We start from the raw sequence: 56,878 nt of genomic DNA on the forward strand, positions 1-56,878 counted from the left end.
AGCCTTCCAGAAGTTCGCCACCATGGTATCGGCCGGCGACGTGCCCGATGTCATGGAAATGCCCGATACCTGGCTGTCGCTCTATGCCAATAACGGCATGCTCGAAAGCCTCGAGCCCTATCTCGCAAAGTGGGAACACACCAAGGAGCTGACGCCGCGCGCGCTCGAACTTGGCCGCGACGTCAAGAACACCGCCTATATGCTGCCCTACGGCTTCTATCTCCGGGCGATGTTCTACAACAAGAAGCTGCTTTCGGAAGCCGGCGTCGCAGCGCCGCCGAAGACGCTGGAGGAATTCACCGCCGCTTCGGAAAAGATCTCCAAACTGCAGGGCAAATACGGCTACTGCATGCGCGGCGGCGCAGGCGGCCTCAACGGCTGGATGATCTTCGCCGCCTCGATGGCCGGGTCGAACAAGTACTTCAATGAAGACGGCACCTCGACGATGAACAGCCCCGGCTGGGCCAAGGGCATCGAATGGATGGTCGATCTCTACAAGAAGGGTTATGCGCCGAAAGACAGCGTCAATTGGGGCTTCAACGAAGTCGTCGCCGGCTTCTATTCCGGCACCTGCGCTTTCCTCGACCAGGATCCGGATGCGCTGATCGCCATTGCCGAACGCATGAAGAAGGAAGATTTCGGCGTCATGCCGCTGCCGAAAGGCCCGGATGGCAAGTCCTTCCCGACGATCGGCTATGGCGGCTGGTCGATGTTTTCGACCAGCGGCAACAAGGATCTCTCCTGGAAGCTGATTGCCACCCTCGAAGGGCCGGAAGGCAATATCGAGTGGAACAAGCGCATCGGCGCCCTGCCGGCCTATACGGCGGCCGAGAAGGATCCCTTCTATGCCGGCGACCAGTTCAAGGGCTGGTTCGAGGAACTGGCGGACCCGAACACGGTACCAACAGTCATGCCGACCTATCTCGAGGAGTTCGCCTTCTTCAAGGATTCGCTGGCGATCAAGACCTCGCAGCAGGCGCTGCTCGGCGATATCTCGGCGAAGGATCTGGCCGACCAGTGGGCGGACTATCTGACCAAGGCGCAGCAGAAGTTCCTGAGCAAGAAGTAGGGGTGATGGGGGCTTCGAGCCAGAAGCCCCCTCATCCGCCTTACGTCGAGCCGCCGGTCTCGACCCGTCCTTCGGACCCCCGCTGGGGAGAAGAGACTCGTGGCGGCGCCTCATTCCCCTTCTCCCCAGCGGGGAGAAGGTGGCCCGAAGGGTCGGATGAGGGGGCTCCGGTCTCTCCATTCAGAAACATCACCAATTCCCAACCGGGTAAGACGATGGAAACTGCAATCTGATGACCATTTCCGCCGATACGCTCGACATGCGTCGTGACCGCAGGCCATGGCTGCGTCGTCTTGCCGATGCTTCGGAGCCCTATCTCTACAGCGCCCCGTCGCTGATCCTGATCATTGCGGTGATGCTGGTGCCGCTGACATTGGGCGTTTCCTACGCCTTCCGCGATATACAGCTGCTCAACCCGTTTTCCGGCGGCTTCATCGGGCTCGATCATTTCCGTGAGCTTGCGGGCGATCCGGCCTTTTACGGAGCGCTGAGGAATACGCTCTGGTGGACCGGCGCCTCCGTCGTCCTGCAGTTTACCTTCGGGCTTATCCTGGCGCTTCTGCTCGACAAGCCCTTCCCGGGCCGGGCGATCGCGCAGGCGCTGGTTTTCCTGCCCTGGGCGGTGCCGTCCTTTCTTGCCGGCCTCAACTGGGCCTGGCTGTTCAATCCGGTCATCGGGCCGATCCCGCATTGGCTCTTCTCCCTCGGCCTGATGCGTGAGCCGGGCAATATTCTTTCCGATCCCAATTATGCGATGTGGGGACCGATCGTCGCCAATGTCTGGTGGGGCATTCCCTTTTTCGCGATCACGTTGCTCGCCGCCCTGCAGGCGATCCCGCGCGATCTCTACGAGGCGGCGTCGATCGACGGCGCCGGCTGGTTCCAGCGCTTCCGCTCGATCACCCTGCCGTTTCTGGCGCCGACCATCGCCATCACCGTGCTCTTGCGCACCGTCTGGATCTCCAATTTTGCCGATCTCATCGTCGTCATGACCAATGGCGGGCCGGCCGACCGCACCCAGATCGTCGCGAGCTATATCTTTACCACGGCGTTCAAGCGGCTCGATTTCGGTTATGCCTCGGCGATCGCGCTGGTGCTGCTCGTGCTGCTGCTCGCCTATTCGATGCTGATCATCCTGCTGCGGCAGACGCTGCTGAACAAGGATTAAGCCGATGAGACGATCCGTCATTCCAACCATTGCGCACCGTCTGGCAATCCTCTGCTATATCGCCTTCGCGCTCTTTCCGCTGTTCTGGCTGCTCAAGGTGTCGGTGACGCCGAACGACCTGCTCTATAGCGAAGGCGTTCGCATGTGGGCGTCGCGCACGACATGGGATCACTATGCCTTCGTGCTGCAGCACAGTGCCTTTCCGACCTTTTTCAAGAACAGCCTGATTGTCTCGGCCTCGACGGCGGTGACGGTGACGATCTGCGCCTCGCTTTCCGGCTATGCGCTGTCGCGCTTCAATTTCCGGGCAAAATACTGGATCGTCGCGCTGATGCTGCTGACCCAGATGTTCCCGCTCGTCATGCTGGTCGCGCCGATCTTCAAGATCCTGTCGCCACTGCATCTGACCAACAGCCTGACCGGTCTCGTCATCGTCTACACCGCTTTCAACGTGCCTTTCGCCACCTTCCTGATGCAGTCCTTTTTCGACGGCATTCCCAAGGATTTGGAAGAGGCGGCGATGATCGACGGGGCGACACAGTTCACGGCGTTTCGCCAGATCATCCTGCCGCTGACGCTGCCAGGGATCGCTGCGACACTCGGCTTCGTCTTCACCGCCGCGTGGAGCGAGCTGCTCTTTGCGCTGATGCTGATCAATGGCAATGACGCGGCGACCTTCCCGGTCGGGCTTCTCACCTTCGTTTCGAAATTCTCCGTGGATTTCGGGCAGATGATGGCGGCGGGCGTCATGGCGCTCATTCCGGCCGGCCTCTTCTTCCTGCTCATCCAGCGTTATCTCGTCCAGGGCCTGACGGCCGGCGCGGTCAAGGGTTAAACAAATGGCATCGATCGATATCCAGAATATCCGCAAAGCCTATGGCCATGTGCAGGTGCTGCACGGCGTCGATCTCGAGATCAAGGACGGCGAATTCGTCGTGCTGGTCGGCCCGTCCGGCTGCGGCAAGTCCACGCTGCTGCGGATGATCGCCGGGCTGGAGGATGTCACATCAGGCGAGATCCGCATTGCCGGCGCCCGGGTGAACGAACGGCATCCGAAGGACCGCGACATCGCCATGGTGTTCCAGTCCTATGCGCTTTACCCGCATATGAACGTTGCCGGCAATATGAGCTACAGCCTGAAACTGCGGAAGACGGCGAAGGAGAAGATCGCCAGCGCCGTCTCCGCCGCCGCCGCCAAGCTCGGCCTTGATCCGCTGCTCGAACGCAGGCCCAAGGCGCTTTCCGGCGGCCAGCGCCAGCGCGTCGCCATGGGCCGCGCCATCGTGCGCCAGCCGAAGGCCTTCCTGTTCGATGAGCCGCTCTCCAACCTCGATGCGCGCCTGCGCGAACAGATGCGCGCCGAAATCAAGAAGCTGCACGGCGACCTGAAGGCGACCTCGATCTACGTCACCCATGACCAGATCGAGGCAATGACGCTGGCGGACCGGATCGTCGCCATGCATGGCGGCGTGGTGCAGCAGGTCGGCAGTCCGCTCGAACTCTACGACCACCCCGCCAACCTGTTCGTCGCCGGCTTCATCGGCTCGCCGGGGATGAATTTCCTTGCGGCGAGCTATGTCGAAGGCGGCGTCAAGCTGCAGGACGGGACGATCGTGCCGCTGGCAAAGCCGCTGCCGCTTGAAGACGGCGCGAAGGTGACACTCGGAATCCGGCCGGAACATGTGTTGATGACGACTGACGGGGCGGGACTTGCCACCGATGTCGAACTCGTCGAGCCCACCGGCTTCGGCATCATCCTGCACCTTGCCCTGCACGGCCTGCCGTTCAAGATCTTCACGCTCGATCGTGAAGCGCTGAAGGCGGGCCCGAAGGTCAATGTGGCTTTCCCGGCGCAGTATCTGCATGTGTTCGACGGCGAGGGAATACGCGTCGATTGATCGGGTCGATCCTCACGCATTGCGAGCGGAAAAAACTTTTGCCGCATCGCCCGTGAGGATTATATCAACCAGGTGATTTGCTGGATTGGATGCCATGACCGACACTGTTCTCGACCGCTTTCTCCGTTATGTCGTTATCGACACGCAATCCGATCCTGCCTCGTCGACGCAGCCGACCACCGAAAAACAGAAGGATCTCGGCCGGGTGCTGGTCGATGAACTGCTGAAGATCGGCTTGGCCGGCGCGCATCTCGATGAACATGGTTATGTCTATGCGACCATTCCCGGAAATAGCGACAAGGCCGTGCCGGTCATCTGTTTCTGCTCGCATATGGATACGGCGCCCGATTTCAGCGGCACGGGTGTCAGGCCGCAGATCGTCCGCAACTATGCTGGCGGGGACATCGAACTTGCCGGCGATCCGAGCCGGGTGATCCGCGTTTCCGAGCATCCCGAGCTGAACAACCAGATCGGCAACGACATCGTCACCACCGATGGTACGACCTTGCTCGGCGCCGACGACAAGGCGGGGCTGGCGGAAATCATGACTGCCGCGCAGGTCCTGATCGACAATCCCGAGATCCGGCACGGGACGATCAAGATTCTGTTCACGCCCGACGAGGAAGTCGGGCGCGGCGTCAACAAGGTCGACCTGAGGAAACTCGGCGCCGACTTCGCCTATACGATGGACGGCGAGACGGCTGGCCATATCGAGGACGAGACCTTCTCGGCCGATGGCGTCGAGATCGCCATCTCCGGCGTGGCGATCCACCCGGGTTTTGCCAAGGACCGGATGGAAAACGCCATCAAGATTGCCGGCGCCATCATCGACCGGCTGCCGAAGGAGATGGCTCCGGAGACCACCGAGGGCAAGCAGGGCTTCATCCATCCCACGGGCGTGACCGGCTCGATGGAGAAGGCCTCACTCAGCCTCATCATCCGCGACTTCACCGACAAGGGACTGGTGGAAAAGGAAACGATGCTCGAAGCCATCGTCAAGGAGGTCATGGCTGGCTATCCCGGCTCGACCTATCATTTCCAGGTCAAGGAACAGTATCGCAACATGAAGGTGGTGCTCGACCGCCATCCGGAGATCGTCGACAACGCCATCGAAGCCGTGCGCCGGGCCGGTATGACGCCGGTGCGCGGCAGCATCCGCGGCGGGACCGACGGCTCGCGCCTCTCCTACATGGGCCTGCCATGCCCGAACATCTTCGCCGGCGGCCATGCCTTCCACTCGCCGCTCGAATGGGTGAGCCGCCAGGATATGGAAAAGGCCGTCAAGACGATCGTCGAACTGGCCAAGGTCTGGGAAGAGCGCGCCTAAAGACCGCGCCTGAGCGCCCTGCAATTTAACCCATAACCGGAACGACGGCCTTAGCCGCCGTTCGCCGCGACGCTGCCGCGCAGCATGACGCTGTCAAAGGCGGGGCGGGGAATGGGGATCGCGATCGGCATTCCCGGGTCGGGTTCGATCGAGGTTTCCGGCGAGGTCACCGGCGCCGTGATCTGCATCGGCATGGGATTGGCGATCGGCGCCATACGGGCCGTCGGCGTCGCATTGATCGCCGACATCGTGCTTGCTGTCGCCATCGGGTCGGGAGCCGGCAGAGGAACCGGAACTTCCGAAGGGATCAGCGCCTCGAACTGCGGCGGCAGCATGCTTTCCCCAGGCACATAGTTCATCGCCACCTCATAGGCGGGCAGCGGCGGCGGTGTTTGGAGCATGCCATCGGCGCCGCGCTTCTCGTAGAAGGCGTTGCCGCCGGCGACCGCCACATAATGCATGTTGTTGTAGGGGAATTTCAGCCCGTCGGTGTGGAAGAACATTGCATCCTTGACCGCGGGATGACGGGCGCCTTTGAGGATCGCATCGGCGGCGGTCGCAAGCTCGGTTTCGGCCTGCGGCTTGACTTCACGCGTCATCACGCCCGGCGCAAACTGCTTTTCCTGGGCGACGACGCCACAGATCGAAGGCGGATAGGCGCCTGACGTCAGCCGGTTCATGACCACGGTTCCGACGGCCATATAGCCGTCCTCATCGGAATGCTGCGATTCGAAATACATCGCGCGCTGCAGGCAGTCGCGGTCCTTATTCGTGTAGTTGAAGGTAACTTTCGCCGGTTGCTTTGTCTTCGCCGCCGTTGCCGCCGGTTTCGGTGTCGTCGTGCAGCCTGTGGCCGCCAGCCCTACGAACAAAATCCCGATCAGGGATTTTCCAAAGGAAATCTCCGCCCTCAACGCAAAGTGCCTCCTGTGGGATTAGTCCTACTTATTAACGTGAAAATCTTTTACTCGTCATGTGACAAAAATACAAACAACCATAGATAACAAAAAGCCAAAGGGCCTCTCGCCAAATGAGAGTCCCGCGCGGAGTCGGGCCGTGACAACAGCCCTCATCAGCTGCGGAACAGCTTCCAACGGGTCGGCTTGAAGGCTACGCGGTGGCGGTCGAGCCTGTCGGCCTCGCTCGGCGGCAGCTCGATCTCGATATGCGGGCGGTCGTTGCCGATATCCAGTTCGATATGGCGGGTGCCGGCGACGCGGCGGCTGGAGACCGGCTGGCCGGCGATGCAGTTTTCAGCTGATTCGCAGAGCCTGACGTCATGAGGGCGGAAGTAGAGCTGCGCCGTGCCGTCCGCCTCGCCCTCGGCATTGAGGCCGAGCGAGCGGCCTTCGAAGCGGATGTCGCCATCTGAGATTTCCACCTGCAGGCAGTTCGACTGGCCGATGAAGCCGAAGACGAAGGGCGAGTTCGGATTGTCGTAGACCTCATCCGGCGTGCCGACCTGCTCGATAGCGCCCTGGCTCATGACGACGACGCGATCGGCAAGCTCCAGCGCCTCGTCCTGATCGTGGGTGACGAAGACGGTGGTATGGCCGGTGCGGTCGTGGATCTCGCGCAGCCATTTGCGCAGGTCCTTGCGCACCTGGGCATCCAGCGCCCCGAAGGGCTCGTCGAGCAGCAGCACGTTCGGCTCCACCGCCATGGCGCGGGCGAGCGCCACACGCTGGCGCTGGCCGCCGGAAAGCTGCGCCGGGTAACGTTTTTCAAGGCCGGAGAGCTGCACGAGGTCGAGCAGTTCCAGCGCCCGCTTGCGGATATCGGCCTTGGCGGGCCGCCGCGCGCTGTTTCTGACTCTCAAGCCGAAGGAGACGTTGTCGAGCACCGTCATGTAGCGGAACAGGGCATAATGCTGGAAGACGAAGCCGATATTGCGCTGCTGCACTGATTTCTTCGAGGCATCTTCGTCGCCGAAGAAGATCTGCCCCTCCGTCGGGCTTTCGAGGCCGGCGATCAGCCGCAGCAATGTCGTCTTGCCGGAGCCCGACGGGCCGAGCAGGGCGATCAGCTCGCCGGAGCGGATGCCGAGTGAGACATCGTGCAGCGCCGGGAAACGATCGAATTCCTTGCGGATGTTTTGAACGCGTACTTCCATTCCCAATCCTTCAGTGCCGCCGGCTGGCGGAGATTTCAGCGCTATAGCGCATTTCCAGCAGCGTCTTCAAAACAAGAGTGACGAGCGCCAGCAAGGCCAAGAGCGTGGCGACGGCAAAAGCGCCGGTGAAATTATACTCGTTATAGAGAATCTCCACCTGCAGCGGCATGGTGTTGGTCTGGCCGCGAATGTGGCCCGACACCACCGAGACGGCGCCGAATTCGCCCATGGCGCGGGCGTTGCAGAGCAGCACCCCGTAGAGCAGGCCCCATTTGATGTTTGGCAGCGTCACGTGCCAGAAGGTCTGCCAGCCGCTGGCGCCGAGCGAAAGGGCGGCCTCTTCGTCGGCGGTTCCCTGTTCCTGCATCAGCGGGATCAGCTCGCGGGCGACGAAAGGGAAGGTGACGAACATGGTGGCGAGGATCAGACCCGGCACCGCAAACAGGATCTTGATGTCGTGGGCGCTGAGCCATTGGCCGAGCCAGGTATTGGCACCGAACAACAGCACGAAGACCAGGCCCGATATGACGGGAGAAACCGAGAAGGGCAGGTCGATCAGCGTCGTCAGGAAGGCCTTGCCCTTGAACTCGAACTTGGCGATCGCCCAGGCGGCGGCAACCCCGAAGATGAGGTTAAGGGGAACGCTGATGCCGGCAACGATCAGCGTCAGGCGGATCGCCGAGAAGGTTTCGGCATCACCGAGCGCCTCGATGAAGGGGCCGGCACCCTTGCGGAAGGCCTCGACGAAGACGGCGGCCAGCGGCAGCAGCAGGATCAGCAGCAGGAAGATCAGTGAGACGATGATCAGCGTGAAGCGGGCGATCCGGTTTTCGGTGGTCACCGAACGCAGCTTCACCGGTGGAGCGGTTGTATCAAGCGCCATAGCCGTACCTCCGCCTGCTCCAGCTCTGGATGAGGTTGATGACGAGCAGCATGGCGAACGAGATGATCAGCATGATCGCCGCGATACCGGTCGCTGCGGCATAATTATACTCTTCCAGTTTGATGATGATCAGCAGCGGCGCGATCTCCGATTTGAACGGCAGGTTGCCGGCGATGAAGATGACCGAGCCGTATTCGCCGACGCCGCGGGCAAAGGCGAGCGCAAAGCCGGTGAGAACGGCCGGCGCCAGTCCCGGCAGCAGCACGCGGAAAATCGTCTGGAAGCGGTTGGCGCCGAGCGTTGCGGCGGCCTCTTCCACCTCTTTGTCGATTTCCTCCATAACCGGCTGCACGGTGCGCACCACGAAGGGCAGGCCGACGAAGATCAGCGCCACGACGATGCCGGCCGGCGTGAAGGCGATCTTGATGCCGAGCGGCGTCAGGAACTGGCCGATCCAGCCGTTCGGCGCATAGAGTGTCGTCAGGGCGATGCCGGCAACGGCGGTCGGCAGCGCGAAGGGCAGGTCGACCATGGCGTCGATGACGCGCTTGCCGGGGAAGCGGTAACGCACCAGTACCCAGGCGAGGACGATGCCGAAGACGGCGTTGACGATCGCGGCGATGAAGGCGCTGCCGAAGCTGATGCGCAACGCGTTCAGCGTGCGCGGATCGAGCGCGATCGACCAGAATTTCTCCCAGCCGAGCGCGCTCGACCGGACGGCAAGGCCCGAGAGCGGGATGAGGATCAGAAGGGTGAGCCAGGTCAAGGTAAAGCCGAGCGTCATTCCGAAGCCCGGAATGACGCTCGGCCGCCTGAACCGCCACCGCGTGGGTCTATATGCTTTCATGAAATCTATTATTGGGCCGGCTTGTAGATCTGATCGAATACGCCGCCGTCACCGAAGAATTTCGGCTGGGCTTCTTTCCAGCCGCCGAAGTCGTCGATGGTTGCAAGCGTCAGCTTCGGGAAGCGGGCGATGTCGGCCGGGTCTGCGGCTTCCGGCTTGATCGGCCGGTAATAGTGCTTGGCGGCGATCTTCTGGCCTTCGCCTGAATAAAGATAGTTGAGATAGGCTTCGGCGACCTTGCGGGTGCCCTTCTTGTCGACATTGCCGTCGACGAGGGCGACCGGCGGGTCGGCGCGGATGGAGAAGGTCGGTGTGACGATCTCGAACTGGTCGGGACCGAGCTCCTCGAGCGAGAGATAGGCTTCGTTTTCCCAGGCAAGCAGCACGTCGCCGAGGCCGCGCTGGACGAAGGTGGTCGTGGCGCCGCGCGCGCCGGTATCGAGAACCGGAACGTGCTGCAGCAGCTTGGCGACATAATCCTGTGCCTTGGCTTCGTCGCCGCCATTGGCCTGCTTGGCCCATGCCCAGGCGGCGAGGAAGTTCCAGCGGGCGCCGCCCGAGGTCTTCGGGTTCGGCGTGATCACCTGCACATCGTCCTTGACTAGGTCGCCCCAATCCTTGATGCCCTTCGGGTTGCCCTTGCGGACGAGGAAGACGATCGTCGACGTATAAGGCGTCGAATTGTTGGGGAATTTCGTCTTCCAGTCGACCGGGATCTTGCCGGTCGACTTGGCGATGGCGTCGATATCGCCTTCGAGGGCCAGCGTCACGACATCGGCGTCGAGACCGTCGATGACCGAGCGAGCCTGGGCGCCGGAACCGCCGTGCGAGGCCTGGATCGTCACGGTTTCACCACTGTCCTTTTGCCACTTGGCGGCAAAGGCGGCATTGAAATCCTTGTACAATTCACGGGTCGGATCATAGGAAACGTTTAGCAGCGTCTGATCCGCGAAAGCAGGAGCTATGCTCCCGATCGCGAAGCTGCCCGCCATGGCCGCGGCCGCGAGGAGCCGGGTGAGCCGTTGTCTCTGCATGGGAAACCCTCCTGTTTTCTCTTTTAACTCTATCAAGTCAGTCGTATAAAGAAACAAAGGTTGTTGCCGTTCTAGCGCCGGAGTTAGAATGCCATTCCATTTAAGGGGTGATTTTGAAATGGACATGCCGAAGTTGGCCGCGGCCAATTTTTCGCCTGTGCCATCAGCCGCCGGACCGTGTTTTTTCGGCCACAGTTCTTCCACGAAAGCGCCATGGTCGTGCTGATTTTTGCCCAGATTTTGCCGCGATGACACTTGCGGATTCCTATATGGCCACCGTGCGTCCGTCTATTCCGGCCGCTACGCGGGGGCATCCCTTGAAATGTGCCTCGCATTCCAAACCTGTTAGGGCCATTCAAAATGAATATCAGAACTATCCTTTTTGCCTCCGTTGCCGCCCTTGCCGCGGCCTCCGGAGCCCGCGCAGCCGACGCCATCGTGGCGGCTGAACCCGAGCCCGTCGAATATGTTCGCGTTTGCGACGCCTACGGGACCGGCTATTTTTATATTCCGGGGACGGAAACATGCCTTTCGGTCGGCGGCTACATCCGTACCGAAGTGCGCTTCGGCGACCAGATCTCCGGCGATTCCGACGTAAACTTCTGGACTCGCGGTCAGGTCACCTTCCAGGCCAAGAACGACACCGAGTACGGCACGCTGACCGGCGTCATAACGCTGCGTTACAATGCCGACAATGCCTCCGATCAGGAAGCTCTGCTGGATGAAGGCTATATCGACATTGCCGGTTTCCGCGTCGGTAAGCTCTACAGCTGGTGGGATGACGACATGAGCGGCGAGACCGATACGCTCGCCAGCAACGAGACGACGCACAACTCGATCCGTTATCAGTACGAGTCCGGCGCTTTCGCCGCCGGCATTTCGGTCGACGAACTGGAAGAAGATTACGACACCAAGCCGGGCGAAGGCCCGAACAACTACGGTGTCGCAGGCCAGGTTTCCTACAAGGCCGGCGCCATCAGCGCTTACCTGCTTGCCGGTTATGACACCGACACCAGCGAAGTCGCCGTCCGCGGTATCGTCTATGCCGACATCGGTCCGGGCACGCTCGGCATTGCCGGCGTATGGGCCAGTGGCGCCAACTATTACTACGAAGAGTCCGAATGGACGATCGCAGCAGAATACGCCTTGAAGATCAACGACAAGTGGTCGGTTACTCCCGGCTTCCAGTACTTCGAAAACATCGCTCTCGAAGCTGACGGCAATGGCTTCACCGGCGGCAGCGCCTACACGACTGGCGTCACGATCGACTACCGCGTCGTCGACGATCTCCGTACGAAGCTCAGCGTGCAATATCACGATGAGGACGAAGGCGACGACGAAGTGTTCGGCTTCCTGCGCTTCCAGCGCGATTTCTAAGATTGTCTGATTGCAGACGAGGAGGCGCGACCTTTGGGCCGCGCCTTTTTCATGCCCTGGAGTCGGCGATGAAATCGGAATAAAATTCGTCGACCGTCCTTGCCCTGCGCATGGCGGCGAGCACGCCGTCCGATTGCAGCCGCCGGGCGATGGCGGACAAGACGTTCAGATATTCGCCGCGATTGTTCTCCCCGAAAAGCAGCACGAAGGCGATATCGGTCGGGATATCGTCGATTGCCTCGAAATCCAGCGGCTGGGCGAAGCGGATGAGCAGGCCGCGCGGGCTGGTCATGCCGTCGATCGCCGCATGCGGAATGGCGATACCGTTGCCGATCCCGGTGGAGCCGAGTTTCTCTCGCGCTTCAAGCGCCTTCAAGATTGTCTGGCCGTCGACGGAGAAAGCCTTGGCGGCCTTGTCCGCTATGCCCTGCAGCGCGCGCCATTTCGTCGGCGCCGGCACGCCGATGAAGGTGTGTTCCGGCCGGATGATGTTGGGAAGGTCCATGTCATTCTCGATACTGTTCGGGCAGCGGGAGGGAAGGGCGGTCAATCCGGTTCCCTGAGTCGGTAGCCGACGCCGGTCTCGGTGCTGATATAGTGCGGCTGGTCGGGAATCTGTTCGACTTTTTGCCGCAGTTGCCTGATGTAGACGCGCAGATATTGCACATCCGCCGCCGGTCCCCATACCTGCTTTAAGAGAAATTGGTGGGTCAGGACCTTGCCGGCGTACTGGGCGAGCACACGCAGGATGTCGTATTCCTTCGGCGACAGTTTTATGTCCTGGCCGTCGACCTTGACGATGCGCTTGACGAGATCGATCGACAGCCCGCCCGTCTGGAAGATTGCCTTTTCGCCCTGCTGCTGCAGCCGGTGGCGCAGCGCCACGCGGATGCGGGCGCCGAGTTCGTTGACGCCGAATGGCTTGGTCACGTAATCGTCGGCGCCGCTTTCCAGCGCCGTGACGATGCCCGCCTCGTCGGTGCGGCTGGAGAGGATGACGATGGGAATGGAAAGCCCTTCATCGCGCCACGCCTGTAAGAGGTCGTGGCCCGATGTGTCGGGCAGGCCGAGATCGAGCACGATGAGGTCGGGCAGGCTGTCGGCCACCGACTGACGGGCGCTGGCGGCATTTGCCGCCTCCTGCACCTCGTAACCTTGGGCGGTCAGCCCGACCCGGAGCAGTTTGCGGATCGGCGGCTCGTCGTCGACGACGAGGATTTTGACGGCTGAACCGGTCATCTGAGTTCATCCAGTTTCGGAATGTCGTTGGGCTTCGGCAGGCGGATGGTGAAAACGGCGCCGGGGCGGCCCGCCCGGTTGCCGGCCGCGATCGTGCCGCCCATCGCCTCGATGAAGCCGCGGCAGATGGAAAGGCCAAGGCCGGTACCGGCGCGCACCTGATCGCCCTTGCGCACCCGGTAGAAAGTATCGAACACACGGGTGAGATCGGCCGGCGGGATGCCCGGGCCTTCGTCGGAGACCTGCACAACCACATTGTCGGCATCGGCCCAGCCGCCGATGTGGATCACCGATCCCTCGGGCGCATATTTCGCGGCGTTGTCGAGCAGGTTGAAAATCACCTGCTCGAACAGCACAGGATCGACGCGCACCATCGGCAGGTCGGCGGGAATGCTCAACTCGGTCTTGTGGTGATCGAGCATCTTCGCGGCGCGACGCAGTGCGCTGCCGACGATATCGCCGGCATAATGCAAGGCACTGTTCGGCTCCATCGCGCCGGATTCGATCTTGGTCATGTCGAGCAGGTTGGCGATGAAACGGTTGAGGCGCTCGGATTCGTCGACGACGGTGGAAAGCAGGTCGCTGCGATCTTCCTCCGGCATCGAGGCGAAATAGTCGCGCAGCGTGCCGGCGGCGCCGAGGATGGCGGCAAGCGGTGTCTTCAGGTCATGCGAGATCGAGGTGAGCAGGGCCGAACGCAGCCGGTCGGCTTCGGCCGCCAGCTTTGCCCGGTCGACATCGGCGACGAGTTGGACGCGTTCGATGGCAAGGGCCGCCTGGTCGGCCAGCGCGTCGAGGAGGCGCTGCTGCTCGGGCGTCAGCAGCGGCCCTTCGCGGCGGTCGCTGTCGAGGCCGATGACGCCGACGGCAGCGCGACCGGTTCTGAGCGGCACGTAGAGGCGTTTGGCGCCGGGCAGGGTATCGGCGCCGCGGCCGGCGGCGTGATTGTGCTCCCAGGCCCAGCGGGCGGCGGCGATATCGGCCTCGTCGAGGGTGTCGTCAGGGGGATAACCGGCCTTGACGGCGATGCTGCCTTCCTCGGGCAGCAGCAGCACGACGCGGACCTTCAGCATCGAGGCAAGCTGAAAGGCGGTCGCCCAGAGCACGTCGTCGAGCGTGCCGGTGCCGGCGAGCTTTTTCGAGAAGAGATAGAGATCTTCGGTCGTGCGCGCCCGCTGCCGGGCGGCGGCCGCTTGACGCTGCACGGTCGCGGTCAGGTTACTGGCGATGATGGCAACGCCCAGGAAGAAGAACAGCGCGAGCACGCTTTCCGGATCGCTGATCGTCAGCGTGTAGCGCGGCGGCAGGAAGAAGAAGTTGAAGGACAGCGCGCCGAGAATGCAGCTGTAGAGCGCCGGTCGCAGCCCATGCAGCACGGCGGAGGTCAGCACCGCCATCAGGAAGACCAGGGCTAGGTTGCGCACGTCGAGCACCTGGTCGAGCACAACGCTGACGCCGAGCGCGATAGCGACGTAGACGGTTGCCAGCAGATAGGCCCGCAAATCCAGCTGCGGCGCAGTGGCGGCCGCCTTGACACCGCGCGCGGTGGTGCCGTCCTTCTCGGTGCCCGAGATGACGTGGACGCTGATCTCGCCGGTCTTGCGGATCAGCTCGTCGGTGATCGAGCGGCCCCACCAGCCGCGCCAAGTCGGCTTCTTCGGCGCGCCGATGACGATATGGGTGACGTTGTTGGCGCTGGCGTGGCCGACGAGTTCCTCCGCCACCTCGCGGCCGGGAATGGTGATCGCCTCGCCGCCGAGCTGTTCGGCAAGCCGCAGCGTCGAGGCGATGGTATCGCGCTCGGCTTCGCTGAGGTTGATCGACCGGTTGGTCTCGACATAGACGGCCGCCCAGGGCGCCCGCAGCCGCGAGGCCATGCGCGAGGCGTAACGCACCAGCGAGGCTGACCGCGGGTGATGATCGACCGAGACGAGGACGCGTTCGCCCGCCGCCCAGGGGCCGGAGATGGCGTGGGCCTGCATATGGGTCAGCAACTGGTCGTCGACGCGCTGGGCGGTCTTGCGCAGCGCCAGCTCCCTGAGCGCCGTCAGATTGCCCGGCGTGAAATAGTTGGTCAGCGCCCGCTCGGCGGTGCGCGGCATGTAGACCTTGCCGTCATGCAGCCGCTTGATGAGATCATCCGGCGTCAGATCGATGATCTCGACGTCGTCGGCAAGGTCGATGATCGAGTCCGGCACCGTCTCGCGCACCCGGATGCGGGTGATCTGCGAGACGACGTCGTTCAGGCTCTCGACATGCTGGATGTTCAGCGTTGAATAGACGTCGATGCCGCGGTCGAGCAGCTCCTTGACGTCGAGGTAGCGCTTCGGATGGCGGCTGCCCTCGGCATTGGTATGGGCGAGTTCGTCGACCAGCACGAGATCGGGCCTGCGGGCGAGGATGCCATCGAGGTCCATTTCCTCAAGCAGCCTTCCCTTATAGTCGATTTGGACGCGTGGGATGATCTCGAAGCCGGCGAGCAGCGCTTCGGTCTCGTTGCGGCCGTGGGTTTCGACGACGCCGATGACGACATCGAAACCATCGGCGATCTTGGCGCGGCCGGAGAGCAGCATCTCATAGGTCTTGCCGACGCCGGGGGCGGCCCCCAAGAAGATCTTCAGACGGCCGCGCGTTTCCGCCCGGGCTTTTTCGAGAAGCGCATCGGGCGATGGCCTGCCGGCCTGGTCGCGATTGTCGTCTGGCATGCGTGTGGTCTTTCCTGTCGGCGCGGCTTGCTCCACTTTCCCTCATCCCTGTGCTCGTCACAGGGATCCAGCAGCGTCGCGTCTGCGACGCTAAGGACTCTTTTCACGCGAAAGACTTCGCGTGGCTGGATTCCCGTGACGAGCACAGGAATGAGGGCGAGGTTGTGGCCCGCCTACCTTTACTCAGTCATAGAAGCATCAAGCCGCTGATTCAACGCCAGAACATTGACGGTCGGTTCGCCGAGAAGGCCGAGCTCGCGGTGGTGAACGGCGCCGTCGACCAGCGCCTTGACCTTCGCCTCGTCCATGTTCCGCGCCTTGGCGACGCGGGCCACCTGGAAATAGGCCGCCTCCGGCGAAATGTCGGGATCGAGGCCGCTGCCCGAGGCGGTGACGAGGTCGGCGGGCACCTCGGCGGTCGGGTTTGCCGCCTTGGCCGCCTCATAGTCGCTCTTGACGCGGTCGATCAGTTTCTGGCTGGTCGGGCCGAGGTTCGAGCCGCTGGAGGCAGCGGCGTTGTAGCCGTCGCCGGCGGCCGAGGGACGGCCATGGAAATATCTGTCTGTCGTGAAGGCCTGGCCGATCAGCGTCGAGCCGATCACCTGGCCGTTCTTCTCGACGAGACTGCCATTTGCCTGCGTCGGGAAGAGGGCTTGGGCCGCCCCCGTCATGGCGAGCGGATAGAGAAGCCCGGTGATGGCGGTGGTGGCAACGATCATAACGACTGCCGGGCGAAGTTCTTTCAACATTGTTCTTACTCCTTGACGAGTTCACGCGGAGACCGGTTCCGGTGAGGAACCGGATCTTCCGCTAGGCGAGGCCGAGGGCGGCGACGGCCAAGTCGATCGCCTTGATGCCGACGAAGGGCACGAGGATGCCGCCGAGGCCGTAGATCAGCAGGTTGCGTGACAGAAGCGCCCCGGCGCCGATCGGACGATAGCGCACGCCCTTCAAGGATAGCGGGATCAGCGCGATGATGATCAGGGCGTTGAAGATAATCGCCGAGAGGATGGCGCTTTGCGGCGTCGACAGTCCCATGATGTTGAGCACACCGAGCTGCGGATAGAAGGTCAGGAACATCGCCGGGATAATGGCGAAATACTTGGCGATGTCGTTGGCGATCGAAAAGGTCGTCAGCGCGCCGCGTGTCATCAGCAGCTGCTTGCCGATCTCGACGATCTCGATCAGCTTGGTCGGATCGCTGTCGAGGTCGACCATGTTGCCGGCCTCGCGGGCGGCGACCGTGCCGGTGTTCATGGCGACGCCGACATCCGCCTGGGCGAGTGCCGGCGCATCGTTGGTACCGTCGCCGCACATGGCGACGAGCTTGCCCTTGGCCTGTTCCTCGCGCATCAGCGCCAGCTTCATCTCCGGCGTTGCCTGGGCGAGGAAATCGTCGACGCCGGCCTCGGCGGCGATGGCGGCTGCCGTCAGCGGATTGTCGCCCGTGATCATCACGGTGCGGATGCCCATACGGCGCAGCTCCGTGAAACGCTCGCGGATGCCGCCCTTGACGATGTCCTTCAGCTGGATGATGCCGAGCAGCCGGCCGTCGCGGGCAACGGCGAGCGGCGTGCCGCCTGATTTGGCGACCTCGTCGGCGATCGACTGCAGATCGCGCATCACTTCGCTGCCGTTCTTCGAGGGCGTGTCGCCGTTGACGTAGGCGAGCACCGCATCGACTGCACCCTTGCGGATCGAAGCACCTTCGAGATCGACGCCGCTCATGCGGCTTTGGGCGGTGAAGGCAACGAAGGTCGCCTTGAGGCTCGCCATGTCGCGGCCGCGGATCGCATATTTTTCCTTGGCGAGCACGACGATGGAGCGGCCTTCCGGCGTTTCGTCGGCCAGTGAGGCAAGCTGGGCGGCATCGGCAAGTTCCTGTTCGGAAACGCCGCGGACCGGGCGGAAGCTGGTCGCCTGGCGATTGCCCAGCGTGATCGTGCCGGTCTTGTCGAGCAACAGCGTATCGACGTCGCCGGCAGCTTCCACGGCACGGCCGGACATAGCGAGCACGTTGAAGCGGACGAGACGGTCCATGCCGGCAATGCCGATCGCCGACAGCAGCGCGCCGATCGTCGTCGGAATCAGGGTGACGAAGAGGGCGACGAGCACAATGATCGGGATCGAGCCGCCGGCATAGATGGCAAAACTCGGGATCGTCGCGGTGGCGAGCACGAAGATCAGCGTCATCCCGGCAAGCAGGATGTTGAGTGCGATCTCGTTCGGCGTCTTCTGGCGTTGAGCACCTTCGACCAGCGAGATCATCCGGTCGAGGAAGGTGGATCCGGCCGCCGCGGTGATGCGCACGCGGATCCAGTCCGACAGCACCTGCGTGCCGCCGGTCACTGCCGAGCGGTCGCCGCCGGATCTGCGGATAACGGGGGCGGATTCGCCCGTGATCGCTGCTTCATTGACGGAGGCGACACCTTCAATGACCTCGCCGTCCGACGGGATGATGTCGCCCGCCTCGACGAGAACGACGTCGCCGACCTTGAGGCTGGTGCCCGGCACGATACGATAATCGCTGCCGTTGTTGCCGGTGAGCAGCTTCGCCTGGGTTTCAGTGCGCGCCTTGCGGAGGGAATCGGCCTGCGCCTTGCCGCGGCCTTCGGCGACGGCTTCGGCGAAATTGGCAAAGAGCACGGTGAACCAGAGCCAGAGATTGATCTGGAAGGAGAAGCCGAGATTGCCGTTGCCGGCCGCGAGGTCGCGCAGGAAAAGCACGGTGGTGAGCACCGAGACCGTGGCCACGACGAACATCACCGGGTTTCTGGCGAGTGCGCGCGGGTCGAGCTTTTTGAAGGCGGCGCCGACGGCCGGAATGAGGATGCGAGAATCGACGATACTCGCGGATTTTGCCTGGCTCATAAGAGACTCCAGCTTTGAAACGAGGATGGCAGACCGATGTCGGTTAGCCCTGTAAGATCTTGAAGGTCGCCGCGGCGACGAGCAGGCCTGCCATCATCAGCAGAATGATGTCGGAGGCCTGTAGCCTCGGGCTGTTCCCACGTCCCGGCGCGCCGGGACGTGGATGAGAAGCGTGGCGAAACCTGTGGCGGATGATCACGGCATCGCCTCAGAAGGTTTGGCCGGCGATCGCGACCAGGTGTTCGACGACGGGGCCGAGCGCCAAAGCCGGGAAGAAGGTCAGGCCGCCGACGATCAGGATCGTGCCGACGAGCAGGCCGACAAAGAGCGGACCGTCGGTCGGGAAGGTGCCTGCCGAGGCCGGGACCGTCTTCTTGGCGATCAGCGAGCCGGCAATGGCGAGCGCCGGGATGATGACCAGGAAGCGGCCGGCCAGCATGCCGATGCCGAGCGTCACGTTGTACCAGGGCGTATTGCCCGTCAGTCCGCCGAAAGCCGAGCCATTGTTGGCTGCCGCCGACGTATAGGCGTAGAGGATTTCGGAGAAACCGTGCGGGCCGGCCGTGCCGACGGAGGCGACGACGCTCGGCAGAACCGAGGCGATTGCGGTGAAGACCAGCATGGCGAGCGGCAGGCAGAGGATGGCGAGAACGGCCATCTTCATTTCCTTCGCCTCGATCTTCTTGCCGAGGTATTCCGGCGTGCGGCCGACCATCAGGCCGGCGACGAAGACGGCGACGATGATGAACAGCAGAATACCGTAAAAGCCCGCGCCGACGCCACCGACGATGATCTCGCCGAGCTGCATGTTGATCAGCGGGATAAGGCCGCCGAGCGCAGTAAAGCTGCCGTGCATCGCATTGACCGCGCCGCAGGAGGCGGACGTGGTAATGACGGCGAACAGTGAGGACAGGGCAATGCCGAAGCGGACTTCCTTGCCCTCCATGTTGCCGCCGCCGAGACCAAAGGCATGCATCAACGGGTTGCCCGCTGCTTCAGCCGAATAGGTGACGATAACGCCGGCGACGAACAGCACGCCCATCGTGGCAAGAATCGCCCAGCCCTGACGCTGATTACCGACCATGCGGCCGAAGACATTGGTCAGCGCCGCGCCGATCGCGAAGATCGAGACCATCTGGATAAGGTTGGAGATCGCATCGGGGTTTTCGAACGGATGGGCGGAATTGGCGTTGAAGAAGCCGCCGCCATTGGTGCCGAGCATTTTGATCGCGAGCTGCGAGGCGACTGGGCCGACGGCGATTGTCTGCTGCGCGCCTTCGAGCGTCGTCGCATTGACATAGGGTCCGAGTGTCTGCGGCACGCCGAGATAGACATAGACGAGCGTCAGCACGATGCAGATGGGCAGCAGGATATAGAGCGTGCCGCGGGTCATATCGACCCAGAAGTTGCCGATCGCCTTGCCGGACGCCCGTGCGAAGGCCCGGATGAAGGCGACCGCGATCGCCATGCCGGTCGCAGCGGACAAAAAGTTCTGCACCGTGAAGCCGGCCATCTGGGCCAGATATGACACGGTGCTTTCACCGCCGTAATTCTGCCAGTTCGTATTTGTGGTAAAGCTGACGGCGGTGTTGAAGGAAAGGTCCGCCGGGACGGCGGCCATGCCGGCCGGATTATAGGGCAGGATGTCCTGCAGGCGCAGGAGCGCGTAGAGGAAGAGGACGCCGAGCAAGTTGAACATCAACATCGCAAAGGCATAGGAGGTCCAATGCTGCTCCTCGCGTTCGCTGGTGCCGGCAACGCGGTAAAGCCCCCGTTCGATCGGAACGAGGACGGGTGACAGGAGTGTACGCTCGCCGTTGTAGACACGGGTCATGTAACCGCCGAGCGGTTTGACGAGCACAAGGACGATACCGCAATAAAGCAGGATCTGAAGCCATCCGTTGAGGGTCATGGAGGTAAACTTTCAATACCCGGCTGGCTCCCGGTCGCACATGAGCGATCTCAGAAGCGCCGGTTCTCTTTAAAAGCGTTCTGGGCGAAGGAGAGCGTAGGTGAGGTAAACGGTGAGAAACACGGTTACGGCACCGCTCAAGACATAATCGAGGGTCATCGTCGTTTCTCCGGTCACAGCCTGTCGCAGGCTCTGGTGTAGGCAAAGCACAGCGCGAAGAATATGATCGCGGTGCCAAGCAGAATGATATCCATCATGATCGTGACTCCTGTTGCTTTCTTGGAGTCAGACAAGACAAAGGGCGCCCTTCTCGTTGGAAGGGCCGCCTTTCATGCTTTCTGGCGTGGAGATGATCGGTCGATCTCTCGGGCTTCAATATGGAGCCGGAGGCCATAAAGGTTCGAGACGGCCGGAGGACCATGAATATAAAAATCTTATAAAAGCTTTTCGGTGAGCGAGCTAAGGATCGACCCGGAACTGGTATTTGCCTTCGGCACTGCGGCCGTCCATCGAGAGGACGCGCCAGTCGACAGTATAATCCCCGGGGGCCATGGCCGGATCGAGCGGAACCTTGAAGATCGATCCCTCAGGACCGGAGAGAAATGGCTTGCCGGTGGGAATCGCCGTCCCCCGGGCATCCAGCAGGACGGCTGTCGAGCGGGCAAGATCGACCGGGCCGCTGAAGGTGAGCTCGAGATTGGCCGGCACCAGCCTTTCTTCCTGCTGCGGCGGAAGCGATGCTTGTTCCAGGGCAGCAGACGCTTCACCTGCGGTGAAAAGAAGGGATGCGAACAGACAGAATGACACGATCGACTTCATGATGGTCTTCCTTATCTTGCCGATCCGCATGGGCCGGAGCCGTCATGCTTCCGCGAGGCCATGCCGGCGCATGGCTATTAACGCTGCAAGCGATGATTTCGATCCCTTGTCTTTACGACAATCCGCACCGGCCGCGGCTGGCGGTCTTTCGGCAGTGCGGCGATCAGATCCAAAAGCCGTTGCCAGAAATGCCGCAATGGCCCTAGAATCGCCGGGCCGCAGGATCGATTTCCGCCGGCGTTATCGTGATTTTTCTTCATCTCTCTGCCTGTCCTCGTGGCCGGGATGCTCGAATGAAGAATGTACTCCCCGATGGCCTCGGCTGGAATCATACAGAGGTCTTGGAACGCAAATCTTTCGGATTATAGGAAATGGGCATTTCATCGCATGCTGAGCAAAAGCTTGATCTCTTCGATTGAATTACCGCCCCTTACAGTCTTATAGTCGCTTCAACGGCACGCGACGAACCGCGGGCAAAAGGGAAGGAAACCGATCATGACCACAGTCCGTGCGCTGGTGTTGGAGCGCCAGCATGAGCTTGCGCTTCGCGATATCGATATGCCCCTGGAAACAGGACCGGGGCAGGTCAAGATCAAGATTCATACCGTCGGCGTCTGCGGTTCGGACGTTCACTATTATACCCATGGAAAGATTGGTCCGTTCATCGTCAACGCGCCAATGGTGCTCGGTCATGAGGCGGCAGGCACGGTGGTCGAGGTCGGAGCCGGCGTCACGCATCTGAAAGTCGGCGACCGGGTCTGCATGGAGCCCGGCATTCCCGACCCCAATTCCAAGGCAAGCCGGCTCGGCATGTACAATATCGACCCGGCCGTGACCTTCTGGGCGACGCCGCCGATCCATGGCGTGCTGACGGCGGAGGTCGTACATCCCGCAAATTATACCTTCAAGCTGCCAGACAATGTCAGCTTCGCCGAGGGCGCCATGGTCGAGCCCTTTGCCGTCGGCATGCAGGCGGCCAGCAAAGCCAAGATTACACCAGGCGACACCGCCGTCGTCCTCGGCGCCGGGCCGATCGGCACGATGGTGGCGATCGCCGCTCTTGCCGGCGGCTGCGCCCGGGCGATCGTCGCCGATCTCGCTCAGCCCAAACTCGATATCGCCGCGCAATATCAGGGCGTCATTCCAGTCAATATCCGCGAAAAGAACCTGAGCGAAGAGATCGTCCGGCTGACCGATGGTTGGGGTGCCGACGTCGTCTTCGAATGCTCCGGCTCGCCGAAGGCCTGGGAGACGATCATGGCGCTGCCGCGCCCGGGCGGCGCCATCGTCGCCGTCGGCCTGCCGGTCAACCCGATCGGTTTCGATGTCTCGACGGCATCGACCAAGGAGATCCGTATCGAGACGGTGTTCCGCTACGCGCACCAATACGAGCGCTCGATCGCGCTGTTGGCATCCGGCCGCGTCGATCTGAAGCCGCTGATATCAGAGACCTTCACATTCGAGGAGTCGATCAAGGCCTTCGACCGCGCCGTCGAGGCGCGGCCGAGCGACGTCAAGCTGCAGATCGTCATGGAATAAAGGCTCTAAGCGCCGTTACGAGTGCCTGGCGCTTGGTCTCATCTTGCGAAAGGCAAGGGCCGCGGCGGCGACGACAGCCGCGGCTCCGATCGCAATCAGCAGATGGCGGTGAAGGGAAAGGTGGCCCAATATCTGCTCGATGCCGTGCCCGAACAAATAGCCGAGCGCGGTGAAAAGCTGCCCCCAGAGCAAAGCGGCGACGGCATTCAGGACGACGAATTTTCCGGTCGGTATCCGCGTCGTCCCGATCACGATGGGACTGATCGTCCGCAATCCCACGAGGAAACGAAACGCAAGGATGAAGCCGGTGGGATATTTTTCCAGAAGACGGGTTGCGCGCGCCAGCGCCGGCTTTTCCATCAGCCGGCGGACGAGGCTCCATCGGGCCGCGTAACGGCCGGCAAAGAACCAGAACTGGTCGCCGGCGAAGGATCCGGCCATGGCCGCGAGCGACGCCGACCAATAGGGAAGCAACCCGCGATGAGCGATCACGCCGCCGAGAAAGGCGGCCGTTTCGCCTTCGAAGGCAGCCCCCAGAAAGATTGCCAGCAGGCCGTAGTTCTCGATCAGCAGTTCGATGGACACGCGGGTTCGCCTCCAGCTCTTCCCGAGGTCAGGTCACGGCTGAACCGGCTTCAGATCGCCAAGCAGCGTCGGGATCAGCTCCGACACCGTCGGATGGATCGGCACCGACCATTGCAATGCGGGATAAGTGGTCCCGGCATTCATCGCATCGATCAGGCCGTGGATCACCTCGTCGCCCTCGATACCCAATATCGCCGCGCCCAGGATTTTCTTGGTCTCGGCGTCGGCAATCACCTTCATGAAGCCCTTGGTCTCGCCGCGCTCGTTGGCGCGGCCGACGCGGCTCATCGGCCGGGTCGAGACCATGATCCTGCGCCCCGACTCCCGCGCCTGTTTCTCCGTCATGCCGACGCGGCCGAGCGGCGGGTCGATATAGAGCGCATAGGCCAGGATGCGGCTTGAGACCTTGCGATCGTCGCCGTCGAGGAGATTGGCGGCGACGATCTCGAAATCATTGTAGGAAGTGTGGGTGAAGGCGCCGTGGCCGTTGCAGTCGCCGAGCGCCCAGATGCCCTCGACATTGGTGGCAAGCCTGTCGTCGACGGTGATGAAGCCGCGTTTGTCGGTGACAACGCCGGCGGCATCGAGGCCGAGATCGTCGGTATTCGGCTTGCGTCCGGTGGCGATCAACACATGGCTCGCTTCGATCGTCGCCGAGCCGGCAGTGACGCTCACCCCGCTGCCGTTTACGGCAAAGGCGATGTTGTCGGCGTCGGTATGAACGGCGATACCTTCGGCGCGCAGGATGTCGGCGATCGCATCGGATATATCCTCGTCCTCGCGCGATGCTAGCTTCGGCCCGTGCTCGATGACGCTGACCTCGGCACCGAAACGGCGATACATCTGCGCGAATTCCAGCCCGATATAACTGCCGCCGATTACCGCCAGATGCCGCGGCAGCCTATCGAGATGGATGATCGAGGTGCTGGTGAGGTAATCGACATCATGGATACCCGGCAGCTCCGGGATAACCGGCCGCGCGCCGACATTGAGGAAGATTCGCGGCGCAGTCAGCGTCTCGCCGTTGACGCTGACAGTCTTCGGGTCTTCGAAACGGGCATGGCCGTAGATCACGCTCATGCCGTCCATGCCGGTGAGCCAGCCGATCAGGCCGTTGCGGGCATTCATCGTCACGGTTTCGGCGCGGGCTCTGACCACCTTCATGTCGATGGCGATTTCGCCGGGGATATTGACGCCGTAGGCGGCGCCGCTTCTGGCGACATGGGCGGCGCGGGCGCTGGCGACCAGCGTCTTGGTCGGCATGCAGCCGGCATTGACGCAGGTGCCGCCGAGGAATTTGCGCTCGATCAGCGCCACCTTCACGCCCTTTTCGACCATGCGGGCGGCAAGCGACGGGCCAGCCTGGCCGGCGCCGATAACGATAGCGTCGAAACTTTTCATGCGACGGCTCCCACGATCAGCACCGCGCCGATGACGGCGACGGCATCCTCGATAAGGGCGGCCGGCAGGTCCTTGCCGAAGGAGGCGGCAAGCCGGCTGCGGGCGGCAGCGCCGCCATAGGTGCCGATGACGGCGCCGATCACGCCGGCGATCAGCCCGCCGAAAAGCAGGCTGCTGGCGGCCCCGATCGCAGCACCCGACAGCGCGCCTGAAACAATGCGGGCGCCAAACTGCATCGGCACCTTGCGCGACGGCGTCGACGGCAGCTGGTCGGCGATCAGTTCGATGACCGCGAGAACGGTGAATATCCACGGCGTCCAGTGATAGCCCATGAAGGCAAGCGGCGTCTGCGACACGTCGAACCAACCGAGAGCTGCGCCCCAGGCGACGGCGGCTGGCGCTGTCATGGTGCGAAGGCCCGAGATGACACCAATCAGCAATGCAAGAAGTAGAAACATGCGATCCCCCTCATTGCCGGCCTCGTGCCACGGCAAGGAAGGTTGCACATTGTCAGGCGCGTTGCAATTCGCCTTACCCTGCAGGCGAGTTAGTTCGCAAAGGCCGCGATGCCGGTGATCGCCCGGCCGATGATCAGCGCGTGGATGTCATGCGTGCCCTCATAGGTGTTGACCACTTCGAGGTTGACGAGATGACGGGCGATGCCGAATTCGTCGGAGATGCCGTTGCCGCCGAGCATGTCGCGGGCCCCACGGGCAATCTCCAGCGCCTTGCCGCAGCTGTTGCGCTTGAGGATCGAGGTCAGCTCCACCGGCGGATGACCTTCCTCCTTCATGCGGCCGAGCCGCAGGCAGCCCTGCAGGCCGAGCGAGATCTCCGCTGCCATGTCGGCGAGCTTCTTCTGGATCAACTGATTGGCGGCAAGCGGTCGGCCGAACTGTTTGCGCTCCAGCGTATATTGCCGCGCTCTGGCATAACAATCCTCGGCAGCGCCGAGCGCGCCCCAGGCGATGCCGAAGCGGGCCGAATTGAGGCAGGTGAACGGTCCCTTGAGGCCGGTGACGCCGGGCAGCAGGTTTTCCTCCGGCACGAAGACCCCGTCCATCACCACTTCGCCGGTGATCGAGGCGCGCAGGCCGACCTTGCCGTGGATCGCAGGCGCCGAAAGCCCCTTCCAGCCCTTTTCGAGGATGAAACCGCGGATCAGCCCGTCCTCGGTCTTGGCCCAGACGACGAAGACGTCGGCGATCGGCGCGTTCGAGATCCAGGTCTTCGAGCCGGTGAGGCTGTAGCCGCCGTCGACCTTTTTCGCGCGTGTCGCCATCGAGCCGGGATCGGAGCCGTGATCGGGTTCGGTCAGGCCGAAACAGCCGATCCATTCGCCGGTGGCGAGTTTCGGCAGGTATTTCAGCTTCTGCGCTTCAGAGCCGAAGGTGTCGATCGGCACCATCACCAGCGAGGACTGCACGCTCATCATCGACCGATAGCCGCTGTCGACCCGCTCGACCTCGCGGGCGATCAGGCCGTAGGCGGTGTAACTGAGGCCGGCGCCGCCGTAATCCGGCGAGATCGTCGGGCCGAGCAGGCCGAGTTCGCCCATTTCGCGGAAGATTTCGGGATCGGTCTTTTCATTGCGGAAGGCGTCGAGAACGCGGGGCGCAAGCTTTCCCTGCGCATAGGCATGGGCCGTATTCTGCACCATGCGCTCCTCGTCGGTCAGCTGCTCCAACAGGCGGAAGGGGTCGGCCCAGTCGAAAACCTCGCGCGTATGCTGCATGTCGGCGTCTCCTCACCCTTGACTTCAGGCTTGCCTCGCTCAAAGTCGCATAGACCCGCCAGCCGACCGCGTCAACAGAAGGCAGACCCGTCGAAAAGACAGGACGCGCCATCTTTTCAAAAGCGCCGGCATGCTCCACTTTGCCGGCGATCGATTCTGGAACGAGGAGACGGAAATGTCGTCAAGCGATCTGTTCGTATCGGCCGAAGGCGCCGAATGGGTCAATCCCGAGCCCGGCGTTACCAGGCGCATCATGACCTATCTGCCCGAGATGATGATGGTGGAAGTGGCCTTCGAGAGCGGCGCCGTCGGTGCTGCCCATTCGCATCCGCACATACAGGCAAGTTATGTCGCCGAGGGCAGCTTCGAGGTGACGATCGATGGCCGGACCGAGGTGTTGCGTCAGGGCGGCAGCTTCATCGTGCCCCCCAATCTCGTCCACGGCGTCAAGGCGCTGGAAAAGGGCCGGCTGATCGATACCTTCACGCCGCACCGCGCCGAGTTTCTCAAATAGTCAGCTTTCTACTTCCGACCGACGCGTCGGGCCGGCTGGAGTGACATAGGGCGGCACGAAGCGGGCGTCCTCGCCGCGCACGGCCTCACGCAGGAAGTCGATGACGGCGCGCACGCGCGGCGCCTGTTTCAGATCGCGGTGGCAGGTGATCCAGTAATGGCGCTTGAGGTCGATCTCCTCGGGCAGCACGCGCACAAGCTCGGGATAACGGCTGGCGAAGAAATAGGGCAGGATGCAGAGGCCGAGGCCGTTTCGGGTTGCGGTGAGCTGGGCGAAGATGCTGGAACTCTGGAATTGCGGCTTGATGCGCGGATGCACATCGCTGAGATAATCCAGGCCCGGCGCGAAAATCATCTCCTCGATATAACTGACGAAGGGATGTCCAAGCAGGTCCTCGCGGCAGGTGATGGCGGGCGCCTTTGCCAGATAGTCGCGCGAGCCGTAGATCTGCAGGTGATAGTCGGTCAGCTTCTCGGCGAAATAAGGCCCGCCCTTCGGCTCGTCGAGCACGACGGAAAGATCGGCCTCCTTGCGCGACAGCGACATGATCTGCTGGATCGTCACCAGCTCGAGCGAGAGATGCGGATGCTGGGCGGCAAACCGGTGCAGAACGGTCGCGAAGAAGAAATTGGCAAAACCCTCCGGCGCGCTGAAGCGCACGAGGCCGCGCTGCGCCATCGAGCCGTCGGCGAGGTCGGCGCGCAGCCGCTCGGTCTCCTGCTCCATCCTCTCGGCCGTCTCGACAAAGCGCGTGCCCATGGCGGTCAGTACGTAACCGCGCGGATTGCGCTCGAAGAGCTTGACCTTGAGTGCGAATTCCAGCCGGTCGATGCGCCGCGAGACGGTCGCATGGCTGGAGCGCAGCTGGCGGGCCGCCGTCGACAGCTGTCCAGTGCGGGCGACGGCTAGAAAAAACTGCAGATCGTCCCAAGTAAACTGCGGCGGATTGTTCATTTCGATCCTCGTCTGTTCAAAAACGAACAGATACTGTTTGGAATTAGTTGTAAATGACCCGTTGCTTCAATGCGGAATTTCCGTGATCGTAGGGAGAGGGTCCGTCGTTCTGAGGAGTGCGGCTGGCCAAATCTGAACAGAACCGCAATCCGGCTCATCTCTGGGAGGAGAGAATATGCGTAAGAATCTCGTTGCATCAGTTGCATTTCTGCTGGCGAGCAGCACGGCGGTGCTCGCGCAGAGCGCGACCGACGGCAAGGTCAAGATCGGTATCCTGAACGACCAGTCGGGCGTCTATGCCGATTTTGGCGGCAAGTCTTCCGTCGAAGCCGCCAAGATGGCGGTCGAGGATTTCGGCGGCAAGGTGCTTGATGTGCCGGTCGAGATCGTCGATGCCGACCACCAGAACAAGCCCGATATCGCCTCCAACATCGCCCGGCAGTGGTATGACACCGAGCAGGTGGATGCGATCATGGAGCTGACGACCTCGTCGGTGGCGCTCGCGGTGCAGGCGATCGCCAAGGAAAAGAAGAAGATCGACATCGTCACCGGTGCGGCGACGACGGATCTCACCGGCAAGGCCTGCTCACCCTACGGCTTCCATTGGGCCTACGACACCCATGCGCTTGCCGTCGGCACCGGCGGCGCGCTGGTCAAGCAGGGCGGCGACAGCTGGTTCTTCCTGACCGCCGACTATGCTTTCGGCTATTCGCTGGAGCAGCAGACCACCGACTACGTCAAGGCGAGCGGCGGCACGGTCGTCGGCGCTGTCCGCCATCCACTTTCGACCCAGGACTTCTCGTCCTTCCTGCTGCAGGCGCAATCATCCGGCGCCAAGGTGATTGGCCTCGCCAATGCCGGCCTCGATACCTCGAACGCCATCAAGCAGGCGGCCGAATTCGGCATCACCCAAGGCGGCCAGCATCTGGCGGCGCTGCTCTTCACGCTCGCCGAAGTCCATGGTCTCGGCCTCGAAGCGGCGCAGGGCCTGACGCTGACCGAAGGCTATTACTGGAACCGCGACGACGAGAGCCGCGCCTTCGCCAAGAAATTTTTCGCCCGCACCGGCAAGATGCCGAACATGATCCATGCCGGCACCTATTCGGCGGTGATGCAATATCTCAAGGCGGTGCAGAAGGCTGGCACCGACGAGACGGAAGCCGTCGCCAAACAGCTGCATGAAATGCCTGTCGACGACGTCTTCGGCCGCGGCGGCACGGTCGGCGCCAATGGCCGCATGATCCACGATATGTACCTGCTGCAGGTCAAGAAGCCGGCCGACAGCAAGGAGCCGTGGGATTACTACAACGTTCTCGCCACCATTCCCGGCAAGGAAGCCTATATCGACCCCGCCAAGAGCGGCTGCGATCTGGTGAAGTGAGCGCAATGGCGGTTTCCGCGATTGAAACTCAGGAAAAGCCGCGGGTGGTCTTATCTGCCCGCGGCCTGCGCCGCGATTTCGGCGGCTTCACTGCCGTCAAGAACGTCGATCTCGACGTGCATGACGCCAGCGTGCATGCGCTCATCGGCCCGAACGGCGCCGGCAAGACGACGGTCTTCAACTTGCTGACCAAGTTCCTGCAGCCGACGGCAGGCACGATCACACTGATGGGCATCGACATCACGCACACGCCGCCCGATAAGGTGGCGCGCATGGGGCTGGTGCGCTCCTTCCAAATCTCGGCGGTCTTCCCGCACCTGTCCGTTCTCGACAATGTGCGCGTGGCACTGCAGCGGCCGAACAATCTTTCCACCCAGTTCTGGCGACCGCTTTCGGCGCTCGACCGGCTGAACGAGCGCGCCGAGCAGCTGCTCGCCAGCGTCGGGCTTTCCAAGGAGCGTGATCATATCGCCGCCGATCTTTCCTATGGCCGCAAGCGGGTGCTGGAAATCGCCACGACGCTGGCGCTGGATCCGAAGGTGCTGCTGCTCGACGAGCCGATGGCCGGCATGGGGCTTGAGGATGTCGGCGTCGTCTCGGCGATCATCCGCGACGTCGCGCGCGACCGGGCAGTGCTGATGGTCGAGCACAATCTCTCCGTCGTCGCCAATATCTGCCAGCATGTGACGGTACTGCAGCGTGGCGAAATCCTTGCCGAGGGCGATTATGCCACCGTCAGCCAGGACGAGCGAGTGCGGGTGGCCTATATGGGCACGGAGGAGCATTGATGGCCGCTCTCCTCGAAATCGAGGGACTCAACGCCTGGTACGGCGAAAGCCATGTCTTGCACGGCGTCGACATGCGGGTGGCCGAAGGCGAGACGATCACCATTCTCGGCCGCAACGGCGTCGGCAAGACGACGACGCTGCGCACCATCACCGGCATCGTGCGGGCCCGCAAGGGCAGGATCAGCTTTGCCGGCAGCGACATGATGCAGGTGCCGCTGCACAAGACGGCGCATCGCGGCATCGGCTTCGTGCCGGAAGAGCGCGGCATCTTCTCGACGCTCACCGTGTCGGAAAACCTGCTGCTGCCGCCAGTGGTGGCGAAAGGCGGCATGACGCTCGACGAGATCTACGAGCTTTTCCCCAATCTCTATGAGCGTCGCGGCAGCCCTGGAACCAAGCTTTCCGGCGGCGAGCAGCAGATGCTGGCGATCGCCCGGATTCTGCGCACCGGTGTGCGGCTGCTCATTCTCGACGAACCGACGGAGGGGCTTGCCCCCGGTCATCGTCCAGCGCATCGGCGAGGTGCTGCAGACGCTGAAAGGACGCGGCATGACGATCCTGCTCGTCGAGCAGAATTTCCGTTTCGCCAGCCGTATTGCCGATCGCTTCTATCTGATGGATCATGGGCAGATGGTGTCGGAATTCCCGGTCGGCGAACTGCCGCAGCGCATGGATACGCTGCACAAGGTTCTGGGAGTATGACCAGATGACGATGATCTTCGGCATTCCCCTGCAGGCGATGCTCGGCCAGCTGTTGATCGGCCTGATCAACGGCTCGTTCTATGCTCTGCTCAGCCTTGGCCTTGCCATCATTTTCGGCCTACTCAGGGTGATCAACTTCGCCCATGGCGCGCAATATATGCTCGGCGCCTTCGCCGCCTATCTGCTGCTCACCTATGCCGGCATCGGCTATTGGCCGTCGCTGATCCTGGCGCCCGTCATCGTCGGTCTTGCCGGTGCGATCATCGAGCGGCTGTTCCTGCGCCGGCTCTACGATCTCGATCCGCTCTACGGACTGCTTTTCACCTTCGGGCTGGCGCTCGCGGTCGAAGGCACCTTCCGTTATCTCTACGGCTCGTCCGGCCAGCCCTATGCGACGCCGGCAGCACTCGCCGGCGGCGCCAATCTCGGCTTCATGTTCCTGCCGATCTATCGCGGCTGGGTGGTCGTCGTCTCGCTCGTTATCTGCCTCGGCACATGGCTGCTGATCGAGAAGACCAAGCTCGGTGCCTATCTCAGGGCCGCCACCGAAAACGCGGTGCTGGTGCAGGTCTTCGGCGTCAACGTGCCGGTGCTGCTGACGCTGACCTACGCGCTCGGCGCCGGTCTTGCCGCCTTCGCCGGCGTGCTGGCGGCGCCGATCTACCAGGTCTCGCCGCTGATGGGCTCGAACATGATCATCGTCGTCTTCGCCGTGGTGGTCGTCGGCGGCATGGGATCGATCATGGGCGCGATCATCACCGGTTATGTGCTCGGCATCGCCGAGGGCCTGACCAAGGTCTTCTATCCCGAGGCCTCCAACATCGTGATCTTCGTCATTATGGCGATCGTGCTTCTCATCAGGCCCGCGGGCCTCTTCGGCCGGGATGCTTGACATGGCTGATATCACCGACACTATCCGCACGGAAAGAAGCCGGACCGCCCTTTCGGTCCAGGCGGGCTTCCTCGCCATCGGGCTTTTGCTCCTGCTTCTGGCGCCGTTCTTTTTCTATCCGATCTTCCTGATGAAGCTGCTGTGCTTCGCGCTGTTTGCCTGCGCCTTCAACCTGCTGCTCGGTTATACCGGCCTGCTGTCCTTCGGCCATGCCACCTTCTTCGGCGGGGCTGCCTATTTCACCGCCTATACGGTGAAGGCATGGGGGCTGCCGCCGGAGCTCGGCATCCTGATCGGCGTGGCGGGTGCGGCGTTCCTCGGGTTGGTGATGGGCTTCTTCGCCATCCGCCGCCAGGGCATCTATTTCGCGATGATCACGCTGGCGCTGTCGCAGATGTTCTTCTTCTTTTGCCTGCAGGCGAAGTTTACCGAAGGCGAGGACGGCATCCAGTCGGTGCCGCGCGGCCATCTCTTCGGCTTCATCGATCTGAACAGCTCGACCAACATGTATTATTTCGTACTGGCGATGTTCATCATCGGCCTGCTGATCATCTGGCGTTTCATAAACTCGCCCTTCGGTATGATCCTGAGATCGATCCGTGAGAACGAAAACCGGGCGATCTCGCTCGGTTATTCCGTGGCGCGCTACAAGCTTGGCGCCTTCGTCATGTCGGCAGCACTTGCGGGGCTGGCCGGCGCGGTGAAATCGATCGTCTTCCAATTCGCGACCCTGACCGACGTTGCCTGGCAGATGTCGGGCGAGGTGATCCTGATGACGCTGCTCGGCGGCATCGGCACGCTGATCGGCCCGCTCTTCGGCGCCGGGCTGGTGGTGGCGCTGGAAAACTACCTCGCCACCTCGGAATTCCCGGTCACGATCATCACCGGCATCGTCTTCATGGTCTGCGTGCTGATTTTCCGCCGCGGCATCATCGGCGAATTCTACGCCTCGCGGCTGGGGCGGAAACTGGGCTTCGTCTATCGCCGCTGAATGGGCGGACCCCTGTCCTTCGGGACAGGCGGCGGCGCTGCGACTCTCCCTCTCCCCGTCCCGCGGGGAGAGGGAAGCGGCAAGCATCTAGAGTTTCGTGCGGGGCGCACATGGATCGTTACGACTATATCATCATCGGGGCGGGCAGTGCCGGCTGCGTGCTTGCCAACCGGCTGTCGGCCGATGGCCGGAGCCGGGTGCTGCTGTTGGAAGCCGGCGGCAGCGATAATTACCACTGGATCCATATCCCGGTCGGTTATCTCTATTGCATCAACAATCCGCGCACCGACTGGTGTTTCACCACGGCGCCGGAAGCCGGACTGAACGGCCGGGCGCTGAGTTATCCCCGCGGCAAGGTGCTCGGCGGCTGCTCGTCGATCAACGGCATGATCTATATGCGCGGCCAGGCGCGCGATTACGATCTCTGGCGGCAGATGGGTTGCAGCGGCTGGGGCTGGGACGATGTTCTGCCCTTCTTCCGCAAGTCCGAGGATTTTTATCGCGGCGCCGACGACATGCACGGCGCCGGCGGCGAATGGCGCATCGAAAGGGCGCGCGTACGCTGGGCCGTGCTCGACGCCTTCCAGCAGGCGGCGAGAGAGGCAGGTATCCCTGAGACGGCGGATTTCAACCGCGGCAGCAATGAAGGCTCTGGCTATTTCGACGTCAACCAGCGTTCCGGCATTCGCTGGAACACCTCGAAGGCCTTCCTGCGCCCGGCGCGGAGACGCTCCAACCTGACCGTCCTCATCAAGGCGCAGGTCCGGCGGCTGCTGGTGGAGGAGGGGGCCGTCACCGGCGTCGAATTCCAGCACGATGGCGTGGCGAAACGCGCCTATGCGGGCAAGGAAACCATTCTATCGGCCGGGTCGATCGGCTCGCCGCATATTCTGGAGCTCTCAGGGATCGGCAGGGGCGAGGTTCTCCAGCGGGCAGGCGTCGATGTCATCACCGAGGTGAAGGGTGTCGGCGAGAACCTGCAAGACCATCTGCAACTGCGTCTGGCCTATAAGGTGACGGGCGTTCCGACGCTGAACGAGAAGGCGACGAAGCTGATCGGCAAGGCGGCGATCGGGCTCGAATATCTCGTCCGCCGCTCCGGACCGATGGCGATGGCGCCGAGCCAGCTCGGCATCTTTACCCGCTCGGGGCCGGACCGGGAAACGCCCGACCTGCAATATCACGTGCAGCCGGTCTCGCTGGAGAAGTTCGGCGATCCCGTCCATCCCTTCCCGGCGATTACCGCGAGCGTCTGCAATCTGAGGCCGGAAAGCCGCGGTTCAGTGCATCTGTCGAGCCCGGATTTCGCCGGCCAGCCGACGATCAGCCCGAAATACCTCTCGACGCAGCGCGATCGTGACATAGCTGTCCGCTCGATACGGTTGACGCGCAAGATCGTCGCGCAGCCTTCCTTCGCGCGGTTCAAGCCGGAGGAATTCAAGCCGGGCCTGAGCTATCAGACCGAGGCTGATCTGGAGCGGGCGGCGGGCGAGATCGGCACGACGATCTTCCATCCCGTCGGCACCTGCCGCATGGGCGCCGACAGAGACAGCGTCGTCGACCCCCGGCTGAAACTGCGGGCACTCGGCAAGCTCCGGATCGCCGACGCCTCGGTGATGCCGTCGATCACCTCGGGCAACACAAATTCGCCGACGATCATGATCGCCGAAAAGGCGGCGGCGATGATCCTCGAAGACAATCGATAGGAGAAGACCATGGCAAGGATCGCATTCATCGGGCTTGGCAATATGGGCGGGCCGATGGCGGCCAATCTCGTCAAATCGGGTCACGAGGTTCTCGGTTTCGATCTCGCGGCCTCCGTGCTGAAGGCGGCCGAGGAAAGCGGCGTCAAACCGGCAAGCCATGCCAGCCAGGCGGTCAAGGACGCCGAGATCATCATCACAATGCTGCCGCAGGGCAAGCACGTGCTGACGGCATGGACCGATATCCTGCAGACCGCGGCGCAGGACACGCTGGTCATCGATTGCTCGACGATCGATGTCGAGAGCAGCCGCAAAGCGCATGAGATGGCCAAGGCCGCAAGCTGCCTGTCGCTCGACGCGCCCGTCTCCGGCGGCACCGGCGGGGCGAGCGCCGGCACCCTGACCTTCATGGCGGGCGGCTCGGACGAGGCCTTCGCCAGGGCGAAACCGATCCTTGAGGCGATGGGCAAGAAGATCGTCCATTGCGGCGAGGCCGGTGCCGGACAGGCGGCGAAAATCTGCAACAACATGATCCTCGGTATCTCGATGGTCGGCGTCTGCGAGGCCTTTGTGCTCGCCGAAAAACTCGGCCTCTCGCACCAGGCGCTGTTCGACGTCGCCTCGACCTCATCCGGCCAATGCTGGTCGATCAATACCTATTGCCCGGTGCCTGGGCCGGTGCCGACTTCGCCCGCGAACAACGACTACAAGCCGGGTTTCGCCGCGGCGCTGATGCTGAAGGATCTGAGACTCTCGCAGGAGGCGGCGCTGGCGAGCGGCGCGTCAACGCCGATGGGTGCGGAAGCGGCCCAGCTTTTTGCGCTCTTCGAAAAGCAGGGCAATGGCGGACGGGATTTCTCCGCCATCATCGAGATGTTCCGGGAAAAGGCGTAAACGATACCTACAGGAGATAGCTGACCGGCTCGTTTCGCACCGGATGGGGAAAGACGCCCATGCCGACGCCGAAAATCGACTGCAGCTTGTGAGCCTGCATGATCTCGGCGGGCGTGCCTTCTGCGGTGATCCTGCCGCGGTTGAGCGCGATGATCGCGTCGCAATAGCGTGCGGCGAGGTTGATGTCGTGCAGCACGATGATGACGGTCAGCCCGCGTTCGTGGCTGAGTTCCTGCACCAATGAAAGAACGCTTGCCTGATGGGCGAGGTCGAGCGCCGACGTCGGCTCGTCGAGCAGCAGGCAGCGGGCGTCCTGGGCGAGCATCATGGCGATCCAGGCGCGCTGACGCTCGCCGCCGGACATGTTGGCGACGAGGCGATCGGCAAAATTCTTGAGCTCGGTGCGGACGATTGCCTCCTCGACCTTATTGCGATCGGTGGAAGTGAAGCGGCCCAGCGTGCCGTGCCAGGGAAAACGGCCAAGCGCCACGAGTTCGCGCACGGTCATGCCGTCGGTCGCTGGCGTGAATTGCGGCATATAGGCGACGTGCCGGGCAAATTCCCGGGCACCCCAATCACCGGCCGTCTTGCCGTTGAAGGCGATGGCGCCGGATTTCGGCGCGACCTGGCGGGCGATGATCTTCAAAAGCGTGCTCTTGCCGGAACCGTTCGGCCCCACCAGACCGTAGATACGGCCCTGCTGGAGCGTCAGGTCGATGCCGTGCAGGATGGATTTCGGCCCGATGGCATATTCGATTCCCGACAGGGCAAGGAAAGGCGAAGGCATGGTCTGCTCCAGGTTCGGCGCTGCGAAACGGGCTCGGGAGGGCGAGCCCTCCCTTTCCCTGCAAAACTAAACCAGAATTGTCAACTTATGCTTTCAGCTCGGCACTATTCGGGGCGCCCATTGGACGCCCATCGAAACCCTCAAGCGAAAATGGGGTTCAAATCAAGCCTTCGACAACCGAGAAACTCAGTCTGCTGTCCCCGAACAGGATATCGATCTCGCCGGGTTCGGTCAGTTCGATCGCGCCGCTCAACGTGCCTGTGGTGATCAGCGCGCCTGCATTCAACGATGTCTCGGGGCGCAGACCATCATTGGCGTAATCGACCAGCCAGGTGAGAACGTCGCCCTTTGGATGCTGAGCCGGACCATCGTAGATCGTGCGGCCGCCATGGGTGACCTTGAGCGGTGTGCCACCGGCGGTATCGACAGCGCTTTTGTCGAGCTTCGGGCCAAGCACATAGCCGCTATTGCCGAGGCGGTCTGATGTAAACAGCAGAAAGGAGACGCTGCCGCCTTCCCTGACGGCGCTGACCAGCAGTTCGGCGCCGAGATGGACGGCGGAGATCGCCTCGACCACGTCGGCGCGGCTATAGGCAGCGCCGGTGCGGATCGGCAGATCCTTGCCGAAGCGCACGGCGATCTCGGTTTCGAATTTCATGCCCGGATACCAGGGAATGCTCGCGCCCGAAGCGGCCTGGGCATAGGGATGCAGCGGAGCGGTGACCGCCTGACCCTGCGGCGAGACCGTCACCTTCCAGGCATTACTGGAGATGCGGTCGGCGGCAGTCAGGAAATTCTGCGCCTCCATCGCCTGATGCAGATCGGCCGGCAGCGCGAAAGTACCGGTTTCCTCCTGTCGGCCGGCCTGGCGCAGGCTGTGAAGCCTGGCTGCAAGCGCGCGCGGATCGAATGTCTCTGTCATGCTATTTCCTCGAATTGAATTTCGAGGGGCACACTAACGGCAAGGCAGGATCGAACAAGGGCGTTCTTGGGCCGTATCTGGAAAAGCTCTTATTCCATCGCCGCATACCAGCGATCGCGATAGGCGGCAAGCCCCGCGATCGCGGCCGGTGGTACATGCGTCTCGGCGCCGGATACCGGCCGGATGCCGGTGAGGAGGGCGGCACCCTGGCTGGTGCCGGTCGAGCCGGGAAGGGCAAGGACCTCGCGGCCGGCAAGCGCCGCAAGCAGCTTCAGATAGGCCTCGTTGAGCGCAAAAGGCCCCTCGACGATAACCGGTCCTTTGGCGCCGGTCAGTGCGAGACAGGCATCGGTCATCAAAGCGAGATAGAGGCATGCGGCGGCATGGCGCTGCTCGCGGCTCGCTCCTTCGGCACCGATCCAGCGGCTTGCCTTGCCGGGAAAAGGTCCGGAGCCGGGGGCGATGTTGGGCAGCAGCATCATACCCTTTTCGATCACGCGGCCGATCGCCGCCTGCGCGGCCTTTTCATCGACGGGACCGATCTCAGCCGAAAGCATCTCGAACTCCCGTCCGCCCATGAAACGCGAGGAGGGGACGGCCCGGCCATAGGCATCGACATTGGCGAGCGCATCGCGTTTGGCATCGAGGTGAGCGAGATCGCCGCCGACGCCGAAATTGATGACCCAGGTGCCGGTGGAGACGACGGCGAAGGGCGCAGTCCGGTTGACCAGATGCGGCAGCAGCGAGGCGTTGGAATCGTGAATGCCGCAATAGACCGGCACCGGTGCGGAAAGACCGAGCTCGGCGGCAATCCCGGGCAGGACGGGGCCGAGCGCATCGAAGGCGGAGCGGATCGGCGCCATCAGGCCGCGAATGTCGAGCTTATCCACCAGTGAGGAATAGTCTGATGTTTTCGGGTTCCAGAGGTCGGTATGGCAGCCGAGCGAGGTCAGCTCGTTGGCGGCGACACCGGTCAGCCGCGCCGTCCAATATTGCGCATAGGTGAGAATAGTCGCCACCTCGGCGAATGCCTCGGGAAAGGCGCTCTTCTGGTAGTGCAGCTGCGCGCCGACATTGAGACCCATCGCAAGGCGCGGCGAGAAGGTTTCGTCGAAGGCGGGGCGCAAGGCCGTATAGGCATCGCGGATCGCCTCGGGATATTCATGTTCGTAGTCGATCACAGGCATGGCGAGCCCACCGTCCCGATCGAGCAGCGCGGCTGCGGCGCCATGGGTGGTGATCGAAATGGCGTCGAAGCCCGGTTCCCTCGCCAGGTTCTTCAGCGCATCAATCGCGAATAACCAGAGCGCCTCTACGTCGTAATGCGGGTAGAGACCGGTCTTGATCGCAACGTTCGGCCGTTTCAGGACGGCGATCTCGCCGCCCGTCGCGCTGTCGAGCACGACGACCTTGGCATTGGTCTTGCCGATGTCGAGAACGGCGATGCGGCGATAGGAGGGAGCGGTCATGGCATATGGAAGAGGGTGACGAGGTCGCCTTGAACAGGCGAATTGTCCGGATTCGCAGCCATGATATCGGCCATATAAGCCCACCATTTCTTCATGACCGGATGCTCCGGCAGGCCCGCCATCGTGTGGTCGGTCGGCCGCGTCAAGACGCCGAACAGCGTATTGGTCTGACGGTCGAGATGGATGGAATAGTCGCTGGCGCCCGACTTATGCAGGAGATCGACCAGTTCCGGCCAGATTTCATCATGCCGCTTGCGGTATTCGGCTTCCATGCCGGGATTGAGCTGCATCTTGAAGGCGTGTTTTTCCAAAGTCATCGGGAACTCATGAGCTTGATGCGGCGGGCGATGATCGGGATGGCGATGGTGATGATGAGGAGCAGCCCGATGAAGATCGACATGACGATGCCGGGCACGTTCAACAGGCCGAGGCCGAATGTGACGAGGCCCATGACGAAGGCGGCGATGACGACGCCGCCGATCGTACCGGAGCCGCCGAGGATCGAGATGCCGCCGAGCACGACCATGGTGACGACCTCGAGCTCCCAGCCTTGCGCGATTGACGGCCGGGTCGAGCCGAGGCGCGAGGTGAGGCAGACGGCGGCGATGCCGCTCATGATGCCGGTCAGCAGGAAAAGGATGAATTTGACGCGCTCGACCGGGATGCCGGAGAAGCGGGCGGCGAAGTCGTTATTGCCGATCGCATAGACCTGCCGGCCGAAATTCGTCGCATGCAGCAGCACGGCGAAGGCTATCGCCAGCACGATGAACAGCACGAATTCGAAGGAGAACACCCAGACGACATAGCCCTGGCCGAAATAGGCGAAGTCGGCGGGATATTTGCCATAGGCCTGATCGCCGAGCACGATATAGGAAATGCCGCGGAAAAGGCTCATCGTGCCGATGGTGACGACGATCGACGGCAGTTTCAGCACCGAGACCAGAACGCCGTTGAAGATGCCGCAGACAAGGCCGGTGCCGATGCCGATCAGCACCAGGCCCGGCGTGCCGACGCCGAACTGGGCTGCCGCCCCCATCGCCGTCGAGGCGAGCGCGATGATCGCAGCGACAGACAGGTCGATCTCGCCTGAGATGACGAGCAGCGCCATGGCGAAGGCGATCATCGCCTTTTCGGTGAAGTTGAAGGTGGCGTCGGAGAGGTTCCAGGCATCGAGGAAATAGGGCGAGGCCAGGGAATTGAAGATGAAAATCAGGACGGCGACGCCAAAGAGCAGCACTTCCCAGCTGGCGACGATGCGGCGCAACGGCGTGCCGAGGCGATCGGGGATGACCCGTTTTTCGGGTGTGGACACGGTGCTCATGCTGCGGCCCCCGTTCTGATCTCGGCTGCTCTGATCTCGGCTGCGGCGCGGTCGCGCAGGATGATGCGGCCGCGGTTGCGTTCACGCCGGGCGTTGAAGGCGACGGCGAGAATGATGACTGTTCCGGAGATCGCCATCTGGGTGAAGGGTGAAATGCCGATCACCGGCAGCGCATTCTTAATGACGCCGAGGAAGAGCGCGCCGAGCACGGTGCCGGCGACCGAGCCGACGCCGCCGGCAATCGAGATGCCGCCGATGACGCAGGCCGCCACACTGTCGAGCTCGAAGCCGTTGGCGATATCGACATAGGCGACGGCATAACGCGACACCCAGAGATAGCTCGAAAGCCCGGCGAGCGCGCCTGACAGAACGAAGGCGAGGAATTTGGTCCAACCCGTATCGATGCCGGCATAGACGGCGGCGGTCGGATTGCCGCCGGTCGCATAGGCCGAGCGGCCGAACTGGGTATATCGGAGCAGCACATACATCAGGAGCACGATGATGATGCCGACCCAACCGAGAACCGGCAGGCCGAGGATCGGCGTGCGCGGCACCGACAGGAAGATCGGGGTCATCTGGTGGGCGTTGACCCAGGCGCCGCCCGAGAGCACGAAGGCCATGCCGCGATAGATGGTGAGCGTGCCGAGGGTGACGACGATCGGCGGGATTTCCAGCGCCCAGACGAGAAAGCCGTTGATGGCGCCGAGACAGGCGCCGATGACGATGGCCATCAGGATCAGCACGACGAGCGGCAGATCGGGATAAGCGGCATTCATCATCGCGATCGCCATACCGGTGAAGGCGAGATTGGCGGCGACCGACAGGTCGATCGATTTCGTCAGGATGACCGTCATCTGCGCCAGCGCCAGGATGATCAGGATCGAGGTATCGTTGAAAATGCTGGCGAGATTGTCCGGCGTTGCGAAATCGGCTGCCCGCGTCGAAAAGATCGCGATCATCACGACGATGATGAGGAACAGCAGGGTTTCGCGTTTTCTGATCAGTCTTGCCATGCTCTTACCTTATGAATGCGGGCCTTATGCATTGTGGGCCTCATGCATTGCCGGTGGCGGCGCGCACCAGCGCTTCCGGCGACAGTTCGGCGCGCTCGAACATCCCGGCGGCGAGCCCTTCCTTCATCACCAGAACGCGGTCCGACATGCCGATGATTTCGGGCAGTTCGGACGAGACCATGATGATCGACAAGCCCTCGGCGGCGAGTTCGCTGATGAAGCCGTGCACGGCGGCCTTCGAGCCGATGTCGATGCCCTTTGTGGGTTCGTCGAGGATGATGACCTTCGGCGACGTCGCCAGCCATTTGCCGATGACGACCTTCTGCTGGTTGCCGCCCGACAGCGTGCCGACCGGCACGGAAAGGGCAGCGGCACGCAGATCCAGCCGCTCGGCATATTTGCGGGCGAGCGCGAATTCTTCTGCCGCTCTGAGGAAACCGCGGCGCGAGGTGCGGGTGAGCGAGGGCAGCGTCATGTTCTGGAAGATCGGCATCGGCAGCGCCAGCCCGTGGCGGCCGCGTTCTTCCGGCACATAGACGATGCCGGCCCGGATCGCGTCCTGCGGCGAATGGATGGTGATCTCGCGGCCTTCGAGCATCATCGTGCCGGAGAGCGGCCGGGTGATGCCGAAGAGGGATTGGGAGAGTTCCGAGCGGCCGGCGCCGATCAGGCCGTAAATGCCGAGAATCTCGCCCTTTCGCAGGGTGAAGGAGATGTCGCGGAATTCGGTGCGGTGACTGTAGTTGCGGATCTCCAGCACCGGGCCGCCGATGGCGACATCGATCTTCGGAAAAGCGTTTTCGACGTCGCGGCCGACCATCATGCGGACGATCTCGTCCTGCGGCGTGTCCTTGAGTCGGCCCTGACCGATGGCGCGGCCGTCGCGGAAGACTACGAAATCGTCGGCGATCTCGTAAACCTCATCGAACTTGTGGCTGATGAAGAGGATCGCCTTGCCCTGTTCCTTCAGGCCGCGGACGATGCGGAAGAGATCGTCGATCTCCTTGCGCGAAAGGGCGGCGGTTGGCTCGTCCATGATGACGATGCGGGCCTCGATCGACAGAGCGCGGGCAATCGCCACCAGATGGCGCTGCGCAATGGAGAGGTCCTTGAGCCGGATCGTCGGATCGATATTGCTTTCAAGGGCGATGAGCAGCGCCTTCGAGCGGTTGTTCATCGCCTGCCAGTCGATGGTGCGCAGGCGGGTGCGCGGCGCGTGGCCGAGGAAGATGTTTTCGGCAACCGTCAGCTCATCGAAAAGTACGGTTTCCTGATGGATGGCGGTAACCCCGGCGTCGATCGCCGCCTGGGCGCTGGCAAAGGTCGTCGGCCGGCCGTCGACCAGGATCTCGCCTTCGTTCGGCCGGTAGATGCCGGTCAGGATCTTGACGAGCGTCGATTTACCGGCGCCGTTTTCGCCGATCAGCGCCGTCACTGTGCCGGGGTGGAGCGCGATGCTGACATTGTCGAGCGCCTTCACGCCCGGAAAGATCTGGGAGATGCCGCGCATTTCCAGAATGGCGGGCGCATCGCCGGTTTTGCTGTCCGTGACGGTCTGTTGGAAGGCGGCGTTCATCAGATTTCTACCAAATGTCGAAAGGGAAATCCCGGCGGCAAGGCCGCCGGGATCTTATTCGTCGGCTCCGGATCAGAAGACCTTGGAGAACTGGTCGATGTTCGAAGCGTTGTAGACGAAGGGGTCGGCCATGGCGGCTTCGCCATTGTCGCCAATCTTGATCTTGCCCATGCGGCCGGCTTCAATCTCGCTGCCCGGCTTGCCATCGGCATCACCCTTTGCCAGGTGATAGGCGATCTGCGTTGCAGAATAGCCGAGGTCGATCGGGTTCCAGATGGCGAATTCCTTCGTCGCGCCTGATTTGATCGCGCCAGCCATTTCAGAGGGCAAGCCGAGACCGGTGACGTAGACCTTGCCGACAAGGCCCTTGTCTTCAACGACCTTCGAAGCAGCCAGAACGCCGACCGTCGTCGGAGCGACAATGACCTTGACGTTCGGGTTGGACTTCAGCAGGCCTTCGGCTTCACGATAGGACTTGTCCGAGAGGTCGTCGCCATAAACCGTGGTGACGAGGTTGAGTCCCGGGAAATCCTTGAGCTGCTTCTTCATCTGGTCGATCCAGATATTCTGGTTGGTCGAGGTCGTGGTTGCCGACAGGATGGCGAAGTCACCCTTGCCGCCGTCGAGATGGTCCTTGACCAGCGTCAGGCACATCTTGCCGATCAGCTCGTTGGACGAGGGGTTGAGCTGCAGGATACGGCCTTCCGGCGCAACGCCGGAATCCCAAGAGATGACCTTTATGCCACGCTGGGCAGCCTTCTTCAGCGCCGGAACGAGCGCGTCCGGATCGTTGGCCGAGACGGCGATGGCGTCGACGCCCTGGGCGATCAGCGAGTTGATGACTTCGATCTGGCCTTCGGCCGTCGTCGACGTCGGACCGGTGTAGATGACCTCTACGCCGCCGAGTTCCTTGGCGGCTTCCTGGGCGCCCTTGTTGGCGGCGTCGAAGAAGCCGTTGCCGAGCGACTTCACGACGAGGCCGATCTTGATGTCCTTGGCGCTGGCAGTGCCGGCCATCATGGCGACGGCGAGCGCGACGCCGAGCGCAAGTGTCTTTGTGAGTTTCATGTACTTTCCTCCCTTAAAGATTAGACTTCCACACCTCGACGGCGCCTCATGCGACCGACGAGGAATCCTCCCTCACAGCCTGGGCCACCGGGCTTGCGACAACGAGCCGGACGCCGGCATTCTCGATCATGCGAGCCGCCTCGTCTGAAATCCCGTCATCGGTGATGACCACAGAAACGCGGTCGAGCGCGCAAAGAATGAGGCTCGACCGGCGATTGAATTTGCTTGAATCGACCATGACGACGAGTTCGTCGGCCTGGTGCATCAGCTTCTGCTCGCTCTGGATGATCAGGGCATCGGCCTCCATGATGCCGAGCGGGCCGACGCCCTGGGCGCCGATGAACATGCGCCGCGCATAAAAATTGCGGATCGCGTCATTGTCGAAAGGCGACAGGATCAGGCTCTGCTCGCGATAGATCGCGCCGCCCGGTACCGTCACCGTGTTTTTGGAATGTTTGACCAGATGTTCGGCGATGGCAAAAGAGTTGGTCATCACCTGCAGGCGATGGCCGGCCATGTAATGCACCATCTGGAAGGTCGTCGTGCCGCCATTGATGATGATGGCATCGCCCGCCTCGCAGAGATCGACGGCTGCGCGGGCGATTGCACGTTTTTTATCGATGTTGACTGATTCTGAAACCCGGAAGGGTCGGCCGGCAAGATTGCCGAGCTGTGGCGGATGCACCGCTTCGGCACCGCCGCGGACGCGACGGATCTTGCCCTGCACATGAAGAGCCGCAATGTCGCGCCGGATTGTCGCTTCGGAAGCTTCCGTCAGCTCGGCAATGTCCTGGATCGTCACCACGGACTTTTCCTGAACAGCGCTTAAGATGATGCGATGGCGTTCGCGTTCGTGCATTGGGCTCCTCCTCTTGTCACATTTATTTCGCATCCCTTAATGACTGTCAATCACAAACGATCATAAATTTTCATATTGCGATGCAGCATAATCGGATTTGATCGTTTTCGATTGACAAGCGCACTTTTGATGCGCGATACCGTGAGCGAAAGGGCGCGCTGATCGCGGCCCCTGACAAGCCTATATGGGAGGATGATATGGCGGCGAACGTCCGGCTTCTGGATAACCGGTGGGATGATGCATATGCGGCGGGCCTCGATGAGCCCGGCAAGCTGCTCTATCGCTCCAACCTGCTCGGCGCCGACAAGCGCATCACGAATTATGGCGGCGGCAACACCTCGGCGAAAGTGATGGAAACCGATCCGCTTGATGGCGGCAAGGTCAAGGTGCTATGGGTCAAGGGCTCCGGCGGCGATGTCGGCACCATCAAGCTCGACGGCTTCGCCACCCTCTACCAGGACAAGCTCGAAGCGCTGAAGGGCATCTATAAGGGTGTCGAAGACGAGGACCGCATGGTCGGCTTCCTGCCGCACTGCACCTTCAACCTCAATGCCCGCGCCGCCTCGATCGACACGCCGCTGCATGGCTTCGTGCCGTTCACCCATGTCGATCACATGCATCCCGACGCGATCATCGCGATTGCCGCCTCGAAGAATTCCCGGGAACTGACGCAGCAGATCTTCGGCGCCGAGATTGGCTGGCTGCCGTGGCGCCGTCCGGGCTTCCAGCTCGGCCTCGATCTCGAAGCCTTCGTCAAGGCGAACCCGAATGCCAAGGGCGTCGTGCTCGAAAGCCACGGCCTCTTTACCTGGGCTGATGATGCCAAGGCCTGCTACGAGTTGACGCTCGATATCATCAACAAGGCGATCGTCTGGTTTGCCGAAAAGACCGAAGGCAAGACGATTTTCGGCGGCGTGGTCACGGAGAGCCTGCCCGTTGCCGAGCGCCGCGCCATCGCTGCGCGGCTGATGCCGGAGATCCGCGGCCGCATTGGCAGGCAGGAGCGCAAGCTCGGTCATTTCGACGATCAGGACGCCGTGCTCGAATTCGTCAATTCGAAGGATCTGCGCCCGCTCGGCGCGCTCGGCACCAGCTGCCCCGATCATTTCCTGCGCACCAAGATCCGCCCGCTGATCGTCGATTTCGATCCCGCCAAGCCGGATGTCGACGCGATCGTTGCCGGCCTCGACCAGGCGCTGGAGGATTACCGCGCCGATTACGCCCGCTATTACAACGACTGCAAGCATGACAATTCACCCGCCATGCGCGACGCCAATCCAGTCATCTTCCTCGTTCCCGGCGTCGGCATGCTGTCCTTCGCCCGCGACAAGGCGACGGCCCGCATCGCCAGCGAATTCTACGTCAACGCCATTAACGTCATGCGCGGCGCCTCGACGGTTTCGGAATATCAGGGCCTGCCGGAGCAGGAAGCCTTCGATATCGAATATTGGCTGCTCGAGGAGGCCAAGCTGCAGCGCATGCCGAAGCCGAAGAGCCTCGCCGGCCGGGTGGCCTTCGTCACCGGCGGCGCCGGCGGCATCGGCCGGGCGACGGCCGCGCGCCTCGTCGGCGAGGGCGCCTGCGTGGTGCTTGCCGATATCGACCAGGCGGCGCTTGAGGGCACCGAGGCCGATTTCATCAAGAAGTTTGGCGCCGACGCGGTGCGCAGCGTCCGGCTCGACGTCACCAAGGAAGATGCGGTGATCGCCTCCTTCGCGGAAGCCTCGGTCGAGTTCGGCGGCATCGATATCCTCGTCTCGAATGCCGGCATTGCCTCCTCCGCGCCGATCGAAGCCACCGAGCTTTCGACATGGAACCGCAATATCGATATTCTGGCGACCGGCTATTTCCTCGTTTCGCGCGAAGCCTTCCGTCTGTTCCGCCGTCAGGCGCTCGGCGGCAACATCGTCTTCGTCGCCTCGAAAAACGGTCTCGCGGCTTCGCCGAATGCCGCTGCCTATTGCACGGCAAAGGCCGCCGAAATCCATCTCGCCCGCTGCCTGGCGCTGGAAGGTGCCGATGCCGGCATCCGCGTCAATACCGTCAATCCGGATGCGGTTTTGCGCGGTTCGAAGATCTGGAGCGGCGAATGGCGCGAACAGCGCGCCGCCTCGTCGAAGATCGAGGTGGACGATCTCGAGGAACATTACCGCAAGCGTTCGATGCTGAAGCTCAACGTGTTTCCGGAAGATATCGCCGAAGCGATCTATTTCCTCGCATCGGACCTTTCGGCAAAATCGACCGGCAACATCATCAACGTCGATGCCGGCAACGTGCAGAGCTTTACGCGGTAAGGCTTGGTCTCTTCTCCCCGGCGGGGAGAAGATGCCGGCAGGCAGATGAGGGGGACGCTGAGCGAAGCGATGCGTGTTCTGAGCGGAAAGCGAAGAACTATTGGCGTCATGCCGTGTCGCCCCCTCATCCGACCCTTCGGGCCACCTTCTCCTCGCTGGGGAGAAGGGAAGAGAGAAACAATCGGGAGGTAGAAATGGCCGAGTTCAGGATCGCGCAGGATCTGGTCGCGACGGAAAACGACAAGCGGGCGACCGCGCTGAAAGCCGATTACGAGGCGCTGGGTGCGAACCTTGACCGCCGCGGCGTCGATATCGAAGCAATCACCCGCAAGGTCGCGGAATTTTTCGTCGCCGTTCCCTCCTGGGGCGTCGGCACCGGCGGCACGCGCTTTGCCCGCTTTCCCGGCACGGGCGAACCGCGCGGCATTTTCGACAAGCTCGACGATTGCGCCGTCATCAACCAGCTGACACAGGCGACGCCGAATGTCTCGCTGCATATTCCCTGGGACAAGGCGGATGCCAAGGAATTGAGGGCCAAGGGCGATGCGCTCGGCCTCGGTTTCGATGCGATGAATTCGAACACCTTCTCCGATGCGCCGGGACAGGCCCATTCCTACAAATACGGCTCGCTCAGCCACACCAACGCGGCGACGCGGGCGCAGGCGGTCGAGCACAATCTCGAATGCATCGAGATCGGCAAGGCACTCGGCTCGAAGGCGCTGACGGTCTGGATCGGCGACGGCTCGAACTTCCCCGGCCAGAGCAATTTCACCAAGGCGTTCGAGCGCTACCTCGCCTCGATGGCGGATGTCTACAAGGCGCTGCCCGATGATTGGAAGCTCTTCTCCGAGCACAAGATGTACGAGCCGGCCTTCTATTCGACGATCGTGCAGGACTGGGGCACCAATTACCTGATCGCCCAGACGCTCGGCCCCAAGGCCTATTGCCTCGTCGATCTCGGCCATCATGCGCCGAACACCAATATCGAGATGATCGTCGCCCGGCTAATCCAGTTCGGCAAGCTCGGCGGCTTCCACTTCAACGATTCGAAATATGGCGATGACGATCTCGATGCCGGCGCGATCGATCCCTATCGGCTGTTCCTCGTCTTCAATGAATTGGTCGATGCCGAGCAGCGTGGGGTCAACGACTTCAACCCGGCCCATATGATCGACCAGTCGCACAATGTCACCGATCCGATCGAGAGCCTGATCAACAGCGCCAACGAAATCCGCCGTGCTTATGCGCAGGCGCTGATCGTCGACCGCAAGGCGCTCGAAGGCTACCAGCAGGACAATGACGCGCTGATGGCCTCGGAAACGCTGAAGCGCGCCTATCGCGCCGATGTCGAGCCGATCCTCGCCGAAGCCCGGCGCAGGGCCGGCGGCGCGATCGACCCGATCGCCGCCTATCGCGCCAGCGGCTATCGCAAGAAGATTGCGGCCGAGCGCCCGGCTTCGGTTGCCGGCGGCGGCGGTATCATCTGAACTTCGGTCGCTGGCAGCGTAGGGGTGCTTCGCTGCCGGCAACTGCGTTTACGGCTTCCAGGCGCCGGCGATCTGGCGGGTGGCGATGTTCAGCCGATTCCAGACATTGATATTGGCGATGGCGATGACGAGGGCCGCAAGGCTCTTGCCGTCATAGTGCCGCGTCGCCTCGTCCCAGATCTCGTCGGGCACGGGGTCGGAACGGTCGCTGGTGCGGGTGACGGCCTCGGTCAGCGCAAGGGCTGCCCGCTCGGCACCGCTGAAATAGGGCGTGTCGCGCCAGGCGCTGACGGCGAAAAGCCTTTCATCGGTCTCGCCGAGCTTCCTGGCGATGCGCGGATGACCGTCGATGCAGACGCTGCAGCCGTTGATCTGGCTGGCGCGCAGATTGACGAGTTCCAGCAGCTTCGGCGAAAGGCCAGCCTCGGCCGGCACCTGCGCAAGCGCCGTCAGCGCCTGCATGGCGGCGGGAAGCACCAGGGCGGGATTTCCCATTCTCTCCTGCATGACCAATTTTTCCTGCATGATATGTCTCCTTGATGCATTTTGCTCTTCGACGATCCGCCGGCGCTGTCACACCGGCCGGGTTTCATTCGTCATGAGCTTGACGGAACGCAGCGAAGGAATGTGACGGATGAACGAGAAAAAATGGCTGGCCGATGAATTCGAGGCGAACCGGGCGCATCTGCGGGCGGCGGCCTATCGCATGCTCGGCTCGCGCAGCGAGGCTGAAGACGCCGTCCAGGAGGCCTGGCTGCGGCTCAATCGCACCGATACGACTGACGTCGGCAATCTCGGCGGCTGGCTGACGACGGTGGTGGCGCGCATCTGCCTCGACATGCTGCGTGCGCGCAAGACCCGGCGCGAGGAGCCGCTGGAGATGCCGGTCCATGCCGCGATTGCCGATCCGGCACATGATCCGGAGCGCGATGCGGCCTTCGCCGAATCGGTCGGCGTGGCGTTGCTGGTCGTGCTGCAGACGCTGGCGCCGGCCGAGCGTGTCGCCTTCGTGCTGCATGACATGTTCGATCTGCCTTTTGACGAGATCGCGCCGATCATCGGCCGCTCGTCTGCCGCCGCCCGGCAGCTCGCAAGCCGCGCCCGCCGCCGAGTGCAGGGCACGGACGAGGCGCCCGATGTCGATTTCGGACGCAAGCGGACGATCGCCGAAGCCTTCCTGACGGCATCGCGCAACGGCGATCTCGAGGCGTTGCTTGCCGTGCTTGCCCCCGATGTCGTCTTCCGGCCGGATGCGACCGCGGCGCGGTTCGGTCCCTTTGGCGGAAGGCGCGGCGCGTCCGAGGTCGCAGAGCTGTTCAAGGGCCGGGCACAGGCGGCGGAAGCCGCGCTCGTCGACGGCGAAGTCGGATTCATCGTCCGCATCGAGGACGAACTGCGCGTCGTCGTGACGCTGACTATCGCCGATGGGAAGATCACGGTGATCGACGCCTTCGCCGATCCGGATTATCTCGAATACGTCGACTATTCCGTGCTTTCCAGCTGAAACGATCCGGTTGCTCTTTCAGGAGGCGCGCTTCAGATTGGCGCGCCTTCGCAGCCATTTTCGCGGCCGCCCTGGTCGCGTCATTTTCCTTGACAGGCGCACCTCCAGCTTTATTCTATTATAAAGATTTATGTAACATAACTGTGGAATTACGCGATATGAGCATGTCCGGCGACCAGGCGAAGAAGCCGCTCCTTCTCACCAATGTGAAACCGATCGCTTTCGGTGCGGGGACTGCGGAAGGGGCGGTCGACATTCTCGTCGATCGCGACGGCAGGATCGCAGAAATCGGTCCGGCGCTCGCCGTTTCTGAGGATGTGACCCGCATCGACGGCAAGGGCGCCTTCGTCTCGCCGGGCTGGATCGACCTGCATGTGCATATCTGGCATGGCGGCACCGACATTTCGATCCGTCCATCCGAATGCGGTCTCGAGCGCGGCGTCACCACGCTGGTCGATGCCGGTTCGGCCGGTGAGGCGAATTTCCATGGCTTCCGCGAATATATCATCGAGCCCTCGCGCGAGCGCATCAAGGCGTTCCTGAACCTCGGCTCGATTGGCCTCGTCGCCTGCAACCGTGTCGCCGAACTCAGGGATATCAGAGATATCGATCTCGACCGCATCCTTGAAGTCTATGCCGAAAACAGCGAGCACATCGTCGGCATCAAGGTGCGCGCCAGCCATGTCATCACCGGCTCCTGGGGCGTCACCCCTGTCAAGCTCGGCAAGAAGATCGCCAAGATCCTGAAAGTGCCGATGATGGTGCATGTCGGCGAACCGCCGGCGCTTTATGATGAAGTGCTGGAGATTCTTGGCCCCGGCGATGTCGTCACCCACTGCTTCAACGGCAAGGCGGGTTCGAGCATCATGGAGGATGAGGATCTTTTCAATCTCGCCGAGCGCTGCGCCTCCGAGGGCATTCGCCTCGACATCGGCCATGGCGGCGCCTCCTTCTCCTTCAAGGTAGCGGAAGCGGCGATCGCGCGCGGGCTGCTGCCATTCTCGATCTCGACCGACCTTCACGGCCATTCGATGAACTTCCCGGTCTGGGACCTGGCGACGACGATGTCGAAGCTGCTCAGCGTCGGCATGCCCTTCGACAAGGTGGTCGAGGCCGTCACCCATGCACCGGCATCGGTCATCAAGCTGTCGATGGAGAACCGGCTTGCGGTCGGCGCGCAGGCCGAATTCACCATTTTCGACCTCGTCGATTCCGATCTCGAGGCGACGGATTCCAACGGCGACGTCTCGATCCTCAACCAGCTGTTCGAGCCGCGTTACGCGGTGATGGGCGCCGATGCGGTCACTGCCAGCCGCTACGTGCCGCGGGCGCGCAAGCTGGTGCGCCATAGCCATGGCTATTCCTACAGGTAGGATCGCCGTCGGGCTTGGTTCGGCGACCGAGAAATGCCTCAGCGGTTGCGCCAGCCCATCAGCTTTTCGATCCGCTCCGCCGAACTGCGCACATGCGCGGTATAGTGGTTCTCGTCGGAAAAAGCCTTCTGTTCCGGCAGCACGATGGAAATGGTGGCGACGCACTGGCCGTCGCGGTCGCAGATCGGCGAGGCGATGCAGGCAACGGCGTAGTCCGATTCTCCCGCCTGGATCGACAGGCGATCCTCGAAAGCCTTACCGGCCGATTCCGACAGCGTCCCGGGATCGATCTCGGCGCGGCCGGTCGGTGAGGAGCGGGCGCAGCGTTTAAACAGTTCGATGCGCTCCTCCTCGGGCAGATGGCCGACGAGCAGACGGCCGGACGCCGTCCAGTTCAGCGGCACGCGGGTGCCGACGCGCGAGGCCACCTGGAAGTGGCTCGGGCCGTCGGCCATGGCAAGCACCAGCATATAGTCGCCGTCGCGGCCGCAGACCTGCACGGTTTCGCCGGCCTGGCGGCAGAGGTCGTGCATTTCGTGGGTGGCGATGCTCATGAAATCCAGCGACCGGGCATAGGCGAGGCCATAGTGATAGAGCCGGGCACCGAGCCAGATCGAGCCGTCCGCCTGGCGCGTCAGCATATTCTTCTCGACCAGATCATCGACGATGACGTAAACGGTCGACAGCGGCGCCTTCACCGCCTTGGCGATGGCATAGACGCCGGCGGGCGAGCCGGTCTCATAGAGATGATCGATCACCTGAAGCGCACGGTCGATGCCGCTGACGCGCGCGCGGCGCGCACCCTTGCCGGCGGCTTCCTCACCATGAACCTCGTCTTCGGCGTAAACTGTGGGTGATGTCTTCCCGTCCAATTCCATGCACCTCGTTAAAACTGCGATCATGTTACATTACTATGGCATAGCGGTCGCTGTGGCAAATCGCAACATTTTGTAGGTTGATCGTGCGGAGGAATGCGGCAGCGGGATCATTCTCTGTACGGTGTGCCCGCTCGGAAAGAACTCCATTAAAAACTTGGAACAACAAACCGCAGCCTGAGTTTGACCCTGAACCCAGGAGGTCATGATGACGAATTATCCGACACCGCCGTTCCCATCCCAGAAACAGCCGATGCCCGGTTTTACCGCGCAGATGGACCCGGTTCCCGACCATGGCGAAAAAACCTATCGCGGTTCCGAACGGCTGAAGGGCAAGCGGGCGATCATCACCGGCGGCGATAGCGGCATCGGTCGGGCGGTGGCGATCGCCTATGCCAGGGAAGGCGCCGATATTGTGATTTCCTATCTTGACGAAGATGAGGATGCCGACGAGACGAAGCGGCTCGTCGAGGAGGCCGGTCGCAAGGCCGTCCTGGTCAGCGGCGATATCCAGGATCCGGCTCTGTGCCGGCAGATCGTCGAAACTGCGGTCAAGCAGCTCGGTGGTATCGATATTCTCGTCAACAATGCCGCCCATCAGGCGAGCTTCAAGAGTATCGACGAAATCAGCGACGAGGAGTGGGAACTGACCTTCAAGGTCAATATCCATGCAATGTTCTACCTGACCAAGGCGGCCGTTCCCCATATGAAGCCCGGCAGCTCGATCATCAACACCGCCTCGATCAATTCCGACAGTCCGAACCCGACGCTGCTTGCCTATGCGACGACCAAGGGCGCGATCCAGAATTTCACTGCCGGCCTTGCCCAGCTTCTGGCCGAGAAGGGCATCCGCGCCAATGCCGTGGCGCCGGGGCCGATCTGGACGCCGCTCATTCCCTCGACGCTGCCTGAGGAAAGCGTCAGCAATTTCGGCAAACAGGTGCCGATGAAACGGCCGGGCCAGCCGGCCGAGCTGGCGACAGCCTATGTGATGCTGGCCGATCCCTTGTCGAGCTATGTCTCCGGCACGACAATCGCGGTCACTGGCGGCAAGCCGATCCTTTGACGCAAGTCGCCTGGGATTGGCGGTTCCGGGTTAAAGACATGCGTGAAACGAGGAGCTGAAGCGGGTCGATCAAAGTTTGACGCGACACGTTTCAGTCCGGCCTGCCGTAGCCACCGCCGGTCGGCGTCGTGACGATCACGGCGTCGCCGGCGGCGAGCATTGCCTGGTCGCAGCCTTCAAGCCTTTCGATCGTGCCGTTCGCGCGGCGGATCTCGGTTTTCCCCAGCTGCCCGTCTTCTCCGCCGAAAAGGCCGAAGGGCCGGATCGTGCGATGCGAGGAGAGAATGCTGCAATCCATCATCTCCAGAAAACGGATCGTGCGCTCGGTGCCGCCGCCGGAACTATACTGTCCCTTACCGCCGGAACCGCGGCGGATGTGGAAATCTTCGAGCACGACAGGAAAGCGGAATTCCAGCACTTCGGGATCGGTCAGCCGCGAATTGGTCATATGCGCGTGCACGCCGTCGGCGCCGCTGAAACCGGTGCCGTCGTTGAGCAGACCGGCTGGGCCGCCGGCGCAGATCGTCTCGTAATATTGATAGGCTGCGTTGCCGAAGGTCAGGTTGTTCATCGAGCCCTGTGCTGCCGCGAGCGTTCCGAGTGCTCCGAACAGCGCATTTGTCACATGCTGGCTGGTCTCGACATTGCCGGCGACGACGGCGGCCGGATACGCCGGGCGCAGCATCGACCCGTCTGGCACGATGATCCGGATCGGCCGCAGGCAGCCGGCATTCATCGGGATCGGCTGCTCGACCATGACGCGGAAGACATAGAGTACGGCGGCACGCGTGACCGGTTCAGGGGCGTTGAAATTGGTCGGCTGCTGCGCGCTTGTGCCGGTGAAATCGACCGTCGCCTCACGCGCCTGCCTGTCGACGGTGATCTTCACCTTGATGACGGCGCCCTGATCGGTGGGATAGGTGAATTCGCTGTCGCTGAGCCGGGCGATCACCCGGCGGACGCTCTCCTCGGCATTGTCCTGCACATGGCCCATATAGGCTTCGACGACGTCGAGCCCGAAATGGGAAACCATCTTGCGCAACTCCTGCACGCCATTTTCATTGGCGGCGATCTGCGCCTCCACATCGGCGAGGTTCTGGGCCGGATTGCGGGCGGGATAGGGATGATCCCGCAGCATCGCCGCGAAGTCCGCCTCACGGAAACGGCCCTTGTCGACCAGCAGGAAATTGTCGATCAGCACGCCTTCCTCGTCGACCTTCGTCGCCCGCGGCGTCATCGAGCCCGGCGCCTTGCCGCCGATATCGGCATGATGGCCACGCGAGGCGACGTAAAACAGGATCACCTCTCCGGCATCGTCGAAAACCGGCGTGACGACGGTAATGTCGGGGAGATGCGTGCCGCCATTATAAGGCGCATTGAGCGCGAAGACGTCGCCCGGGCGGATACGGCCTTCGTTTAGGCGGATGATGGTTTCGACCGAACGGTCCATCGAACCGAGATGCACCGGCATATGCGGCGCATTGGCGACGAGCGCGCCGGTGCGGTCGAAGACCGCGCAGGAGAAATCGAGCCGCTCCTTGATATTGACCGAATGCGCGGTGTTCTGCAGCGTCACGCCCATCTGCTCGGCGATCGCCATGAACAGATTGTTGAAGACTTCGAGCATGACAGGATCGGCGTTGGTGCCGATCGCGGCATGGCGGGCAAGCGAGATCTCGCGGGTGAGGACGATATGGTCGTGGCCGGTAAGCCGCGCCTGCCAGCCGGCCTCGACGACGATCGTCTGATGCGCTTCGATGATAAGGGCAGGGCCTTTGAGGACGGCGCCCGGCTTCAGCGTCTCGCGCCTGAAAATGCCGGCCTCGCGCCATGTACCTCCGGAATAGAAGCGTGTCGTGCGCAGCGCTTCCGGCTCGAAGGCTTTCGCCTCTCTATAAGTTTCCTCGATATCGGCGCCGCCGCCGATGCCCTCGACTTCGATGGAATCGACGACAACGGGCCGGTCTTCGAAGATGAAGCCGAACTGCTTCTTATGAGCGACGGCAAAGGCTTGCACCATCTCCTCCTGAGGCCCGAAGGCGACGGGCAGGGCGGTGTCGGTGCCTTTATATTGCAGGTGCAGGCGGGTGACGACCTCCATCTCGCCGGCCTCGACCCCTTGGAGCGTCAACTCCCCGCGCACCTCCGCCTCCAACCCGGCTCTGATCTCGCCGATCGTCACCAATGCCGTAGCGAGTTCGGTCAGCACCGCGCGCTGGCGGGTGGCGCGGATATCGGCAAGACCCATGCCATAGGCCGAGAGGATGCCGGAGAAGGGGTGAATCAGCACTCTTTTCATGCCGAGGCTATCGGCGACAAGGCAGGCATGCTGGCCGCCGGCGCCGCCGAAACAGGTGAGCGCATAGCCCGAAACGTCATAACCGCGCTGGACCGAGATCTTCTTGATGGCATTGGCCATGTTCTCGACGGCGATGGCGAGGAAACCGTCGGCGGCGTCCTCAGCTGTCCGGCCGCCGCCGATCGTCTTTGCCATCTCGGCAAAGGCGGTGTGCACCGCCTCGGCATCGAGCGGCTGGTCCTGTCCCGGGCCGAAGATCGCCGGGAAGAATTCGGGCAGCAGCTTGCCGGTCATGATGTTGGCGTCGGTGACAGTGAGCGGGCCGCCGCGGCGATAGGATTTCGGGCCGGGCGTGGCGCCGGCCGATTCAGGGCCGACACGGAAGCGCGAACCGTCAAAGCTGAGGATCGAACCACCGCCGGCGGCCACCGTGTGGATCTTCATCATCGGCGCGCGCATGCGCACGCCGGCGACTTCGGTCTCGAAGGCGCGCTCCAGTTCACCGTCGTAATGCGACACATCCGTCGAGGTGCCGCCCATGTCGAAGCCGATCATCTGGCCGAAGCCGGCAATGCGCGACACCTCGACCGCGCCGACCACGCCGCCGGCGGGGCCCGAGAGGATCGCATCCTTGCCCTGGAACAGATGCGCATCGGTCAGCCCGCCGGAGGACTGCATGAACATCAGCTTCGGGCCTTGTCCCTCGACGGCGCCGAGTTCGGTGGCGACCTGATCGACATAGCGCCGGAGAACCGGAGACAGATAGGCATCGACGACGGCGGTGTCGCCGCGGCCGACGAGTTTGATTAGCGGGGAAACGACGTGCGAGGGAGAGATCTGCGTGAAGCCGATCGTGCGCGCGATGGCGGCGGCCCGCTGCTCATGCTCGGGATAGCGGTAGGCGTGCATGAAGACGATGGCGACGGCGCGCAGGCCCTCGACATAGGCGGCTTCGAGCGCCTGTCGCAGGCTGTCCTCGTCGAGCGGGCGCTCCACCGTGCCGTCCGCCAGCACGCGCTCGTCGGCTTCGATGACGCCAGCATAGAGCAGTTCCGGCTTGACGATCTTCTTCGCGAAAATATCGGCGCGGGCCTGGTAGCCGATCTCCAGCGCATCGCGGAAACCCTTCGTCGTCACCAGGAGGGTCGGATCCTCCTTGCGTTCCAAGAGCGCATTGGTGGCGACCGTCGTTCCCATCTTCACCGCGCCGATGCGCTCGGAAGGGATGGGATCACCGGCTTTGAGCCCGAGCAGTTCGCGAATGCCGTGCACGGCGGGGTCGCGATAGGCTTCCGGATTTTCCGAAAGCAGCTTGTGGGCGATCAGCGAACCGTCGGGGCGCCGTGCGACGATATCGGTGAAGGTGCCGCCGCGATCGATCCAGAAATCCCACTGTCCGCCCATCGTCCGGCCTCCTGTTTAACCGGAAATTTATTGACGATTTATCGATAAAATGTCAACGTTTTCTCTCGGATCATGGAGAGTGGACATGGCAGATGGGCGTGGAAGACAAGTGGAAATCGGGCCGATCGTCTCCTCCGCACATCTGGCCGATGGCGCGCTTCCCGCTCTTTCGGAGCTGGAGTTCGGCCTGATCCTCGCCGGCAATGCCTTCGACCGCTGG

General features: G+C 62.5%; 50 protein-coding genes and 1 pseudogene (2 of these 51 cut by a window edge). 21 read left to right on the forward strand and 30 right to left on the reverse strand.

Annotated features, from left to right (window positions below; all coding sequences use genetic code 11):
- From ACS4RS_RS23125 to pepT, 5 genes are all read left to right on the forward strand, one after another.
- Positions 1–1,069, forward strand: partial view of an ABC transporter substrate-binding protein gene (locus tag ACS4RS_RS23125; protein ID WP_131711859.1) — the 3' portion only. It extends 191 nt beyond the left edge of the window; only the last 1,069 of its 1,260 coding nucleotides appear in the window; its start codon lies off the left edge, out of view; its stop codon occupies positions 1,067–1,069.
- Between the two features lie 232 nt (positions 1,070–1,301).
- Entirely contained in the window at positions 1,302–2,237 is a 936-nt protein-coding gene (locus tag ACS4RS_RS23130) for an ABC transporter permease subunit (protein WP_439013602.1), read from the forward strand.
- Between the two features lie 4 nt (positions 2,238–2,241).
- Positions 2,242–3,072 (forward strand): ABC transporter permease subunit, encoded by an 831-nt coding sequence (locus ACS4RS_RS23135; RefSeq protein ID WP_439013603.1) that lies wholly within the window; start codon positions 2,242–2,244, stop codon positions 3,070–3,072.
- Positions 3,073–3,076: 4 nt separating this feature from the next.
- Entirely contained in the window at positions 3,077–4,135 is a 1,059-nt protein-coding gene (locus tag ACS4RS_RS23140) for an ABC transporter ATP-binding protein (protein ID WP_003594551.1), read from the forward strand.
- 94 nt (positions 4,136–4,229) lie between these two features.
- Positions 4,230–5,462 (forward strand): peptidase T, encoded by a 1,233-nt coding sequence (pepT, locus tag ACS4RS_RS23145; protein ID WP_439013604.1) that lies wholly within the window; start codon positions 4,230–4,232, stop codon positions 5,460–5,462.
- Between the two features lie 50 nt (positions 5,463–5,512).
- Here pepT and ACS4RS_RS23150 read toward each other — a convergent pair whose 3' ends face one another.
- The 5 genes from ACS4RS_RS23150 to ACS4RS_RS23170 form a co-directional block, all read right to left on the reverse strand.
- Positions 5,513–6,376, reverse strand: a complete 864-nt coding sequence (locus tag ACS4RS_RS23150) for a cell wall hydrolase (RefSeq protein WP_439013605.1) — start codon at positions 6,374–6,376, stop codon at positions 5,513–5,515.
- Between the two features lie 158 nt (positions 6,377–6,534).
- Positions 6,535–7,575 (reverse strand): TOBE-like domain-containing protein, encoded by a 1,041-nt coding sequence (locus ACS4RS_RS23155; protein ID WP_439013606.1) that lies wholly within the window; start codon positions 7,573–7,575, stop codon positions 6,535–6,537.
- A gap of 10 nt (positions 7,576–7,585) precedes the next feature.
- Positions 7,586–8,458, reverse strand: coding sequence for a sulfate ABC transporter permease subunit CysW (gene cysW / locus ACS4RS_RS23160; protein ID WP_439013607.1), 873 nt, complete (start codon positions 8,456–8,458; stop codon positions 7,586–7,588).
- On the reverse strand, positions 8,448–9,305 hold the full coding sequence (gene cysT / locus ACS4RS_RS23165; RefSeq protein ID WP_439013608.1) for a sulfate ABC transporter permease subunit CysT: 858 nt from the start codon (positions 9,303–9,305) through the stop codon (positions 8,448–8,450). The genes cysW and cysT overlap by 11 nt, the downstream gene beginning before the upstream one ends.
- An 8-nt stretch (positions 9,306–9,313) precedes the next feature.
- Positions 9,314–10,339 (reverse strand): sulfate ABC transporter substrate-binding protein, encoded by a 1,026-nt coding sequence (locus tag ACS4RS_RS23170; protein ID WP_439013609.1) that lies wholly within the window; start codon positions 10,337–10,339, stop codon positions 9,314–9,316.
- 360 nt (positions 10,340–10,699) lie between these two features.
- Here ACS4RS_RS23170 and ACS4RS_RS23175 point away from each other — a divergent pair, with 360 nt between their 5' ends.
- Positions 10,700–11,716, forward strand: a complete 1,017-nt coding sequence (locus ACS4RS_RS23175; RefSeq protein ID WP_439013610.1) for a porin — start codon at positions 10,700–10,702, stop codon at positions 11,714–11,716.
- Positions 11,717–11,765: 49 nt separating this feature from the next.
- Here ACS4RS_RS23175 and ACS4RS_RS23180 read toward each other — a convergent pair whose 3' ends face one another.
- The 8 genes from ACS4RS_RS23180 to ACS4RS_RS23215 form a co-directional block, all read right to left on the reverse strand.
- The gene (locus ACS4RS_RS23180) at positions 11,766–12,221 is read right to left on the reverse strand and encodes a PTS sugar transporter subunit IIA (protein WP_439013611.1); all 456 of its coding nucleotides are present in this window, start codon (positions 12,219–12,221) and stop codon (positions 11,766–11,768) included.
- Between the two features lie 41 nt (positions 12,222–12,262).
- Complete coding sequence (locus ACS4RS_RS23185) at positions 12,263–12,955, reverse strand: response regulator (protein WP_439013612.1); 693 nt, start codon at positions 12,953–12,955, stop codon at positions 12,263–12,265.
- A complete protein-coding gene (locus tag ACS4RS_RS23190; protein WP_439013613.1) occupies positions 12,952–15,660 on the reverse strand; it encodes a DUF4118 domain-containing protein in 2,709 nt (902 codons plus the stop codon). Before ACS4RS_RS23190 ends, ACS4RS_RS23185 begins: the two co-directional genes overlap by 4 nt.
- A gap of 179 nt (positions 15,661–15,839) precedes the next feature.
- The gene (gene kdpC / locus ACS4RS_RS23195) at positions 15,840–16,409 is read right to left on the reverse strand and encodes a potassium-transporting ATPase subunit KdpC (protein WP_439013614.1); all 570 of its coding nucleotides are present in this window, start codon (positions 16,407–16,409) and stop codon (positions 15,840–15,842) included.
- A gap of 61 nt (positions 16,410–16,470) precedes the next feature.
- Entirely contained in the window at positions 16,471–18,531 is a 2,061-nt protein-coding gene (gene kdpB, locus ACS4RS_RS23200; RefSeq protein WP_449314034.1) for a potassium-transporting ATPase subunit KdpB, read from the reverse strand.
- 208 nt (positions 18,532–18,739) lie between these two features.
- Positions 18,740–20,443, reverse strand: a complete 1,704-nt coding sequence (kdpA, locus tag ACS4RS_RS23205; protein ID WP_439013615.1) for a potassium-transporting ATPase subunit KdpA — start codon at positions 20,441–20,443, stop codon at positions 18,740–18,742.
- Positions 20,444–20,512: 69 nt separating this feature from the next.
- Positions 20,513–20,602: a K(+)-transporting ATPase subunit F gene (locus tag ACS4RS_RS23210; RefSeq protein ID WP_003547774.1), complete on the reverse strand. Its 90-nt coding sequence runs from the start codon at positions 20,600–20,602 to the stop codon at positions 20,513–20,515.
- A 300-nt stretch (positions 20,603–20,902) separates the two neighbouring features.
- On the reverse strand, positions 20,903–21,262 hold the full coding sequence (locus ACS4RS_RS23215) for a copper resistance protein CopC (RefSeq protein ID WP_439013616.1): 360 nt from the start codon (positions 21,260–21,262) through the stop codon (positions 20,903–20,905).
- Between the two features lie 495 nt (positions 21,263–21,757).
- Here ACS4RS_RS23215 and ACS4RS_RS23220 point away from each other — a divergent pair, with 495 nt between their 5' ends.
- A complete protein-coding gene (locus tag ACS4RS_RS23220) occupies positions 21,758–22,801 on the forward strand; it encodes an NAD(P)-dependent alcohol dehydrogenase (RefSeq protein WP_439013617.1) in 1,044 nt (347 codons plus the stop codon).
- A gap of 15 nt (positions 22,802–22,816) precedes the next feature.
- Here ACS4RS_RS23220 and ACS4RS_RS23225 read toward each other — a convergent pair whose 3' ends face one another.
- The 4 genes from ACS4RS_RS23225 to ACS4RS_RS23240 all read right to left on the reverse strand — a co-directional run bounded on the left by ACS4RS_RS23225 (position 22,817) and on the right by ACS4RS_RS23240 (position 26,522).
- Entirely contained in the window at positions 22,817–23,386 is a 570-nt protein-coding gene (locus tag ACS4RS_RS23225) for a VTT domain-containing protein (protein WP_439013618.1), read from the reverse strand.
- A gap of 33 nt (positions 23,387–23,419) precedes the next feature.
- Positions 23,420–24,787 carry an FAD-containing oxidoreductase gene (locus tag ACS4RS_RS23230; RefSeq protein ID WP_439013619.1) on the reverse strand — a complete coding sequence of 456 codons (1,368 nt, stop codon included), beginning with the start codon at positions 24,785–24,787 and terminating at the stop codon, positions 23,420–23,422.
- Positions 24,784–25,245 (reverse strand): DUF4126 family protein, encoded by a 462-nt coding sequence (locus tag ACS4RS_RS23235; protein WP_439013620.1) that lies wholly within the window; start codon positions 25,243–25,245, stop codon positions 24,784–24,786. The genes ACS4RS_RS23230 and ACS4RS_RS23235 overlap by 4 nt, the downstream gene beginning before the upstream one ends.
- A gap of 89 nt (positions 25,246–25,334) precedes the next feature.
- A complete protein-coding gene (locus ACS4RS_RS23240) occupies positions 25,335–26,522 on the reverse strand; it encodes an acyl-CoA dehydrogenase (RefSeq protein ID WP_439013621.1) in 1,188 nt (395 codons plus the stop codon).
- Positions 26,523–26,697: 175 nt separating this feature from the next.
- Between ACS4RS_RS23240 and ACS4RS_RS23245 the strand changes: the two genes are divergently transcribed.
- Positions 26,698–27,036: a cupin domain-containing protein gene (locus ACS4RS_RS23245; protein ID WP_003594586.1), complete on the forward strand. Its 339-nt coding sequence runs from the start codon at positions 26,698–26,700 to the stop codon at positions 27,034–27,036.
- On the opposite strand, the gene ACS4RS_RS23250 is transcribed toward ACS4RS_RS23245, so the two are convergent.
- Positions 27,037–27,990: a LysR substrate-binding domain-containing protein gene (locus tag ACS4RS_RS23250; RefSeq protein WP_439013622.1), complete on the reverse strand. Its 954-nt coding sequence runs from the start codon at positions 27,988–27,990 to the stop codon at positions 27,037–27,039.
- A 175-nt stretch (positions 27,991–28,165) separates the two neighbouring features.
- Here ACS4RS_RS23250 and ACS4RS_RS23255 point away from each other — a divergent pair, with 175 nt between their 5' ends.
- From ACS4RS_RS23255 to mmsB, 7 genes and pseudogenes are all read left to right on the forward strand, one after another.
- Entirely contained in the window at positions 28,166–29,371 is a 1,206-nt protein-coding gene (locus tag ACS4RS_RS23255) for an ABC transporter substrate-binding protein (protein ID WP_439013623.1), read from the forward strand.
- 5 nt (positions 29,372–29,376) lie between these two features.
- Positions 29,377–30,159, forward strand: a complete 783-nt coding sequence (locus ACS4RS_RS23260) for an ATP-binding cassette domain-containing protein (protein WP_439013624.1) — start codon at positions 29,377–29,379, stop codon at positions 30,157–30,159.
- Positions 30,159–30,861: pseudogene (locus ACS4RS_RS23265) on the forward strand (ABC transporter ATP-binding protein). Before ACS4RS_RS23260 ends, ACS4RS_RS23265 begins: the two are co-directional and overlap by 1 nt.
- A 4-nt stretch (positions 30,862–30,865) precedes the next feature.
- Positions 30,866–31,753 (forward strand): ABC transporter permease subunit, encoded by an 888-nt coding sequence (locus ACS4RS_RS23270; protein WP_439013626.1) that lies wholly within the window; start codon positions 30,866–30,868, stop codon positions 31,751–31,753.
- A gap of 1 nt (position 31,754) precedes the next feature.
- On the forward strand, positions 31,755–32,744 hold the full coding sequence (locus ACS4RS_RS23275) for an ABC transporter permease subunit (RefSeq protein WP_439013627.1): 990 nt from the start codon (positions 31,755–31,757) through the stop codon (positions 32,742–32,744).
- A 110-nt stretch (positions 32,745–32,854) separates the two neighbouring features.
- Positions 32,855–34,450: a GMC family oxidoreductase N-terminal domain-containing protein gene (locus ACS4RS_RS23280; protein WP_439013628.1), complete on the forward strand. Its 1,596-nt coding sequence runs from the start codon at positions 32,855–32,857 to the stop codon at positions 34,448–34,450.
- A 9-nt stretch (positions 34,451–34,459) separates the two neighbouring features.
- Positions 34,460–35,341 carry a 3-hydroxyisobutyrate dehydrogenase gene (gene mmsB / locus ACS4RS_RS23285; protein WP_439013629.1) on the forward strand — a complete coding sequence of 294 codons (882 nt, stop codon included), beginning with the start codon at positions 34,460–34,462 and terminating at the stop codon, positions 35,339–35,341.
- A gap of 7 nt (positions 35,342–35,348) precedes the next feature.
- Here the strand turns inward: mmsB and ACS4RS_RS23290 are convergent, their stop codons facing one another.
- The 9 genes from ACS4RS_RS23290 to ACS4RS_RS23330 form a co-directional block, all read right to left on the reverse strand.
- Positions 35,349–36,128 carry an ATP-binding cassette domain-containing protein gene (locus ACS4RS_RS23290; RefSeq protein WP_439013630.1) on the reverse strand — a complete coding sequence of 260 codons (780 nt, stop codon included), beginning with the start codon at positions 36,126–36,128 and terminating at the stop codon, positions 35,349–35,351.
- Positions 36,129–36,285: 157 nt separating this feature from the next.
- Positions 36,286–37,050 carry a fumarylacetoacetate hydrolase family protein gene (locus ACS4RS_RS23295; protein WP_439013631.1) on the reverse strand — a complete coding sequence of 255 codons (765 nt, stop codon included), beginning with the start codon at positions 37,048–37,050 and terminating at the stop codon, positions 36,286–36,288.
- An 89-nt stretch (positions 37,051–37,139) separates the two neighbouring features.
- Positions 37,140–38,519: an FGGY family carbohydrate kinase gene (locus ACS4RS_RS23300; RefSeq protein ID WP_439013632.1), complete on the reverse strand. Its 1,380-nt coding sequence runs from the start codon at positions 38,517–38,519 to the stop codon at positions 37,140–37,142.
- Positions 38,516–38,836 (reverse strand): L-rhamnose mutarotase, encoded by a 321-nt coding sequence (gene rhaM / locus ACS4RS_RS23305; protein ID WP_439013633.1) that lies wholly within the window; start codon positions 38,834–38,836, stop codon positions 38,516–38,518. Before rhaM ends, ACS4RS_RS23300 begins: the two co-directional genes overlap by 4 nt.
- Entirely contained in the window at positions 38,833–39,840 is a 1,008-nt protein-coding gene (locus ACS4RS_RS23310; RefSeq protein WP_439013634.1) for an ABC transporter permease subunit, read from the reverse strand. Before ACS4RS_RS23310 ends, rhaM begins: the two co-directional genes overlap by 4 nt.
- Positions 39,837–40,853 (reverse strand): ABC transporter permease subunit, encoded by a 1,017-nt coding sequence (locus ACS4RS_RS23315; RefSeq protein WP_439013635.1) that lies wholly within the window; start codon positions 40,851–40,853, stop codon positions 39,837–39,839. The genes ACS4RS_RS23310 and ACS4RS_RS23315 overlap by 4 nt, the downstream gene beginning before the upstream one ends.
- A gap of 40 nt (positions 40,854–40,893) precedes the next feature.
- On the reverse strand, positions 40,894–42,429 hold the full coding sequence (locus ACS4RS_RS23320) for an ATP-binding cassette domain-containing protein (protein ID WP_439013636.1): 1,536 nt from the start codon (positions 42,427–42,429) through the stop codon (positions 40,894–40,896).
- A gap of 72 nt (positions 42,430–42,501) precedes the next feature.
- Positions 42,502–43,497, reverse strand: coding sequence for a rhamnose ABC transporter substrate-binding protein (rhaS, locus tag ACS4RS_RS23325; RefSeq protein WP_439013637.1), 996 nt, complete (start codon positions 43,495–43,497; stop codon positions 42,502–42,504).
- Positions 43,498–43,543: 46 nt separating this feature from the next.
- Positions 43,544–44,356: a DeoR/GlpR family DNA-binding transcription regulator gene (locus tag ACS4RS_RS23330; protein ID WP_012555180.1), complete on the reverse strand. Its 813-nt coding sequence runs from the start codon at positions 44,354–44,356 to the stop codon at positions 43,544–43,546.
- Positions 44,357–44,553: 197 nt separating this feature from the next.
- Between ACS4RS_RS23330 and ACS4RS_RS23335 the strand changes: the two genes are divergently transcribed.
- Both ACS4RS_RS23335 and rhaI read left to right on the forward strand, forming a co-directional pair.
- Positions 44,554–46,650 carry a bifunctional rhamnulose-1-phosphate aldolase/short-chain dehydrogenase gene (locus tag ACS4RS_RS23335; RefSeq protein ID WP_439013638.1) on the forward strand — a complete coding sequence of 699 codons (2,097 nt, stop codon included), beginning with the start codon at positions 44,554–44,556 and terminating at the stop codon, positions 46,648–46,650.
- 194 nt (positions 46,651–46,844) lie between these two features.
- Positions 46,845–48,137, forward strand: coding sequence for an L-rhamnose catabolism isomerase (gene rhaI, locus ACS4RS_RS23340; protein ID WP_439013639.1), 1,293 nt, complete (start codon positions 46,845–46,847; stop codon positions 48,135–48,137).
- Positions 48,138–48,185: 48 nt separating this feature from the next.
- On the opposite strand, the gene ACS4RS_RS23345 is transcribed toward rhaI, so the two are convergent.
- Positions 48,186–48,644: a carboxymuconolactone decarboxylase family protein gene (locus ACS4RS_RS23345; RefSeq protein ID WP_439013693.1), complete on the reverse strand. Its 459-nt coding sequence runs from the start codon at positions 48,642–48,644 to the stop codon at positions 48,186–48,188.
- A gap of 127 nt (positions 48,645–48,771) precedes the next feature.
- Here ACS4RS_RS23345 and ACS4RS_RS23350 point away from each other — a divergent pair, with 127 nt between their 5' ends.
- Both ACS4RS_RS23350 and ACS4RS_RS23355 read left to right on the forward strand, forming a co-directional pair.
- Complete coding sequence (locus ACS4RS_RS23350; RefSeq protein WP_439013640.1) at positions 48,772–49,641, forward strand: sigma-70 family RNA polymerase sigma factor; 870 nt, start codon at positions 48,772–48,774, stop codon at positions 49,639–49,641.
- A gap of 164 nt (positions 49,642–49,805) precedes the next feature.
- Positions 49,806–51,014 (forward strand): amidohydrolase/deacetylase family metallohydrolase, encoded by a 1,209-nt coding sequence (locus ACS4RS_RS23355; protein WP_439013694.1) that lies wholly within the window; start codon positions 49,806–49,808, stop codon positions 51,012–51,014.
- 38 nt (positions 51,015–51,052) lie between these two features.
- On the opposite strand, the gene ACS4RS_RS23360 is transcribed toward ACS4RS_RS23355, so the two are convergent.
- Positions 51,053–51,892 carry an IclR family transcriptional regulator domain-containing protein gene (locus ACS4RS_RS23360; RefSeq protein WP_439013641.1) on the reverse strand — a complete coding sequence of 280 codons (840 nt, stop codon included), beginning with the start codon at positions 51,890–51,892 and terminating at the stop codon, positions 51,053–51,055.
- A 205-nt stretch (positions 51,893–52,097) separates the two neighbouring features.
- Between ACS4RS_RS23360 and ACS4RS_RS23365 the strand changes: the two genes are divergently transcribed.
- On the forward strand, positions 52,098–52,955 hold the full coding sequence (locus ACS4RS_RS23365) for an SDR family oxidoreductase (protein WP_439013642.1): 858 nt from the start codon (positions 52,098–52,100) through the stop codon (positions 52,953–52,955).
- A gap of 91 nt (positions 52,956–53,046) precedes the next feature.
- Here the strand turns inward: ACS4RS_RS23365 and ACS4RS_RS23370 are convergent, their stop codons facing one another.
- A complete protein-coding gene (locus ACS4RS_RS23370; RefSeq protein WP_449314035.1) occupies positions 53,047–56,658 on the reverse strand; it encodes a hydantoinase B/oxoprolinase family protein in 3,612 nt (1,203 codons plus the stop codon).
- A gap of 85 nt (positions 56,659–56,743) precedes the next feature.
- Here ACS4RS_RS23370 and ACS4RS_RS23375 point away from each other — a divergent pair, with 85 nt between their 5' ends.
- A protein-coding gene (locus ACS4RS_RS23375; protein WP_439013644.1) for a winged helix DNA-binding protein crosses the window boundary here: on the forward strand, positions 56,744–56,878 show its start. Its footprint extends 396 nt past the window's final position; only the first 135 of its 531 coding nucleotides appear in the window; its start codon is at positions 56,744–56,746; the stop codon falls past the right edge of the window.

It is taken from the genome of Rhizobium sp. F40D2, assembly GCF_051810745.2.
GTDB lineage: Bacteria > Pseudomonadota > Alphaproteobacteria > Rhizobiales > Rhizobiaceae > Rhizobium.

Coding starts and splice junctions, on each gene's coding strand:
- ACS4RS_RS23210 (WP_003547774.1), bottom strand. CDS start 20,602: ATGACCCTCGATTATGTCTTGAGCGGTGCCGTAACCGTGTTTCTCACC.
- ACS4RS_RS23185 (WP_439013612.1), bottom strand. CDS start 12,955: ATGACCGGTTCAGCCGTCAAAATCCTCGTCGTCGACGACGAGCCGCCG.
- ACS4RS_RS23220 (WP_439013617.1), top strand. CDS start 21,758: ATGACCACAGTCCGTGCGCTGGTGTTGGAGCGCCAGCATGAGCTTGCG.
- kdpA (WP_439013615.1), bottom strand. CDS start 20,443: ATGACCCTCAACGGATGGCTTCAGATCCTGCTTTATTGCGGTATCGTC.
- ACS4RS_RS23130 (WP_439013602.1), top strand. CDS start 1,302: ATGACCATTTCCGCCGATACGCTCGACATGCGTCGTGACCGCAGGCCA.
- ACS4RS_RS23330 (WP_012555180.1), bottom strand. CDS start 44,356: ATGCACGAACGCGAACGCCATCGCATCATCTTAAGCGCTGTTCAGGAA.
- rhaM (WP_439013633.1), bottom strand. CDS start 38,836: ATGACTTTGGAAAAACACGCCTTCAAGATGCAGCTCAATCCCGGCATG.
- ACS4RS_RS23175 (WP_439013610.1), top strand. CDS start 10,700: ATGAATATCAGAACTATCCTTTTTGCCTCCGTTGCCGCCCTTGCCGCG.
- ACS4RS_RS23365 (WP_439013642.1), top strand. CDS start 52,098: ATGACGAATTATCCGACACCGCCGTTCCCATCCCAGAAACAGCCGATG.
- ACS4RS_RS23275 (WP_439013627.1), top strand. CDS start 31,755: ATGGCTGATATCACCGACACTATCCGCACGGAAAGAAGCCGGACCGCC.
- rhaI (WP_439013639.1), top strand. CDS start 46,845: ATGGCCGAGTTCAGGATCGCGCAGGATCTGGTCGCGACGGAAAACGAC.
- ACS4RS_RS23355 (WP_439013694.1), top strand. CDS start 49,806: ATGTCCGGCGACCAGGCGAAGAAGCCGCTCCTTCTCACCAATGTGAAA.
- ACS4RS_RS23270 (WP_439013626.1), top strand. CDS start 30,866: ATGACGATGATCTTCGGCATTCCCCTGCAGGCGATGCTCGGCCAGCTG.
- ACS4RS_RS23300 (WP_439013632.1), bottom strand. CDS start 38,519: ATGACCGCTCCCTCCTATCGCCGCATCGCCGTTCTCGACATCGGCAAG.
- ACS4RS_RS23335 (WP_439013638.1), top strand. CDS start 44,554: ATGGCGGCGAACGTCCGGCTTCTGGATAACCGGTGGGATGATGCATAT.
- ACS4RS_RS23190 (WP_439013613.1), bottom strand. CDS start 15,660: ATGCCAGACGACAATCGCGACCAGGCCGGCAGGCCATCGCCCGATGCG.
- ACS4RS_RS23215 (WP_439013616.1), bottom strand. CDS start 21,262: ATGAAGTCGATCGTGTCATTCTGTCTGTTCGCATCCCTTCTTTTCACC.
- ACS4RS_RS23295 (WP_439013631.1), bottom strand. CDS start 37,050: ATGACAGAGACATTCGATCCGCGCGCGCTTGCAGCCAGGCTTCACAGC.
- ACS4RS_RS23310 (WP_439013634.1), bottom strand. CDS start 39,840: ATGAGCACCGTGTCCACACCCGAAAAACGGGTCATCCCCGATCGCCTC.
- ACS4RS_RS23240 (WP_439013621.1), bottom strand. CDS start 26,522: ATGCAGCATACGCGCGAGGTTTTCGACTGGGCCGACCCCTTCCGCCTG.
- ACS4RS_RS23245 (WP_003594586.1), top strand. CDS start 26,698: ATGTCGTCAAGCGATCTGTTCGTATCGGCCGAAGGCGCCGAATGGGTC.
- ACS4RS_RS23360 (WP_439013641.1), bottom strand. CDS start 51,892: ATGGAATTGGACGGGAAGACATCACCCACAGTTTACGCCGAAGACGAG.
- rhaS (WP_439013637.1), bottom strand. CDS start 43,497: ATGAAACTCACAAAGACACTTGCGCTCGGCGTCGCGCTCGCCGTCGCC.
- pepT (WP_439013604.1), top strand. CDS start 4,230: ATGACCGACACTGTTCTCGACCGCTTTCTCCGTTATGTCGTTATCGAC.
- kdpB (WP_449314034.1), bottom strand. CDS start 18,531: ATGAGCCAGGCAAAATCCGCGAGTATCGTCGATTCTCGCATCCTCATT.
- ACS4RS_RS23320 (WP_439013636.1), bottom strand. CDS start 42,429: ATGAACGCCGCCTTCCAACAGACCGTCACGGACAGCAAAACCGGCGAT.
- ACS4RS_RS23140 (WP_003594551.1), top strand. CDS start 3,077: ATGGCATCGATCGATATCCAGAATATCCGCAAAGCCTATGGCCATGTG.
- ACS4RS_RS23230 (WP_439013619.1), bottom strand. CDS start 24,787: ATGAAAAGTTTCGACGCTATCGTTATCGGCGCCGGCCAGGCTGGCCCG.
- ACS4RS_RS23155 (WP_439013606.1), bottom strand. CDS start 7,575: ATGGAAGTACGCGTTCAAAACATCCGCAAGGAATTCGATCGTTTCCCG.
- ACS4RS_RS23235 (WP_439013620.1), bottom strand. CDS start 25,245: ATGTTTCTACTTCTTGCATTGCTGATTGGTGTCATCTCGGGCCTTCGC.
- ACS4RS_RS23255 (WP_439013623.1), top strand. CDS start 28,166: ATGCGTAAGAATCTCGTTGCATCAGTTGCATTTCTGCTGGCGAGCAGC.
- cysW (WP_439013607.1), bottom strand. CDS start 8,458: ATGGCGCTTGATACAACCGCTCCACCGGTGAAGCTGCGTTCGGTGACC.
- ACS4RS_RS23250 (WP_439013622.1), bottom strand. CDS start 27,990: ATGAACAATCCGCCGCAGTTTACTTGGGACGATCTGCAGTTTTTTCTA.
- ACS4RS_RS23290 (WP_439013630.1), bottom strand. CDS start 36,128: ATGCCTTCGCCTTTCCTTGCCCTGTCGGGAATCGAATATGCCATCGGG.
- ACS4RS_RS23135 (WP_439013603.1), top strand. CDS start 2,242: ATGAGACGATCCGTCATTCCAACCATTGCGCACCGTCTGGCAATCCTC.
- ACS4RS_RS23350 (WP_439013640.1), top strand. CDS start 48,772: ATGAACGAGAAAAAATGGCTGGCCGATGAATTCGAGGCGAACCGGGCG.
- cysT (WP_439013608.1), bottom strand. CDS start 9,305: ATGAAAGCATATAGACCCACGCGGTGGCGGTTCAGGCGGCCGAGCGTC.
- ACS4RS_RS23280 (WP_439013628.1), top strand. CDS start 32,855: ATGGATCGTTACGACTATATCATCATCGGGGCGGGCAGTGCCGGCTGC.
- mmsB (WP_439013629.1), top strand. CDS start 34,460: ATGGCAAGGATCGCATTCATCGGGCTTGGCAATATGGGCGGGCCGATG.
- ACS4RS_RS23315 (WP_439013635.1), bottom strand. CDS start 40,853: ATGGCAAGACTGATCAGAAAACGCGAAACCCTGCTGTTCCTCATCATC.
- ACS4RS_RS23260 (WP_439013624.1), top strand. CDS start 29,377: ATGGCGGTTTCCGCGATTGAAACTCAGGAAAAGCCGCGGGTGGTCTTA.
- ACS4RS_RS23345 (WP_439013693.1), bottom strand. CDS start 48,644: ATGCAGGAGAGAATGGGAAATCCCGCCCTGGTGCTTCCCGCCGCCATG.
- ACS4RS_RS23180 (WP_439013611.1), bottom strand. CDS start 12,221: ATGGACCTTCCCAACATCATCCGGCCGGAACACACCTTCATCGGCGTG.
- ACS4RS_RS23170 (WP_439013609.1), bottom strand. CDS start 10,339: ATGCAGAGACAACGGCTCACCCGGCTCCTCGCGGCCGCGGCCATGGCG.
- ACS4RS_RS23370 (WP_449314035.1), bottom strand. CDS start 56,658: ATGGGCGGACAGTGGGATTTCTGGATCGATCGCGGCGGCACCTTCACC.
- kdpC (WP_439013614.1), bottom strand. CDS start 16,409: ATGTTGAAAGAACTTCGCCCGGCAGTCGTTATGATCGTTGCCACCACC.